The organism is Vibrio sp. 99-70-13A1, from assembly GCF_013114625.1.
Lineage (GTDB): Bacteria > Pseudomonadota > Gammaproteobacteria > Enterobacterales > Vibrionaceae > Vibrio.
The window spans coordinates 1-57,671 of sequence record NZ_VTXD01000016.1; the positions used below are offsets into that span (position 1 = coordinate 1).

Annotated in this window: 60 protein-coding genes (1 of these 60 running past the window's edge); 23 read left to right on the forward strand and 37 right to left on the reverse strand. The window is 43.0% G+C overall.

The genetic code is table 11. The annotated features are described in order from the left end of the window. The first annotated feature begins 410 nt into the window (after positions 1-410). Positions 411-956, forward strand: a complete 546-nt coding sequence (locus F0226_RS11650; protein WP_171735803.1) for a gamma carbonic anhydrase family protein — start codon at positions 411-413, stop codon at positions 954-956. On the opposite strand, the gene F0226_RS11655 is transcribed toward F0226_RS11650, so the two are convergent. The 4 genes from F0226_RS11655 to F0226_RS11670 all read right to left on the reverse strand — a co-directional run bounded on the left by F0226_RS11655 (position 953) and on the right by F0226_RS11670 (position 3,625). Next, positions 953-1,222, reverse strand: coding sequence for a DUF1488 family protein (locus tag F0226_RS11655; protein ID WP_171735804.1), 270 nt, complete (start codon positions 1,220-1,222; stop codon positions 953-955). The two genes, F0226_RS11650 and F0226_RS11655, sit on opposite strands and share 4 nt — an antisense overlap. Before the next feature lie 3 nt (positions 1,223-1,225). Further along, positions 1,226-2,056: a shikimate dehydrogenase gene (gene aroE, locus F0226_RS11660; protein ID WP_171735805.1), complete on the reverse strand. Its 831-nt coding sequence runs from the start codon at positions 2,054-2,056 to the stop codon at positions 1,226-1,228. A gap of 74 nt (positions 2,057-2,130) precedes the next feature. After that, positions 2,131-3,048, reverse strand: coding sequence for an oxygen-dependent coproporphyrinogen oxidase (hemF, locus tag F0226_RS11665; RefSeq protein ID WP_171735806.1), 918 nt, complete (start codon positions 3,046-3,048; stop codon positions 2,131-2,133). A gap of 19 nt (positions 3,049-3,067) precedes the next feature. Then, on the reverse strand, positions 3,068-3,625 hold the full coding sequence (locus F0226_RS11670; RefSeq protein WP_171735807.1) for an L-threonylcarbamoyladenylate synthase: 558 nt from the start codon (positions 3,623-3,625) through the stop codon (positions 3,068-3,070). A 195-nt stretch (positions 3,626-3,820) separates the two neighbouring features. Between F0226_RS11670 and purE the strand changes: the two genes are divergently transcribed. Both purE and F0226_RS11680 read left to right on the forward strand, forming a co-directional pair. After that, positions 3,821-4,306 carry a 5-(carboxyamino)imidazole ribonucleotide mutase gene (gene purE, locus F0226_RS11675; protein ID WP_171735808.1) on the forward strand — a complete coding sequence of 162 codons (486 nt, stop codon included), beginning with the start codon at positions 3,821-3,823 and terminating at the stop codon, positions 4,304-4,306. A 5-nt stretch (positions 4,307-4,311) separates the two neighbouring features. Beyond that, a complete protein-coding gene (locus tag F0226_RS11680) occupies positions 4,312-5,442 on the forward strand; it encodes a 5-(carboxyamino)imidazole ribonucleotide synthase (protein WP_171735809.1) in 1,131 nt (376 codons plus the stop codon). Between the two features lie 87 nt (positions 5,443-5,529). Here the strand turns inward: F0226_RS11680 and F0226_RS11685 are convergent, their stop codons facing one another. Genes F0226_RS11685 through F0226_RS11700 form a run of 4 tightly spaced genes read right to left on the reverse strand, consistent with a single transcriptional unit; the run spans position 5,530 to position 8,830 of the window. Next, a complete protein-coding gene (locus F0226_RS11685) occupies positions 5,530-6,099 on the reverse strand; it encodes a topoisomerase DNA-binding C4 zinc finger domain-containing protein (RefSeq protein ID WP_171735810.1) in 570 nt (189 codons plus the stop codon). A gap of 12 nt (positions 6,100-6,111) precedes the next feature. Continuing rightward, positions 6,112-6,588: a DUF494 family protein gene (locus tag F0226_RS11690; RefSeq protein ID WP_171735811.1), complete on the reverse strand. Its 477-nt coding sequence runs from the start codon at positions 6,586-6,588 to the stop codon at positions 6,112-6,114. 2 nt (positions 6,589-6,590) lie between these two features. Then, positions 6,591-7,712: a DNA-processing protein DprA gene (gene dprA / locus F0226_RS11695; protein ID WP_171735812.1), complete on the reverse strand. Its 1,122-nt coding sequence runs from the start codon at positions 7,710-7,712 to the stop codon at positions 6,591-6,593. Continuing rightward, the gene (locus F0226_RS11700; RefSeq protein ID WP_171735813.1) at positions 7,709-8,830 is read right to left on the reverse strand and encodes a LysM peptidoglycan-binding domain-containing protein; all 1,122 of its coding nucleotides are present in this window, start codon (positions 8,828-8,830) and stop codon (positions 7,709-7,711) included. Before F0226_RS11700 ends, dprA begins: the two co-directional genes overlap by 4 nt. 140 nt (positions 8,831-8,970) lie before the next feature. On the opposite strand from F0226_RS11700, the gene def reads away from it, so the two are divergent. The 6 genes from def to F0226_RS11730 all read left to right on the forward strand — a co-directional run bounded on the left by def (position 8,971) and on the right by F0226_RS11730 (position 15,394). Then, on the forward strand, positions 8,971-9,486 hold the full coding sequence (def, locus tag F0226_RS11705) for a peptide deformylase (protein WP_216606613.1): 516 nt from the start codon (positions 8,971-8,973) through the stop codon (positions 9,484-9,486). A 34-nt stretch (positions 9,487-9,520) separates the two neighbouring features. Beyond that, a complete protein-coding gene (fmt, locus tag F0226_RS11710; protein WP_171735814.1) occupies positions 9,521-10,468 on the forward strand; it encodes a methionyl-tRNA formyltransferase in 948 nt (315 codons plus the stop codon). Positions 10,469-10,585: 117 nt separating this feature from the next. Next, positions 10,586-11,866 (forward strand): 16S rRNA (cytosine(967)-C(5))-methyltransferase RsmB, encoded by a 1,281-nt coding sequence (rsmB, locus tag F0226_RS11715; protein WP_171735815.1) that lies wholly within the window; start codon positions 10,586-10,588, stop codon positions 11,864-11,866. A gap of 108 nt (positions 11,867-11,974) precedes the next feature. After that, complete coding sequence (gene trkA / locus F0226_RS11720; RefSeq protein ID WP_137375398.1) at positions 11,975-13,351, forward strand: Trk system potassium transporter TrkA; 1,377 nt, start codon at positions 11,975-11,977, stop codon at positions 13,349-13,351. 24 nt (positions 13,352-13,375) lie between these two features. Continuing rightward, positions 13,376-14,821 carry a TrkH family potassium uptake protein gene (locus tag F0226_RS11725; protein ID WP_171735816.1) on the forward strand — a complete coding sequence of 482 codons (1,446 nt, stop codon included), beginning with the start codon at positions 13,376-13,378 and terminating at the stop codon, positions 14,819-14,821. Between the two features lie 9 nt (positions 14,822-14,830). Beyond that, positions 14,831-15,394 (forward strand): DUF3157 family protein, encoded by a 564-nt coding sequence (locus tag F0226_RS11730; RefSeq protein WP_171735817.1) that lies wholly within the window; start codon positions 14,831-14,833, stop codon positions 15,392-15,394. 92 nt (positions 15,395-15,486) lie between these two features. Here the strand turns inward: F0226_RS11730 and F0226_RS11735 are convergent, their stop codons facing one another. Both F0226_RS11735 and F0226_RS11740 read right to left on the reverse strand, forming a co-directional pair. Continuing rightward, positions 15,487-16,140: a hemolysin III family protein gene (locus tag F0226_RS11735; protein WP_171735818.1), complete on the reverse strand. Its 654-nt coding sequence runs from the start codon at positions 16,138-16,140 to the stop codon at positions 15,487-15,489. 132 nt (positions 16,141-16,272) lie between these two features. Further along, positions 16,273-17,064, reverse strand: coding sequence for a sporulation protein (locus F0226_RS11740; RefSeq protein ID WP_171735819.1), 792 nt, complete (start codon positions 17,062-17,064; stop codon positions 16,273-16,275). 281 nt (positions 17,065-17,345) lie between these two features. On the opposite strand from F0226_RS11740, the gene F0226_RS11745 reads away from it, so the two are divergent. Then, positions 17,346-17,513 (forward strand): hypothetical protein, encoded by a 168-nt coding sequence (locus F0226_RS11745; protein WP_171735820.1) that lies wholly within the window; start codon positions 17,346-17,348, stop codon positions 17,511-17,513. Between the two features lie 139 nt (positions 17,514-17,652). Beyond that, positions 17,653-17,916 carry a YihD family protein gene (locus F0226_RS11750; protein ID WP_137375403.1) on the forward strand — a complete coding sequence of 88 codons (264 nt, stop codon included), beginning with the start codon at positions 17,653-17,655 and terminating at the stop codon, positions 17,914-17,916. A 4-nt stretch (positions 17,917-17,920) separates the two neighbouring features. Here F0226_RS11750 and F0226_RS11755 read toward each other — a convergent pair whose 3' ends face one another. Beyond that, positions 17,921-18,085 carry a hypothetical protein gene (locus tag F0226_RS11755; RefSeq protein WP_171735821.1) on the reverse strand — a complete coding sequence of 55 codons (165 nt, stop codon included), beginning with the start codon at positions 18,083-18,085 and terminating at the stop codon, positions 17,921-17,923. A 164-nt stretch (positions 18,086-18,249) separates the two neighbouring features. On the opposite strand from F0226_RS11755, the gene ccoG reads away from it, so the two are divergent. The 4 genes from ccoG to F0226_RS11775 all read left to right on the forward strand — a co-directional run bounded on the left by ccoG (position 18,250) and on the right by F0226_RS11775 (position 22,570). After that, positions 18,250-19,668 (forward strand): cytochrome c oxidase accessory protein CcoG, encoded by a 1,419-nt coding sequence (gene ccoG, locus F0226_RS11760; RefSeq protein ID WP_171735822.1) that lies wholly within the window; start codon positions 18,250-18,252, stop codon positions 19,666-19,668. A 47-nt stretch (positions 19,669-19,715) separates the two neighbouring features. Continuing rightward, the gene (locus F0226_RS11765; protein ID WP_171735867.1) at positions 19,716-20,702 is read left to right on the forward strand and encodes a serine/threonine protein kinase; all 987 of its coding nucleotides are present in this window, start codon (positions 19,716-19,718) and stop codon (positions 20,700-20,702) included. Between the two features lie 71 nt (positions 20,703-20,773). Continuing rightward, positions 20,774-21,373, forward strand: a complete 600-nt coding sequence (locus F0226_RS11770; protein ID WP_171735823.1) for a thiol:disulfide interchange protein DsbA/DsbL — start codon at positions 20,774-20,776, stop codon at positions 21,371-21,373. A 243-nt stretch (positions 21,374-21,616) separates the two neighbouring features. Next, the gene (locus F0226_RS11775) at positions 21,617-22,570 is read left to right on the forward strand and encodes a DUF2860 family protein (protein ID WP_171735824.1); all 954 of its coding nucleotides are present in this window, start codon (positions 21,617-21,619) and stop codon (positions 22,568-22,570) included. Between the two features lie 70 nt (positions 22,571-22,640). Here F0226_RS11775 and F0226_RS11780 read toward each other — a convergent pair whose 3' ends face one another. Then, positions 22,641-24,164, reverse strand: coding sequence for a YifB family Mg chelatase-like AAA ATPase (locus F0226_RS11780; RefSeq protein ID WP_171735825.1), 1,524 nt, complete (start codon positions 24,162-24,164; stop codon positions 22,641-22,643). A gap of 470 nt (positions 24,165-24,634) precedes the next feature. On the opposite strand from F0226_RS11780, the gene ilvG reads away from it, so the two are divergent. From ilvG to ilvA, 5 genes are read left to right on the forward strand one after another with little or no spacing between them, the layout of a single operon-like run. Then, entirely contained in the window at positions 24,635-26,281 is a 1,647-nt protein-coding gene (ilvG, locus tag F0226_RS11785) for an acetolactate synthase 2 catalytic subunit (RefSeq protein WP_171735826.1), read from the forward strand. A gap of 1 nt (position 26,282) precedes the next feature. Next, the gene (gene ilvM, locus F0226_RS11790) at positions 26,283-26,567 is read left to right on the forward strand and encodes an acetolactate synthase 2 small subunit (RefSeq protein ID WP_137375409.1); all 285 of its coding nucleotides are present in this window, start codon (positions 26,283-26,285) and stop codon (positions 26,565-26,567) included. 11 nt (positions 26,568-26,578) lie between these two features. Further along, on the forward strand, positions 26,579-27,547 hold the full coding sequence (locus F0226_RS11795; protein WP_171735827.1) for a branched-chain amino acid transaminase: 969 nt from the start codon (positions 26,579-26,581) through the stop codon (positions 27,545-27,547). 19 nt (positions 27,548-27,566) lie between these two features. Continuing rightward, positions 27,567-29,408, forward strand: coding sequence for a dihydroxy-acid dehydratase (gene ilvD, locus F0226_RS11800; protein WP_171735828.1), 1,842 nt, complete (start codon positions 27,567-27,569; stop codon positions 29,406-29,408). A 3-nt stretch (positions 29,409-29,411) separates the two neighbouring features. Next, positions 29,412-30,959: a threonine ammonia-lyase, biosynthetic gene (gene ilvA, locus F0226_RS11805; protein ID WP_171735829.1), complete on the forward strand. Its 1,548-nt coding sequence runs from the start codon at positions 29,412-29,414 to the stop codon at positions 30,957-30,959. Positions 30,960-31,068: 109 nt separating this feature from the next. Here the strand turns inward: ilvA and punR are convergent, their stop codons facing one another. Further along, positions 31,069-31,983, reverse strand: coding sequence for a DNA-binding transcriptional activator PunR (punR, locus tag F0226_RS11810; RefSeq protein ID WP_171735830.1), 915 nt, complete (start codon positions 31,981-31,983; stop codon positions 31,069-31,071). 159 nt (positions 31,984-32,142) lie between these two features. Between punR and punC the strand changes: the two genes are divergently transcribed. Continuing rightward, a complete protein-coding gene (gene punC / locus F0226_RS11815) occupies positions 32,143-33,354 on the forward strand; it encodes a purine nucleoside transporter PunC (RefSeq protein ID WP_171735831.1) in 1,212 nt (403 codons plus the stop codon). Positions 33,355-33,420: 66 nt separating this feature from the next. On the opposite strand, the gene F0226_RS11820 is transcribed toward punC, so the two are convergent. The 24 genes from F0226_RS11820 to F0226_RS11935 all read right to left on the reverse strand — a co-directional run bounded on the left by F0226_RS11820 (position 33,421) and on the right by F0226_RS11935 (position 55,426). Then, entirely contained in the window at positions 33,421-35,034 is a 1,614-nt protein-coding gene (locus F0226_RS11820; RefSeq protein WP_171735868.1) for a diguanylate cyclase, read from the reverse strand. A gap of 240 nt (positions 35,035-35,274) precedes the next feature. Beyond that, complete coding sequence (glmU, locus tag F0226_RS11825; protein WP_171735832.1) at positions 35,275-36,633, reverse strand: bifunctional UDP-N-acetylglucosamine diphosphorylase/glucosamine-1-phosphate N-acetyltransferase GlmU; 1,359 nt, start codon at positions 36,631-36,633, stop codon at positions 35,275-35,277. A gap of 183 nt (positions 36,634-36,816) precedes the next feature. Continuing rightward, positions 36,817-37,239 carry a F0F1 ATP synthase subunit epsilon gene (locus tag F0226_RS11830; protein WP_017107532.1) on the reverse strand — a complete coding sequence of 141 codons (423 nt, stop codon included), beginning with the start codon at positions 37,237-37,239 and terminating at the stop codon, positions 36,817-36,819. A gap of 18 nt (positions 37,240-37,257) precedes the next feature. Further along, positions 37,258-38,661 carry a F0F1 ATP synthase subunit beta gene (gene atpD, locus F0226_RS11835; RefSeq protein WP_017077305.1) on the reverse strand — a complete coding sequence of 468 codons (1,404 nt, stop codon included), beginning with the start codon at positions 38,659-38,661 and terminating at the stop codon, positions 37,258-37,260. Between the two features lie 34 nt (positions 38,662-38,695). Further along, positions 38,696-39,562: a F0F1 ATP synthase subunit gamma gene (gene atpG, locus F0226_RS11840; RefSeq protein WP_171735833.1), complete on the reverse strand. Its 867-nt coding sequence runs from the start codon at positions 39,560-39,562 to the stop codon at positions 38,696-38,698. Positions 39,563-39,610: 48 nt separating this feature from the next. Continuing rightward, a complete protein-coding gene (gene atpA / locus F0226_RS11845; RefSeq protein WP_004735737.1) occupies positions 39,611-41,152 on the reverse strand; it encodes a F0F1 ATP synthase subunit alpha in 1,542 nt (513 codons plus the stop codon). A 13-nt stretch (positions 41,153-41,165) separates the two neighbouring features. Further along, positions 41,166-41,699 carry a F0F1 ATP synthase subunit delta gene (atpH, locus tag F0226_RS11850; protein WP_171735834.1) on the reverse strand — a complete coding sequence of 178 codons (534 nt, stop codon included), beginning with the start codon at positions 41,697-41,699 and terminating at the stop codon, positions 41,166-41,168. A 15-nt stretch (positions 41,700-41,714) separates the two neighbouring features. Continuing rightward, positions 41,715-42,185 (reverse strand): F0F1 ATP synthase subunit B, encoded by a 471-nt coding sequence (gene atpF / locus F0226_RS11855; RefSeq protein ID WP_171735835.1) that lies wholly within the window; start codon positions 42,183-42,185, stop codon positions 41,715-41,717. A 58-nt stretch (positions 42,186-42,243) separates the two neighbouring features. Next, positions 42,244-42,501, reverse strand: a complete 258-nt coding sequence (gene atpE, locus F0226_RS11860; protein ID WP_004735734.1) for a F0F1 ATP synthase subunit C — start codon at positions 42,499-42,501, stop codon at positions 42,244-42,246. A gap of 49 nt (positions 42,502-42,550) precedes the next feature. Beyond that, on the reverse strand, positions 42,551-43,348 hold the full coding sequence (gene atpB / locus F0226_RS11865; RefSeq protein ID WP_137375419.1) for a F0F1 ATP synthase subunit A: 798 nt from the start codon (positions 43,346-43,348) through the stop codon (positions 42,551-42,553). A gap of 8 nt (positions 43,349-43,356) precedes the next feature. After that, the gene (locus F0226_RS11870; protein ID WP_171735869.1) at positions 43,357-43,746 is read right to left on the reverse strand and encodes a F0F1 ATP synthase subunit I; all 390 of its coding nucleotides are present in this window, start codon (positions 43,744-43,746) and stop codon (positions 43,357-43,359) included. 189 nt (positions 43,747-43,935) lie between these two features. Further along, a complete protein-coding gene (locus F0226_RS11875; RefSeq protein WP_171735836.1) occupies positions 43,936-44,817 on the reverse strand; it encodes a ParB/RepB/Spo0J family partition protein in 882 nt (293 codons plus the stop codon). A gap of 23 nt (positions 44,818-44,840) precedes the next feature. After that, positions 44,841-45,614 (reverse strand): ParA family protein, encoded by a 774-nt coding sequence (locus F0226_RS11880; RefSeq protein ID WP_137375421.1) that lies wholly within the window; start codon positions 45,612-45,614, stop codon positions 44,841-44,843. A 14-nt stretch (positions 45,615-45,628) separates the two neighbouring features. Continuing rightward, the gene (gene rsmG / locus F0226_RS11885; RefSeq protein WP_171735837.1) at positions 45,629-46,261 is read right to left on the reverse strand and encodes a 16S rRNA (guanine(527)-N(7))-methyltransferase RsmG; all 633 of its coding nucleotides are present in this window, start codon (positions 46,259-46,261) and stop codon (positions 45,629-45,631) included. Continuing rightward, positions 46,261-48,156, reverse strand: a complete 1,896-nt coding sequence (gene mnmG / locus F0226_RS11890; RefSeq protein ID WP_171735838.1) for a tRNA uridine-5-carboxymethylaminomethyl(34) synthesis enzyme MnmG — start codon at positions 48,154-48,156, stop codon at positions 46,261-46,263. The genes rsmG and mnmG overlap by 1 nt, the downstream gene beginning before the upstream one ends. Before the next feature lie 481 nt (positions 48,157-48,637). Further along, entirely contained in the window at positions 48,638-49,072 is a 435-nt protein-coding gene (gene mioC, locus F0226_RS11895; RefSeq protein WP_171735839.1) for an FMN-binding protein MioC, read from the reverse strand. Between the two features lie 51 nt (positions 49,073-49,123). Continuing rightward, positions 49,124-50,485 (reverse strand): tRNA uridine-5-carboxymethylaminomethyl(34) synthesis GTPase MnmE, encoded by a 1,362-nt coding sequence (gene mnmE / locus F0226_RS11900; protein ID WP_171735840.1) that lies wholly within the window; start codon positions 50,483-50,485, stop codon positions 49,124-49,126. A gap of 129 nt (positions 50,486-50,614) precedes the next feature. After that, a complete protein-coding gene (yidC, locus tag F0226_RS11905) occupies positions 50,615-52,234 on the reverse strand; it encodes a membrane protein insertase YidC (RefSeq protein WP_171735841.1) in 1,620 nt (539 codons plus the stop codon). Positions 52,235-52,239: 5 nt separating this feature from the next. Further along, positions 52,240-52,494, reverse strand: coding sequence for a membrane protein insertion efficiency factor YidD (gene yidD / locus F0226_RS11910; protein ID WP_137375427.1), 255 nt, complete (start codon positions 52,492-52,494; stop codon positions 52,240-52,242). Continuing rightward, positions 52,461-52,784 (reverse strand): ribonuclease P protein component, encoded by a 324-nt coding sequence (rnpA, locus tag F0226_RS11915; RefSeq protein ID WP_240701792.1) that lies wholly within the window; start codon positions 52,782-52,784, stop codon positions 52,461-52,463. The genes yidD and rnpA overlap by 34 nt, the downstream gene beginning before the upstream one ends. Positions 52,785-52,829: 45 nt before the next feature. After that, on the reverse strand, positions 52,830-52,964 hold the full coding sequence (gene rpmH, locus F0226_RS11920; RefSeq protein ID WP_004735800.1) for a 50S ribosomal protein L34: 135 nt from the start codon (positions 52,962-52,964) through the stop codon (positions 52,830-52,832). 205 nt (positions 52,965-53,169) lie between these two features. Then, on the reverse strand, positions 53,170-53,907 hold the full coding sequence (locus tag F0226_RS11925; RefSeq protein WP_171735842.1) for an amino acid ABC transporter ATP-binding protein: 738 nt from the start codon (positions 53,905-53,907) through the stop codon (positions 53,170-53,172). Next, positions 53,904-54,575 carry an amino acid ABC transporter permease gene (locus F0226_RS11930; protein ID WP_171735843.1) on the reverse strand — a complete coding sequence of 224 codons (672 nt, stop codon included), beginning with the start codon at positions 54,573-54,575 and terminating at the stop codon, positions 53,904-53,906. The genes F0226_RS11925 and F0226_RS11930 overlap by 4 nt, the downstream gene beginning before the upstream one ends. Positions 54,576-54,676: 101 nt before the next feature. Then, positions 54,677-55,426, reverse strand: coding sequence for an amino acid ABC transporter substrate-binding protein (locus tag F0226_RS11935; protein WP_171735844.1), 750 nt, complete (start codon positions 55,424-55,426; stop codon positions 54,677-54,679). 310 nt (positions 55,427-55,736) lie between these two features. On the opposite strand from F0226_RS11935, the gene dnaA reads away from it, so the two are divergent. Together dnaA and dnaN are read left to right on the forward strand one after the other, a co-directional pair. Further along, positions 55,737-57,158 (forward strand): chromosomal replication initiator protein DnaA, encoded by a 1,422-nt coding sequence (gene dnaA / locus F0226_RS11940; protein WP_137375432.1) that lies wholly within the window; start codon positions 55,737-55,739, stop codon positions 57,156-57,158. A gap of 56 nt (positions 57,159-57,214) precedes the next feature. After that, a protein-coding gene (dnaN, locus tag F0226_RS11945) for a DNA polymerase III subunit beta (RefSeq protein WP_171735845.1) crosses the window boundary here: on the forward strand, positions 57,215-57,671 show its 5' portion. Its footprint extends 644 nt past the window's final position; 457 of the gene's 1,101 nt are visible here — the first part of the coding sequence; its start codon is at positions 57,215-57,217; its stop codon lies off the right edge, out of view.

Below are 57,671 nucleotides of genomic sequence, written 5' to 3' on the forward strand. Positions count from 1 at the left end.
AATTGATTTCCGAGGAAATCTTGCTTTGCTAATGCAAAACAAATTTTGATATTCATCAACGAGTGCCCACACAGATTGATAGGTTTAAATTGTTAAAGAGCTTTTCCTGCTTGAGCTTGGCTCAAATCGGACGGTCATTTTAGCTATTTAAGTTTTAGTGTCAACCACTTTTTCAAAACTCTTTCAAGCGCTTGGCTTGGCTAATTTGACTGGTTTATTCGTTCTGGTTTCCTAAGAAGCCTTCCCGTTTCAACGAGGTCGCATTATAGAGATTGCGATCACATTGGCAAGCTCTTTTTGAAGTTTTTCTTACTTTTTTGATTGTTCGAGCGTTTTTTGTTCAAAACATCTCATTTTCACTAGTATTCCTCTTAATTAAAGGCTTATGGTGCCTATATAAAGGAGGATTTATGAGTTCAATACGCAGTTATAAAGGGATATCACCTCAAATAGGGCACGCTGTCTATATAGATACAAGTTCTGTACTGGTTGGTGATATCAAAATCGGTAACGATTCGAGTGTGTGGCCTTTAGTTGCAGCCCGAGGGGATGTGAACCATATCCATATTGGTGATAGAACTAACATTCAAGATGGCAGTGTATTACATGTTACCCATAAGAATGCTGAAAACCCTGAGGGTTATCCTCTATTAATAGGTAATGACGTCACTATTGGACATAAAGTAATGCTGCATGGCTGCACTATCGAGGATCGCGTTTTAGTTGGCATGGGTGCCATTGTACTTGATGGTGTCGTTATTAAAGAAGAAGTGATGATTGGTGCTGGTAGTTTGGTTCCGCCTAATAAGGTACTTGAAAGCGGTTATCTATATGTTGGAAGCCCAGTAAAACAAGCACGCCCATTAAATGATAAAGAACGTGCCTTTTTACAAAAGTCAGCTGACAACTATGTTCAGAATAAAAACGACTATCTAGACTCTGTACTTCCAGTCTAAAGCGCTTTGATCTGAATCCGATTAGAGGAGTCATACTCCTCTTCTTCTATTAACTCTTCCGCTAGCTCTTCAATATCAAAACGTAGCTCTGAAAAGACAACTAAAGCTTGGTCGCCATCTTCTATCCCTTTACCAGACAATTGTGAGAGTTCTTTAATAGACATTACACATTCAATCAGTGCGCCAGACTGTTGCGCTGGGAAGATGATAGATTGACTCGCTTCATCCCAATCTTGAATATCTGGAAATAGGATTGATTGATTCACCTTTTATACCTCTAAATTTTTACGTAGTTCTCTTAATACCTGTTTAGAACCAGGGCGTAACCCTCGCCATAGCATAAAGCTTTCCGCAGCTTGGCCCACTAACATGCCTAATCCGTCATAAGCAGCATGAACTCCCTTATCTAGAGCCCATTGATTGAATACCGTATTCCCAGATCCGTAGACCATGTCATAGACGACACTATTAGTATTGAAAATCTCATCCGAAACTTCAGGAAGCTGACCACTTAGACCAGACGAAGTAGAGTTAATAATGACATCAAACCCTTCATTAACATCACTTAATCCCAGCCCTTTGATGTTTCCATACGAAGAAAACATCTCAGCTAATAGTTCTGCCTTCGAACTGGTTCGGTTAGCGACCACCAATTGTTGCGGTTTTTGGTCGAGAAGAGGTTGAATCACACCTCGCGCTGCGCCACCAGCGCCAAGCAGAAGAACGCGAGCTCCTTCTAACACTACTTTATGTTGAAGAAGATCTTGAACTAAACCCTCACCATCGGTGTTATCACCGATGATCTCTCCATCATCTAACTTCTTAAGTGTGTTTACGGCACCTGCTAGTTCAGCCCTCTCTGTTAGGCGATTGGCGAACTGATACGCATCTTCTTTAAAAGGCGCTGTGATGTTACATCCTCTACCACCTTCATTAAAAAAAGCTTTAGCAGCAACGATGAATTGACCACTATCTGGCTGTAATGCCGTGTAGGTAAGTTGCTGATTGGTTTGACGGGCAAACAAGGTATGAATAAAAGGCGATTTGCTTTGTACAATGGGATTACCGAAAACGGCATAACGATCTACTTGCTGTGTCATATCCTTACCTAACAGAAATAAAAAAGGTCATCTATATAGATGACCCTATCACTATCCCAATAAGGAAGGAAGAACTACCAAACTCGAGGCTTTAGGTAGTCGCTATAAAGCAAAGCTTCTGGTGAACCCGCTTGTGGTTCGTAGCGATATTCCCAACGGGCTAATGGTGGCATCGACATTAATATAGACTCTGTACGACCACCACTTTGTAAACCAAATAAGGTGCCACGGTCATAGACTAGGTTAAATTCGACATAGCGACCACGACGATAAAGTTGGAAGTCACGTTCGCGCTCACCATAAGACCTTTCTTTGCGGCGCTCTACAATTGGTAAATAGGCGGCTGTAAAACCTTCACCAACTGCCTGCATATAAGCAAAACTCTTTTCAAAACCCCACTCATTTAAATCATCAAAGAACAGACCACCAACACCACGCGTTTCATCACGGTGAGGTAGATAGAAGTATTTATCACACCATTCTTTATGTTCTTGATAAACATCATCACCAAACGGCGCACAAAGATTTTTGGCTGTTTGATGCCAAGATTGGCAGTCTTCATCGACAGGATAAAATGGCGTTAAGTCAAAACCACCACCAAACCACCAGATCGGGTCTTCCCCTTCTTTTTCCGCAATAAAGAATCGTACATTCGCGTGTGAAGTTGGGATATATGGGTTTTTAGGATGGATAACTAATGAGACCCCCATAGCTTCAAACTTACGTCCTGCTAATTCAGGGCGATGAGCGGTGGCTGAGGCAGGCATTGCTTTACCCGCCACATGAGAGAAGTTAACCCCACCTTGCTCAAAAACCGCACCGTTGGTCATCACGCGAGTGCGACCACCGCCACCAAGACGTTCGCCAGGTTCACGTTCCCATGCATCTTCTTCAAACAGTGCTGCGCCATCAGCTTGCTCAAGCTGTTGGCAAATCGAATCTTGTAGGCTCAGTAAAAACTGTTTTACTGCTTCTTTATCAATTGCTGACATCTTATTTCCTTTGCAGGGTTTAACCCTGTCTTAATATTTTCGACGTTTTTGCATCTCTGATTTCACTTGGCTTATCGCGACCACCCGTTTGACCTTCAAGAATCGCAACCAAGTGCTGACCTAATTGCTGTTGGACTTCTTCTGTCGTCATGCAAGGCGGTTCGCCCGTCAGATTAGCACTGGTAGAGGTTAACGGCTTACCAAACTCATTACACATTCTTTGAACCAAAGGGTGATCAGTCACTCGTACCGCAATCGAATCAAATTGACCACTTACCCAGTCAGTGACTTTACTGCTGGTTGGCATAATCCAAGTCACTGGTCCTGGCCATGTTGCTTTAACCGTCGCTAATTGGTCATCGGTTAGTTGGCTCTCATCAATATAAGGAAGCAACTGCTCGTAACTTGCCGCAATTAAGATCAATCCCTTTTCAACCGGACGCTGTTTTAACTCGAGTAATTTCTTGATGGCTTGTGGATTATCAGGATCACAACCAACCCCAAAAACGCCTTCGGTCGGGTAAGCAATGACTTCACCTTGTTGTAATGCCTGCAAAGTATGTTGAAAGTTATCCACGGGTTGCCTCATTAATTCTGTTATCTAACTCGTTAAGTGTACAAATTATCATTCGCTGTGACTAAAGCTATTTGTTTATAAAATGTATCAATTAACAACTTAGACTTACGCAAACGTTTTCCTTGAGCAATTTTACCCGTATAATGCGCGCAAAATATCTAATCACTAATTAAATCGTACCTGAAGGAGTTTGAGATGACTGTCGGTATTATCATGGGTTCTAAATCTGATTGGCCAACAATGAAGCTAGCTGCAGAAATGTTGGATCAGTTTGGCGTGGCGTACGAAACAAAAGTGGTTTCAGCTCACCGCACACCTCAATTGCTTGCTGACTACGCAACCAGTGCGAAAGAGCGCGGTATTAAAGTGATTATTGCAGGAGCGGGCGGCGCTGCACACCTTCCGGGCATGGCGGCTGCTTTCACAAGCGTCCCAGTTCTTGGTGTTCCTGTTCAGTCTAAAGCACTGAAAGGCATGGATTCTCTGCTTTCTATTGTGCAAATGCCAAAAGGTATCGCGGTAGGTACTTTAGCTATCGGTGAAGCTGGCGCTGCCAATGCTGGCATCCTAGCAGCTCAAATCATTGGTACACACAATGAAGAAGTAATGGCAACAGTAGAAGCGTTCCGTTCTGAGCAAACAGAAACGGTTCTTGCTAATCCAAACCCTGCTGAGGACTAATTTCCATGCATGTTCTTGTGTTAGGCGCGGGCCAACTTGCTCGCATGATGTCCCTAGCTGGGGCACCGCTGAATATTGAAATTTCTGCTTTTGATGTTGGCAGCAAAAATATTGTTCACCCATTAACGCAAGCGATTCTAGGCAACGGTTTAGAAAATGCGATTGAGCGTGCGGACGTCATTACTGCTGAATTCGAACATATCCCTCACGATGTACTTGAGGTATGTGAGCGTAGCGGTAAGTTTTTACCAACAACAGAAGCAATCAAAGCCGGCGGTGACCGTCGCCTTGAAAAAGCACTGTTAGACGAAGCGAACGTAAAGAATGCCAAATACTATGTGATCAATTCTCGCGAAGATTTTGATGCAGCAATCGCTCACGTTGGCTTACCAATGGTATTGAAGAGCACACTTGGAGGCTACGATGGCAAAGGTCAATGGCGCTTAAAGACATTAGACAATGTTGACGCAACTTGGACAGAAATGGCTGAGTGCATTACCGCAACGGACAACCAAGCAATTGTAGCTGAAGAGTTCGTTCCGTTTGACCGTGAAGTATCACTGGTTGGTGCTCGTGGCGCTAATGGCGAGATCCAAGTGTACCCATTGGCTGAAAATGTTCACACCGACGGCGTGTTGAGCTTATCAACAGCGATTGATGACCTTAAACTGCAAGAGCAAGCGAAAACCATGTTCACCGCAGTTGCTGAGCGCTTGGATTACGTTGGTGTGCTGGCACTTGAGTTCTTTGATGTTCAAGGTTCATTGCTGGTTAACGAAATTGCACCGCGCGTTCATAACTCTGGTCACTGGACGCAACAAGGCGCAGAGACTTGTCAGTTTGAGAATCATCTACGTGCCGTATGTAGCATGCCACTAGGCAGCACTAAATTGATTCGTCCAACAGCAATGATCAACATTCTTGGCGAAGACACCCTGCCAGAAGCAATTCTTGCTCAAGGTGGTTGTCATGTTCATTGGTATGGCAAAGAGAAGCGCGCAGGTCGTAAGATGGGCCACATCAATGTGAGTGCTGACTACAACGCAGAACTGCAAAGAACATTATGTTCACTAGCTGATATTCTCGATAAAAAAGCCTATCCAGCTGTGCATGAATTTGCTGAGCAGATGAAGTAAGCCTACATTGGTTTATTGATATAGAAACGGCGCTCATTGAGCGCCGTTTTTTTATTTCTGGTCATTCACTTACTGTGATTAGTGTCACTACTGAGATTGAATGTGATGACACTTGCGATCAGCGCATTGCTTCTTGGTACCACTGGCTGTTTTCTTCTCAAGTAACAGCGGGAACTGACACTCTTCACAACGACCTATAATGGGTGGCTGATTAACAGCAAACTTACACTTAGGGTAGTTATCACAAGCATAGAATGTTTTGCCGTAACGAGACTTACGGTCAACCAAATGACCTCGACCACATTCAGGACAACCAACCAAAGGCTTTTCTTCAACTTGCTCTTTAGGTTGATCTAACGACTCAATATGATGGCAATCAGGGTAATTACTGCACCCGATAAACATCCCAAATCGACCTTGCCTTAATACCAACTCATTCTGGCACTCTGGACATGGGACTCCAAGTTCCTTAACCACATGACCATCATTTTGATGCAATGGTTTGATGTAATCACAGCTCGGATACTGCTTACAGCCTAAAAATGGACCGTGCTTACCATGGCGAAGCTGAAGCTCTCCACCACATTTAGGACATGGTTCATGCTCTAACGCATGTTCATGTGCTGAAAAAAGTTGGTTATCAATCTTACTACTCATGCTACGCCTGTATTAATGCAAGATGCCTTGCTCTTTGGTGTACAGCAGCTCTTCCATTTGCGTATATGCACTTTCATTACCTGGCACATTAAACAGTACCATTAAGATAATCCACTTTAGATCATCGAGCTCAAATTCGTTCGTTTCCAAGCCCATAACACGATCAACGACCATCTCGCGAATTTCGGTCGTTAATACATTGATCTGTTCTAGGAATAATAAAAAACCACGACATTCCAAGTTAATACGAGACACTTCTTTCTCGGTGTACACTCGCATCGATGTTGTCGAACATGTCGCAATTGCTGCTTGGTTATCTGTTTCTTGCAATGCAGCAAGCTCTTCTAACCAATGGAGAGCTTTGTATATATCACTTTGATTAAAACCAGCTCGAAGCAATTCATCTTCCAGCTCATCTTGATCCACCTGCAATTCAGAATCGCTATGGATGTAGGTTTCAAACAAGTACATCAGTATGTCCATCATCATAGCTAGTCTCTCCCCTTTCGAATATAGCCACCAGAAACTGCAACAACATGCCCAAGGAGCTCAAGCTCCAAAAGCTGCATCATGACTTCATGCACAGGTATATGGGTTCTCTGTGCCAAAATATCAACGGGTGTCGCTTCTATTCCTACGTTAGCTAACAGCTGTGGAAATGGCAATTGTTCATTTTGGCTGACTGTTAAGGAAGGTTCTTGACTTGGAAACAAGCTGGGCTGCTGTTCGATTGACCAGTGTAATAGGCTTTCTAATTCGCATAAAACATCTTGAGCACTTTGAACTAAGCAAGCACCTGCTTTTATTAAACTATTTCCTCCTCGACTAGTAGGAGTATGGATAGAGCCTGGAAGCGCGAAGACTTCTCGACCTTGCTCTAATGCATACCGAGCTGTGATAAGCGAGCCGCTCTTTTCAGCCGCTTCAACCACTAACGTACCTAAAGACAACCCACTTATAATACGGTTACGCCGAGGAAAATGTTCAGGTCGAGGTTTAGCGTGAGGACGAAATTCAGAGATTAATGCACCGCTTTCTATAATTCTCTCAGCCAAATCCCGATGCCTTGCAGGGTAAATAGACTCTAAACCAGAACCTAAAACCGCGAAAGTTTCTCCTCCCGCTTTTAAAGCTCCATCATGTGCGTAACCATCAATGCCTAACGCTAACCCACTAGTCACTATCAACCCTTTTTTCACAAATTCCTGAGCAAATGACTTCGCCGTATTAAGACCTTCTAAAGTGGCATTTCTACTACCGACCATAGCTATTTGAGGTTCAACTAATTTATCAGCCTGCCCTTTAACAAATAACACACTCGGGGCTGAGGCTATATTCGCTAGCTGCTTAGGATAAGAAGCACAAGAGGACGTCAGAATATGATGATGAGGTTGCTGACCAAGCCAAGCTAAACAAACATCCACTTCTTTCGGTGCTTTTTCAAAAAGGTAAGAAATTTGCTTGGGTGATAAACCAAAAGCTTGGAGCTGCTGTGAGGAAGATTGGACAAGGTTTAAAGGCGAATCAAATGCCAGTAGGCGGGAAAGTCGCTTCCCGCCGAGTTGAGGAATGAAACTAAGAGTTAGCCAAGCAGAAAGCTCCTGCTCATTCACTCTTCCGTTTCCGCTTCAGACTCTACCGTTTTCGGAATAATAGAAGGCGTTAAAGGAGACACTGCCAAAATCTGACTATTAATTGGTTTAGCGCTATTAGTGATCAAAGCTAAACTGAAATACTCGTAAGGTCGAATGACCATCAAGCTCCCGACAGAAGTACTCGGTAGCTGTAGTTTTTGATTAATTGAAGAACTTTCATAGGTGTATTCACCTTGTTTATCATAAACCACGGCTCCTAGCTCATTAAGCGTAAACATACTACCTTGTCGAAGTTGGTCATGTTCACCTCGGTTAATCACAACCACTTGATTCTTAGCGCTGTACTGGCTTCCCTCTAATGAACCAACGATATTAGCAAATTGCCCCGCAGCTGCAGGGGCTGGATAGAAAGTCGTAGATAAGCTAACGTTTTCTATATTGAACTCAGGTAAAACCACATCATTTAATTGAATCTCCTGAAGCTGCTTATCCACTTTCAAACTACTAAATTCATCATTAGCATCTTTCAGTGTCGCAGTGGCAACTAACCGCAATGACATAATAGAAGAAGCTGGTTCTTCTCGCTTATACGTCTCGACAGAGCGATAAATACCCCATTTAGGGTGTTGCTGATCACCTGAAATAAATAATCTATCGTCACCCGTTAGGAACTTACGCCCATCACTGGTTCCAAGCACTCTTTGAGCGGAAGCTAAGTCAGATTCACTAACTAAACGGTCAGACTGTAAATAAGGTAAAACTAAGCCTTCATTCACTGTTGGTAAGGCTTTCTTCTCTGATACTCGAATTTTCGGACTCAGCTTAATGACTGGCTTCAAACTCAAGACTGGCTGACCATTAATCCAAACCAAAGAAAGTTTATCACCTGGGTAAATAAGGTGTGGGTTATCTATTTCAGGGTTAACTTGCCACAGGCGGGGCCACAACCACGGGCTATCTAGATACATTTCAGATATATCCCAAAGCGTATCGCCTTTAACAACAATATACGTCTCTGGTGCCCCTTCTTTAATGTTGAGAGGTTTATCGGCGGCATTATCTTCAGTAGCTTGAGCCGAAAATGACAATGAGAGAGGCAAACAAAGAAGAGAAAGTGTACGAGAAAATTGACGCATGACCAGAGTCCCTTGGGCTGAATATATGATATCTAATCCGAGAATTACTTTCAGGATGCTGTCATTTGGCTTCTAAAATGTCTAGAATTGAGCCAACAAGGTTTATGCTGTTTCGGCACAGTTCAACATTTCGAGTGTATATGTCTGTATTAGAAGTCTTAACATTACCGGATGATCGTCTACGCACCGTGGCGAAACCGGTAAATGAAGTAACCCCAGAAATTCAAAAATTCGTTGATGACATGATTGAAACCATGTACGACGAAGAAGGTATTGGTCTAGCTGCAACGCAGGTTGATTTCCACCAGCGCATCGTCGTGATCGATGTTTCAGAAACGCGCGATGAGCCCATAGTACTTATCAACCCTGAAATTACCGAAAAACGTGGTGAAGATGGCATCGAAGAAGGCTGTCTATCTGTTCCTGGTGCACGAGCTCTAGTGCCTCGCGCAGCTGAAGTAACAGTAAAAGCATTAGATCGTGATGGTAATGAGTTCACATTCGATGCAGACGACCTACTGGCGATCTGTGTTCAACACGAACTTGACCACCTAGAAGGCAAGTTGTTTGTTGATTACCTATCACCAATGAAACGTAAACGTATCCAAGATAAACTAGCGAAAATTAAACGTTTCAATGAGAAACAAGCTAAATAATCGTTAGTGTTACTAAATTAGAAGGAAGCCTACCTTGAGCCAATCTTTAAGAATTGTCTTCGCAGGTACTCCGGATTTCGCCGCCCGTCACTTGGCGGCGTTGTTGTCTTCGGAGCATGAAGTTATTGCAGTTTACACACAGCCAGATCGCCCTGCCGGTCGCGGTAAGAAGCTGACTGCAAGCCCAGTAAAAAACATCGCACTTGAAAACAACATTCCGGTTTACCAACCTGAAAACTTCAAGTCAGATGAAGCTAAGCAAGAACTAGCAGCTTTGAATGCTGACATTATGGTGGTAGTCGCATACGGCTTACTTCTTCCGCAGATTGTATTAGATACCCCTCGTTTAGGTTGTATCAACGTACATGGTTCCATCTTACCGCGCTGGCGTGGTGCCGCTCCGATTCAACGCTCTATCTGGGCGGGTGATAAAGAGACTGGCGTGACTATCATGCAGATGGACATTGGTCTTGATACTGGTGATATGCTAAGCATCGCTACACTACCAATCGAAGCAACGGATACCAGCGCTTCAATGTACGATAAGTTGGCTGGTCTTGGACCTGACGCTCTTGTTGAGTGTTTAGCTAACATCGCTTCTGGTAACGCCGTTGCTGAAAAACAAGACGATGAGCTTGCTAACTACGCGAAGAAACTAAGTAAAGAAGAAGCGCGTATTAACTGGAGTGATGACGCTGCTCATATTGAGCGTTGTGTTCGAGCTTTCAACCCATGGCCAATGAGCCACTTTGAAGCCGCTGAAAACAGCATCAAAGTATGGCAAAGCCATGTGGCAGAGCAAGCCTCTGATAAGCCTGCAGGTACAATTCTGCAAGCCGATAAAACTGGTATCTATGTCGCGACTGGGCAAGGCGTACTTGTGCTTGAACAGCTGCAAGTACCTGGTAAAAAGGCGATGTCAGTACAAGATATCCTTAACTCAAGAGCAAGCTGGTTCGAAGTCGGTTCACAACTTTCGTAATCATTTCGTTACCCTTGCTTTGGCTAACTCGTTAGCCCGCTGTTGAAAAGCAGCACAAGAAAACCTTTACGAGGGCAGAGATGCCCTCATGTATTCAATAAATATTCGGTACCCCTCATGAATGTTCGCGCTGCTGCTGCAAATGTCCTATTCCAAGTTGTCGATAAAGGCCACTCTCTTTCACACGCTCTCCCTGCGGCTCAAAAAACGATCCGCCCGCGAGACCATGCTCTACTGCAAGAGATTTGCTACGGCGCACTTCGTTACCTGCCTCGCTTAGAGTCTATCGCTAACGAACTGATGGAAAACTCGCTTAAAGGTAAAAAACGCGTATTCCATCATCTGATCTTAGTCGGCATTTACCAGCTGGGCTTTATGCGCATTCCTTCGCATGCTGCTGTTGCTGAAACAGTTGAAGCAACCAAAACACTGCGAGGCCCAAGCCTCAGTGGTTTGATCAATGCAGTACTACGTAGCTACCTACGCGATCAAGAAGAGCTAGACGAGAAAGCCGTTAGCCACAATGCAGGTAAATACAGCCATCCAAGCTGGATCCTAAAAATGCTTCAAGAAAGCTACCCGGATCAGTGGGAGCAATTGGTAGAAGCAAATAACAACAAAGCGCCTATGTGGTTACGTGTAAACCGTCAGCACCACACACGTGACGAGTACGTTGAGCTACTGAATAACGAAAACATTGAATACACAGTGCATCCAGAAGCCGCTGATGCCATAAAATTAGCGTCACCTTGCGATGTAACCTTATTGCCAGGTTTCGATAAAGGCTGGGTTTCAGTACAAGACGCTGCAGCTCAGCTTGCTGTCGATTACCTAACACCGAAAGATGGTGAGCTAATCCTTGATTGCTGCGCCGCTCCAGGTGGTAAAACGGCACACATCCTTGAACACACTCAAGACACGGAAGTGGTGGCTATCGACTGTGATATCAAACGTCTGGATCGTGTTTACGATAACCTTGAACGCCTACAGCTACGTGCTGATGTGATCTGTGGTGATGCTCGCTACCCTGAAGAGTGGTGGATGGGTGACAAGTTCGACCGTATCCTACTTGATGCGCCTTGTTCAGCGACTGGTGTGATTCGTCGTCACCCAGATATTAAATGGCTTCGCCGTGCATCTGATATTGATGCACTTGCTGAATTACAAAGTGAAATTATGGATGCGATGTGGCGCCAGCTAAAAGAAGGCGGCACAATGGTTTACGCAACTTGTTCTATTACTCCGCAAGAGAACGTACTACAAGTAAAAGCATTCCTAGATCGTACAGCGAATGCCACTTTAGTTGGCTCTGATATCGAAAACCCAGGTCGCCAAATTCTACCTGGTGAAGAAGATATGGATGGCTTCTACTACGCGGTTTTAGTAAAACAAGCATAGAAATAAACGCAGCGGTTAAGAATCATTTCTTAGCCGCTGTTTCGTTATGATGCACAAATCGTTTCAACTGAAACGAGCAATTAAATTACAACGATAAAGAGACAGGCTATGAAAATCATTATCCTTGGGGCTGGGCAAGTTGGCGGTACACTTGCAGAGAACCTAGTAGGCGAAAATAACGACATCACTATTGTTGACCGCGATAGCGATCGCCTACGTGAACTTCAGGATAAATATGACTTACGAGTCATCAATGGTTACGCAAGCCACCCTCAAACTCTGAGGGAAGCCGGGGCACAAGATGCCGACATGTTAGTTGCCGTGACCAACATGGATGAAACTAACATGGCAGCTTGCCAAGTTGCTTTCTCTTTATTTAATACACCAAACCGAATTGCCCGTATTCGCTCTCCGCAGTATTTGGAAGAAAAAGAAGCCCTCTTTAAATCAGGCGCAATTCCAGTCGATCACCTGATCGCACCAGAAGAACTGGTGACAAGCTATATTGAACGTTTGATTCAGTACCCTGGCGCACTGCAAGTGGTTAGCTTTGCAGAGCAAAAAGTCAGCCTCGTGGCAGTAAAAGCTTATTATGGTGGTCCACTTGTTGGTAATGCACTGTCTGCTTTACGTGAGCATATGCCGCACATTGATACTCGAGTCGCTGCTATTTTCCGCCAAGGTCGACCTATCAGACCACAAGGCACAACCGTCATTGAAGCCGATGATGAAGTCTTCTTTGTGGCTGCAAGTAACCATATCCGCTCAGTAATGAGTGAGCTGCAACGTCTTGAAAAACCTTACCGCCGCATCATGATTGTGGGCGGGGGTAATATCGGAGCCAGCCTGGCAAAACGCTTGGAACAGAGCTACAGCATCAAACTCATTGAGCGTAGCTATAACCGCGCCGAAAAATTGTCTGAAGAATTAGAAAACACCATCGTATTTTGTGGTGATGCAGCAGACCAAGAATTACTTGCTGAAGAAAATATCGACCAAGTTGATGTGTTCATTGCCCTAACCAATGAAGATGAAACCAACATCATGTCAGCCATGCTTGCTAAACGCATGGGTGCAAAAAAGGTAATGGTGCTGATCCAACGTGGTGCTTATGTTGATTTGGTACAAGGCGGCGTAATTGATGTAGCAATATCGCCTCAACAAGCCACAATCTCCGCCCTACTGACTCACGTTCGTCGTGCCGATATTGTGAATGTTTCTTCCCTACGCCGAGGCGCAGCAGAAGCGATCGAAGCCATCGCTCATGGTGATGAAACAACGTCGAAAGTTGTAGGAAAAGCCATTGGTGATATCAAACTTCCCCCGGGTACAACCATTGGTGCCATCGTTCGAGGGGAAGAAGTATTGATCGCGCACGATAGAACGGTCATCGAACAAGATGATCACGTTGTGATGTTCTTAGTCGACAAAAAATACGTGCCTGACGTTGAGTCACTCTTCCAACCAAGCCCATTCTTTTTGTAAGACTCAGTTTTACGGCGAGCTCATATGGTCAACTTTCGTCCCATACTATTAGTGATCGGGCTAGTGCTTTCAAAACTAGCCCTGTTTATGTATATCCCCACTCTTGTCGCTTTCTTTACCGGCACAGGAGGCTTTCTTGAGTTTGGGAAATCTGTTGCCATTACACATATTGTGGCGTTTATCTGCCTCAGTTTAGGTCGTACTGCAACATTCCGGCTTGGGGTGCGTGATATGTTCCTGATTACCTCCTTTGTATGGACGATAGCCAGCGCATTCGCAGCATTACCTTTTGTTTTCATTAATCATATTAGCTTTACCGATGCCTACTTCGAAACTATGTCTGGCATTACGACAACCGGTTCAACCGTGCTCAGCGGGCTAGATGCCATGGCACCGAGCATTTTATTGTGGCGATCCATTCTTCAATGGCTAGGAGGAATCGGTTTCATCGTAATGGCAGTAGCGGTACTTCCGATGCTCAATGTTGGAGGAATGAGACTATTCCAAACCGAATCTTCCGATTGGTCCGATAAAAGCAGCCCAAGAGCCAAGACCGTCGCTAAGAACATTGTGGGGGTTTACCTTGTGCTAACTGGGCTTTGTTTAGTCAGCTATCTGCTCGCTGGGATGAACCTATTTGATGCAATAAACCATGCCTTTACCACTCTTTCTACTGGTGGTTACTCAACATCTGACGGCTCAATGAACCACTTCTCCAATAGTGCACATTGGGTAGGTACAATCTTCATGTTCTTAGGTGGTTTACCGTTTTTACTCTTTGTCAGTGTGCTTAGAAATAAAAAAATGGCACCTCTTTATAAAGACGCGCAAGTTCGTGGTTTCACGATTTTATTCCTGACCTCAAGCGTCATTATAGCTTCATGGCTAGTAATTAGAGATGGCTACAGCGTACTCGACGCCCTGAGAGTTTCGATGTTTAACATCGTATCGGTAGTTACAACAACAGGCTTTGGTTTAGAAGATTTCACAGCATGGGGCGCATTACCCACTACTCTCTTTGCATTTTTAATGATGGCAGGCGCTTGTTCTGGTTCGACTTCTGGCGGCATCAAAATTTTCCGTTTCCAGATAGCCATGACATTACTGCACAAACAAATGATGAAACTCATCCACCCTTCCGGTGTCTTTGTACAGCGCTACAATCAGCGACCAGTGAACGATGATATTGTGCGATCACTCGTTGCATTCGGCTTAATGTTCTTCATCACCATAATATTAGTCGCCGGCGGGCTCAGCGCTATGGGGCTAGATCCTGTAACCAGCATTTCAGGTGCTATTACCGCAGTGGCAAATGTTGGCCCAGGAATGGGCAGCGTTATTGGTCCAACGGGCAACTTTGCCCCATTACCAGACGCGGCAAAGTGGCTATTGAGTGTAGGAATGTTGATGGGCCGCTTAGAAATTTTAACTATTTTGGTACTCTTTTTCCCCGCCTTTTGGCGACGCTAAGGAATTGATATGACACGTTGGAACACATTACTGGCTTTCACTTTGCTTTCATCTTCCGTGATGGCTGAACAAACAGTAACGTTACAAGATGGAAAGCAAGTTCGCTTAAAAGATGATTTTACTTGGGAATACATTTACACCAGTGTAGAACAAACTTCCATCAGCGCAGAACAAGCAACAACATTTGAAGCTATTCCTGTCGTTCAGCAAGCCATGAAAGGCACCACTGTTACTGTCGGTGATAATAAGCCAAGTTTACAGCTATCAAAATCAGGAGTGGATGTACTTGTTGGGACAAGCTTGTATGAAGATGGGCAACTCATTTTTCCTGTGTCATTAACGAATCAAAGCACTCAAGCGGTTGTATTAGTCACCTTAACATTTGCTATCTATTCACCAACTGGTGAGCTTTTACAAGAAGGCAATATTGACACATGGAAATCGATAAAACGCTTGGCTGACACTTATTTAAGACCTCAAACCGCAGCTGAAGGTAAAGATCTCATTGTCGATGTTGAGCAGTACACCGAATATCGAATTGAAGTGGATATCGAGAGCGTTGTGACACGTTAATTTATATTTCATAATTCCATTCATTACTTCGTTGATATGAACCCTCATAGCAATGAAGTAATGAACTTCTAAACAAATGAACTAAACCTTACTTAAACAGGTTCAACGTACAAGTAAATTGCGAGGAAGTGACAGAAACATCCTGCCAGTACAAACAAGTGCCAGATAGCATGGTTATAAGGGATACGATCTTTCACGTAAAAAATAACGCCCAACGAATAAATAACACCCCCGACCGCCAGTAATATCACCCCACCAATATCAATAGTCTTCACCAGTTGGTAGATCACAATCACAGATAACCAACCCATCGTTAAGTAAGTCACCAAAGATAAGCGCTCAAACCGATAGACGAATGCAATTTTCATAATGATGCCAAAAAGTGCGATACACCAGATGACCGCCATTAGCCCCATAGCCAAAGGGGTGCGTAATCCAACTAATAAGAAAGGGGTGTAACTGCCTGCAATTAACAAGTAGATAGCGCAGTGATCGAGTGTTTTGAGTAAACGTTTGGTTTTTTCTGTAGTGATGGAATGGTAAAGCGTTGAAGCAAGGAACAATAAAATGATGCTACTGCCATAAACCACCATGCTGACCATAGTTAAAGCATCAGCTTCGAAGGAATACGCCCGAATAAGTAAAAGAATTAAGCCAACAACACCAAGTACTACCCCTAACCCATGAGTGATAGCATTCGCGCGTTCTTCTTTTTCACAGTACTCACTTGCTGATGAGACCGACATAAAAACCTACTAGATTAATCGAATATTTAATCTAGTATTACACATTAAGCTTACACGTGTAAGCTTAAATAAATGACAGATTCAAAGTTAACTAAAGCATTCAAGTGAGCCATACCAAAAACTATAAATCAGCTAGGAAACCGACTCTAGATATTCAATCACTCGCTTGCCGGCTTCTTCAGGAGGAGTATCAAGCGGTAAACTTAACTGTCGTTTTAACTGACCAATACCAAGTAAGCTGGCTAGCATACCTTTGGCGCCGTGACGATTTCGGTCAATCTCAAACCATAATTGCAGTTCAGTTTCACTTCGATGAGCCACAACTTCAAGCTCTCTCCAACGCCCATGGTAAGGTCCTGTCGTTGGAACAAATTCAAACTCTTGGACAAAAGGAAGCTCGAAACCATCCACGGCTTCACACTCCACTTGGCGGATGCGAAGTCCTTGTTCTTCTAACTCACTAAGGATGCCATCAAGCAATTTATCAGGTCTAACCGTTAAGATATCTTTATCTGATGGATCAACTGCCATCGCGATATCTAACCCCGTTTCCAACCAAACTTTGGCATCACCAATAGTGACAGGAGTATTGAGTGGGACATCCAACTCGCATTCAAAATCACGAGTCTCGCCAGGTTGAATGGTAAACGCGTAAGGTAGGCTCCATTTCACCAAAGAGTAGGTTTGGTGCATTCTGCGAGTTTGAGAACTTTCACGTCCATTTGAATCAACTGGCATTTCTTTTATATAACGACAACACAAATTGAGATCGATGTTATCTATCTCTTGCGCTTGAGAGCCACCATAAACATGTACAGTAATGTTGGCTTTTTCGCCGGGGTAAAGTACTTCCTGTTGCAAAACTGAATCTACTTTTGCAGATCCAATGCCAAAGCTGGCTAACGTTTTCTTGAAGAACGACATATGCACCTCCTTTAAAACATCATCTTAAGCCTGAAATAGGATCAAACTCAAATCTATTTCTCTTACTATTTTAGCTCGAATTGTGATGCTTTATTATCCAACGGTCGATCGGAGGGTCAGATAGTGATAATCTATTCTTGATATGCATGCATATCATTATCCTGATTAATCATTTGGATTGGCGAAAGCCAGAAGAGCCAAACTTCAAGCAATTGAAGCTCAACTCATGGTTATTCAGGCCATTAGATTGGCAATGGATATGCCTGACCGTTAGGTAAAAAATGCGCCCAACAGCTGTCAGGTCTTCGCACACCAACCGTAGTGCGATGCGTCGTCGTAGTGGCTTTGTCACTGCTCCAACGGCAAAGAAAATGGCTCCTGCAATGACTTTAGTGGAAAAGACTGCTTTATTAGCACCTGCTTCAGTAAAAGTTACTCAAGCCGCTTAACAAAAAGCGCAGTGTTTACTGCGCTTTTTTCTTTTCTGCACTTTCCCACTTTTCTTTTATTCACTCTCCTACATTGGTATTCCCGACCTGATTTGTTACCTTTAGCAAAAATCATTATAAATATTGTGGAGAAATCAGCATGAAGTGCCATCGAATTGAAGAGTTATTGGAACTGATGGAGCCTGAATGGCAGAAAGACCAAGAACTGAACTTGCTCGAATTTATCATCAAGCTATCACAAGAAGCCGGTTACGAAGGTAAACTTGAAGATCTAACCGATGACGTACTGATCTATCATCTAAAAATGCGTAACAGCCAAAAAGACGACATGATTCCAGGTCTTAAAAAAGATCAAGAAGATGACTTTAAAACAGCGATTTTAAAAGCTCGAGGCATTATTTAATTCTTCAAAGCTCATCATCTAGCTTTGCATCAAACCCGAAAGCGACCTTAGTGGTCGCTTTTTTGTTTCTGTTCGCTACTTTTTCATCACAACTGTTATGAGTTTTGTTGTTAAAGGTTGATAGCGTTAAAGAAATTAGAACAATATTGCCGTTATAATCGCCATCCATAAGAATCTTCTAAAATAGTAGTAATGAACTGCGCTAAATATCGACCCTTCGTTATTTATCGTAGGTTTTGATTACCCTATTTACTTAAAAATCATTATTTCAAAGCAATGTCGTAGAGTGCTATCAATAAGAAATGGCACCAAATGCCACAAAAAGGATATCCCATGAGTCAGGATAAAATCGATATCAAAGATGTGACTCCTAAAACCTTTAACCCTAAGACACATAAAGGTAACGGAGATCGATTTAACCCAAGTAACCGTATTTACGTACGTGAAAGTAAAGGTAAATTCCAACAGCTTCGTCGCTATGGCGGTTGGTTTCTACTGCTACTTTTTGCCCTTATTCCATGGATCCCGTTTGGTGAACGACAAGCGATCTTATTGGATATCGGTAGCCAACAATTTAATTTCTTTGGTACTACTTTATACCCACAAGATCTGACTTTACTCGCCATACTATTTGTTATCGCGGCTTTTGCTCTCTTTTTCATTACGACATTTTTAGGCAGAGTGTGGTGTGGTTATCTTTGCCCTCAAACCGTCTGGACATTTATGTACATTTGGTTTGAAGAGAAACTAGAAGGTGCCGCTAACAAACGGAGAAAACAAGATTCAGGGAAGCTCACCCCCAACTTGTTAATGCGTAAAACACTTAAACACTTAGCTTGGATAGCCATAGCTCTTGCCACCGGCTTCACGTTTGTTGGCTACTTCATCCCAGTAAAAGAACTAGTCGTCGACTTCTTTACCTTTAATGCCTCATTCTGGCCGGCTTTTTGGATTCTATTCTTCGCGGGCTGTACTTATGCCAATGCTGGTTGGATGCGTTCGATTGTATGTTTACACATGTGTCCATACGCTCGATTCCAATCCGCTATGTTTGATAAAGACACTTTCATTGTTGGTTATGACCCTAAACGCGGTGAAAGCCGAGGGCCGCGCTCTCGTAAAGCGGATCCAAAAGCATTAGGTCTTGGTGACTGTATTGACTGTAATTTATGTGTTCAGGTCTGCCCAACAGGGATAGATATCCGTGATGGTTTGCAATATGAATGCATCAACTGCGGCGCATGTATTGATGCTTGTGATAAAACAATGGATCGCATGGGCTATGAGAAAGGCCTAATCAATTACACAACTGAGCATCGACTTGATGGTCACGACACGAAAGTCATGCGTCCTAAACTGCTAGGGTACGGTGCTATATTATTAATTATGATTGGCTTGTTCTTCGTTCAAATAGCCAGTGTTGATCCTGCGGGTCTGAGTGTACTAAGAGATAGAAACCAATTGTTTAGAATGAACAATGAAGGTTTTGTTGAGAACACTTACACACTTAAAATCATTAATAAAACACAGCAACTTCAAGAATACACATTCGATGTAGAAGGTATACCTAATGTCACTTGGTACGGAAAACAATCAGTAAAAGTGCAACCAGGTGAAGTATTGAACCTACCAATAAGCTTAGGAGTTGACCCTGAAAAACTCAGCTCACCGGTTTCTACAATTCAGTTTATACTCTCTGATAGTGAAGAATTTACCATTGAAGTAGAAAGCCGCTTTATTAAGAAGCTGTAACTGCACAATTAACGGAAAAAGGCTCAGTAATGAGCCTTTTTTATTTTATGACTATGCAAGCCTTTAACTTTGATAACTTAACGCCCGACTTCATGTGGTACGCCCTTGAAAGCATTGGCGTCCGCGCCGAATCTGGTCTTCTTGCCCTTAATAGCTATGAGAACCGTGTTTATCAATTTTCAGATGAAGACAAAAAGCGCTATGTAGTGAAATTCTACCGCCCTCAGCGTTGGAGCAAGGAACAAATTCAAGAAGAACATGACTTCGCTCTTGAGTTGATTGAACAAGAATTACCAGTTGCCCCACCAATGATCATAAATGGTGCGACATTACATGAATACCAAGGCTACATGTTTGCTTTATTTGAAAGTGTGGGTGGTCGTCAATATGAGGTAGACAACCTCGACCAATTGGAAGGCGTTGGACGTTTCCTCGGGCGCATTCATAAAGCAAGTGCTGGTAAAGTTTTTCAACATCGCCCGACTTTAAGCCTCGATGAATACCTTTATCAACCACGTAAAATTCTAGAGAATTCTAATTTCATTCCTATGCATCTAGAAAACGTATTTTTCAACGACCTTGATTTACTGATCAAAGCACTAGAATCTCAGTGGGATGATAATCATAACAATATTCGCCTTCATGGTGATTGCCACCCAGGGAATATACTATGGCGTGATGGTCCAATGTTTGTGGATCTCGACGATGCGAGAAATGGCCCCGCTGTACAGGATTTATGGATGCTGTTAAATGGTGAACGCCAAGATAAGCTCATGCAGCTCGATATTATTCTGGAAAACTACCAAGAGTTTTGTGATTTTAATACTGCCGAATTGAAACTAATTGAACCACTGCGCGGTCTACGAATGGTGCATTACATGGCCTGGTTAGCAAAACGATGGCACGATCCTGCTTTCCCGCTCGCTTTTCCTTGGTTTAATGATCCAAAATACTGGGAAAGCCAGGTTCTTGCTTGTAAAGAGCAATTAGCCACGCTACAAGAACCACCGCTCTCATTAATGCCACAATGGTAATAGAGCGTTTATCACAAAAATAAACAGCTAATAAGCACCAACAAAATTCAAATAATAATGGAGATTGAATAATGAAAAAGCTGCTCGCATTTTTCTCACTTGTATTGCTTAGCCTTTCTGCACATGCGGCTAAGTTTAATGAAGGCGAACATTACAAAACGTTAGACCTTGAACCTTCAAAAAAGCCAGTAGTGACTGAATTTTTCTCATTCTATTGCCCACACTGTCATAGCTTTGAGCCAATTATTCAACAGCTAAAACAACAACTTCCAGAAGGCGTAAAACTGCACAAAAACCATGTATCTTTCATGGGTGGTAACATGGGTAAGTCACTCAGCAAGGCTTACGCGACTTCTATCGCACTGAAAGTTGAAGACAAAATGACACCTGTGCTATTTAACCGTATTCACACTATGCGTAAAGCACCTAAAGACGATGCAGAGCTTCGCCAAATTTTCTTAGATGAAGGTGTAGATGCGAAGAAATACGACGCGGCTTTCAACGGTTTTGCGATAGATTCTATGGTTCGTCGTTTCGATAAAGGTTTTAAAGACAGTGGACTTTCAGGTGTTCCTGCCGTTCTCGTGAATAATCGCTACCTAGTTCAAGCTCAAGGCATCAACACAACAGATGAGTACATTGAGTTGGTTAACTTCCTACTGAAGAAGTAAGCCTCGCGATAAAAAAAGAACACAACATAAAATCAAAAAGGGAGCCAAACGGCTCCCTTTTTAGATCCTAATCCTAAAACTGAGGCATGACCATATTTAACCATTTAGTGCTGGTCACCACCAAGATCTCAATATAGAGTTTCAAAGGTATTCTAAATGTAAAAAACAGTGAACCATTTTGTTACTGTGACCTCTATAGACACTACGTGTTATCACTAATCATTCGGTCAAGGAGACTCACGAGTGAAACTAAAATACACACTTCTAGCAACGAGTATAATGGCAATGCCAGCACTCGCTCAGCTTTCAGATGAAGCTGGGTTCAGCGGAGAGATATCTCTTAACGCAGGCATGGCTTCTTCAACATCAAACTTCAACACTGACGGTGACAAAAACTTAACATCAGTCAATCAAAGTGCCTCTGAAGAAAGTACTTTCCTTGTCGCTCCTCTCGGTAATATCGCTTATACCTTCGGTGAACAACTCAATCATCAAGTTTATACCGGTACCACTCGTGATGATGTTGCTACAGGTACTGTTGTGCTCGAACTGGGTTATAAATACCAATTAGAGTCAGGTATGGTGATCGACGCTTCTTTCTTACCAACTATCATGTCAGGCGAAACTTGGGCTGACCCTTATTTAACAACCGGTCCAAGAACAGAAACAGATGAAACTGGTAATGCATTCCGATTAAAACTAGAGAGTATCGCTGGTTCCAATTTCAGCCTTGATATGGCGTATGCGACCAAAGACGTTGAAAATGATCTCGTTATCGATGAACTTAAACGAGATGCCGATACTGTTTACCTCAAAGGGCAGTATCGACAACCTTTAAATAGAACGACCCTTCTGCTTCCTTCTATCACTTACCAATCCACATCTGCGGATGGTAAGGCAAGCTCGTTTGAAGAAATAGGCGCTGAAGTCAGCTTATTTAAAGCGATTAACCGCCATAAATTAGCATTAACTGCGGGCTATAGCCGTAGAAGCTATGATGCTACGAATCCTATTTACGACAAGACGCGCAGTGATAATAAATACAATTTATTTGCGGCTTATGAGTACGATAACTTTATGGATTGGGAAAATTGGGCTTTCATTTCATTAGCTGGTTATGGCACAAGCCAATCAAATATTACCTTCTATGATGAATCAGAATACCTAGTCTCAGTTGGTATTAACTACAAATTTTAACCTCTAGTTCAGTTTCCACATAAATGATTGCGATTAAAGCCTAGATCTACCAGGCTTTAATCGTTCTTTATCAAACAGACTGCGCCGTTAACTGTTTCAATAATCTATCCATAGCGCGGTATCCTAAAGCTTCGGCTAAGTGTTTCTTTTCAATATCACCACACCCTTCCAAATCAGCAATGGTTCTCGCCACTTTAATGATTCGATGATATGCCCGAATGGATAAACCTAAACGGTGTAAAGCACTTTCCAAAAACTCAGCATCACAACGCTGTAAGGGACAATATTTATCAATTTCACGACTACCCAGTAACGCATTGGATTTATTACTGCGCCTCATCATTAATTCTCTTGCTGACGCCACTCTCTTTCGAACAACTTCGGTGGTTTCACCTCTATCCCCACCTTCCGCGAGCATACCCTTAGGCAATAGCGGAATTTCCAATGACATATCAAAACGATCCAGAAGAGGTCCTGATAGTTTATTCAAATAACGCAAAATGATTTGTGGATTGGCTCTGGCTTGGTTCCCCTCATAGTAGCCAGTAGGACTAGGGTTTAATGCCCCCACCAATTGAAACCTAGCGGGAAATCGAGTCTTACCTGCCGCTCTCGAAATAATAATTTCACCGGACTCTAATGGCTCCCGTAAAGAGTCGAGAACTTTTCTGTCAAATTCAGGCATCTCATCCAAAAACAACAATCCATTATGAGCCAGAGATATTTCACCAGGTCTTGGGATAGACCCACCACCGACTAAAGCAGCCATCGAACTTGAGTGATGCGGAGAACGAAATGGGCGCATCTTCCAATTATGCTGGTTAATTTCTTGCTGAGTTAATGAGGCAACAGACGCAGTTTCCAGAGCTTCTCGATCATTCATCTCAGGTAATAAGTCACGTAACCGGGAGGCAAGCATGGTTTTACCGGTACCGGGAGGACCAAGAAAAAGTAAATTATGATTACCTGCCGCCGCAATTTCTAAGGCGCGTTTTCCTTGCTGCTGACCGATAATATCTTGTAAGTCTCGTGACGATATCTCATCCGACACCGTTTGAGCGGTTTGGTGTAAACCTAAAGCTTGCTGACCACATATATCAGCACAAACTTCCAATAAACTTTGTGCAGACTTGTGCTGCCCTTTACCAACTAAGGCGGCTTGATCGCCATTGGCATGAGGAACGACTAAGACACGTTGAACTCTATCCGCCGCCAAAGTAGCAGGAAGGACGCCTTTAACGGGTCTTAATTCCCCTGATAATGCAAGTTCTCCAATAAACTCTGAATCCGCTAATGTCGAATGTGGCAATTGATCCGAAGCAACCAAGATCCCTAACGCTATGGGTAAATCAAACCGTCCACCTTCCTTCGGTAAATCGGCAGGAGCGAGGTTAACGGTGATCCGCTTAGCCGGAAATTCAAAGCGCGAGTTTATGATTGCACTTCTTACTCTGTCTTTAGCCTCTCGAACGGTAGTTTCAGGAAGACCGACCAAAGTAAAACCTGGCATACCATTGCTAATGTGCACTTCAACCGTCACTTCGGGCGCTTCCACCCCAACACTTGCTCGGCTATGAATTATCGCGAGACCCATACAATTCCTTTGTTATTGATTTAAAAGTATTCACTCTGATATTCATTGATGATCAAAGCTATAGAGATGTTATATAGCGTGGTGGAATGCTGTGTTCATGTGAAAAAAGAATGACATTTTGCTTGTCATACAGCAGATTTGTGTGATAACACTAGAGATGTAGACCTTCACATAAGACAATAAAAGATAGAACGAACAATTTATGACATTTAACGCTCGTATTTACGCACTGATTAACCTGGTCATCGTAGTCATTATTAAGACTACGCGGGGGCGAGTGGCTAGAAGGTAACCACAAATTTTAAAAAACCCCCGCACTGAAAAGTCCGGGGGTTTTTTGTAATTTATATATTTGATTTTTTATTTTGAAGCATTTTCGGCTATGCCGTTAGACAGGAAGAATGGGAGCACAAGATGTGCAATGAAAAAGCAAAAAGTTACCAAAGCACAGGTAATTCGGAGGATTTACGATGAAAGGCGCAGAACTGGTCGTATCCGCATTAAAACAACAAGGAATTAAAACCGTTTTTGGCTATCCAGGTGGCGCGATTATGCCCATCTACGATGCTCTATACGACGGTGGAGTTGAGCATATTCTTTGCCGCCATGAACAAGGTGCCGCTATGGCTGCCATTGGTATGGCCCGAGCAACGCAAGATGTAGCAGTATGCATGGCAACCTCTGGACCTGGTGCAACCAACCTAGTAACAGGCTTGGCTGATGCTTTCATGGACTCAATCCCTCTTGTTGCTATCACAGGTCAAGTCGCAAGTACTCACATTGGTACTGATGCATTCCAAGAAATGGATGTGATTGGTATGTCTTTGTCTTGTACCAAGCATAGCTACCTAGTCACTGACATTGAGGATTTAGCACCAACACTAGCAGAGGCTTTTGAAGTAGCCAAAGCGGGTCGTCCTGGTCCGGTCATTGTTGATATCGCCAAAGATGTTCAGCTTGCTCAAACTCCTGTAGAAGTTCTTCCTGAATTTACACCACCAGCGCTTCCAGTTGCCCCACAAGAAGCGATTGATGCCGCTCAACACCTTCTTTCTCAAGCTACTCGCCCTGTACTCTATGTCGGCGGTGGCGTTCAATTAGCGAAAGCCACTGAATCTGTTCGTGAGTTTTTACGATTAAACCCTATGCCGGCAGTGAGCACCTTGAAGGGCTTAGGAACGATTGAACGTGATGACCCTCATTACCTTGGAATGCTAGGCATGCACGGCACGAAAGCCGCAAACCTTGTTGTTCAAGAAAGTGACCTTTTGATTGTAGTTGGCGCACGCTTTGATGACCGAGTAACTGGCAAGCTTGATACTTTTGCTCCCCTCGCTAAAGTTATCCATATTGATATTGATGCAGCTGAGTTAGGTAAGCTTCGTCATGCTAATGCCCCTGTTCGAGGCGACATCAATAGAGTGCTACCTCAGCTAGAGCTGGCACAAGATATTTCGTCTTGGGTGCATCACTCTGAAGGCTTACGTAGCTCGTTCAAATGGCGCTACGATCACCCTGGCGACTTAATTTTTGCTCCTAAGCTTCTAAAGCAACTGTCAGACATGATGCCTGAAAGCTCAATAGTTTCGACAGATGTTGGTCAACACCAAATGTGGGCAGCTCAACATATTCAGCCTCGCGATCCTCAAAACTTCATCACCTCTGCTGGTCTAGGCACGATGGGCTTTGGTTTACCAGCTGCGATGGGCGCATCGGTTGGTCGTCCAGATGACCAATCAATCCTAATCTCAGGTGATGGTTCGTTCATGATGAACGTACAAGAACTTGGCACGCTGAAACGCCGCCAAATTCCTGTAAAAATGGTACTACTAAATAACTCACGTTTAGGCATGGTTCGCCAATGGCAATCACTGTTTTTTGATGGCCGCCACAGTGAAACAATTCTGGATGATAACCCTGACTTCGTCATGCTTGCGAAAGCGTTTGATATCCCAGGAAAAACCATCACACGCAAAGAAGAAGTTGAACCAGCATTGAAAGAAATGTTGGAAAGTAAAACTGCCTACTTACTTCATGTATTGATCGATGAAGAAGAAAACGTATGGCCTCTTGTACCGCCAGGTGCATCGAACAGTGATATGTTGGAGAACACATAACATGGAAAGATATTTATTAGACATTAAGGCTGATGATAAGCCAGTACTGTTGGAACGTGTTCTTCGAGTTATTCGTCACCGTGGTTTTATTGTTAAACAGGTAGCAGGAACACAAAACCATGAAAGCAAAGTCGCGAGCGTTGAAATTATTGTCGACAGTGACCGCCCGATTTCTTTCTTAGTTAATCAAATTGAAAAGCTATGGGATGTGCGTACCGTTGATGTGATTACCATTAGCCGTAATGAGTTACCAAACAACAACCTACAACAAAAAATTAGTGCATAAGGAAAGCAAGCATGACAGCTAAAACAGCAGATTTTATTTGGTTTAATGGTAAATTGGTTCCTTGGGCTGAAGCGAACGTTCACGTTTTGACTCACGCTATGCACTACGGTACATCAGTATTTGAAGGTGTTCGTTGTTACAACACACCAAAAGGTCCGGTTATTTTCCGTCACCCTGAACACGCACGTCGCTTAAAAGATTCAGCAAAAATTTATCGCTTCCCTATTCCATACACGGAAGAAGAAATCATGGAAGCAACGCGTGAAACATTACGTCAGAACAAGTTAGATTCTGCGTATATTCGCCCTCTAGGTTTTGTTGGTAATGTTGGGTTGGGTGTATGCCCTCCTGAGAACACTGAAATGGATCTAATCATCGCCGCTTTCCCATGGGGTTCTTACCTTGGTGAAGAGGCTTTAGAGAACGGTGTTGATGCCATGATTTCAAGTTGGAACCGCGCCGCTCCAAATACTATCCCAACAGCAGCTAAAGCTGGTGGTAACTACCTTTCTTCACTACTCGTTGGCGGTGAAGCTCGTCGCCATGGTTACGATGAAGGTATTGCACTAAGCGTTGATGGCTACCTTTCTGAAGGTGCTGGCGAAAACATTTTTGTTATTCGTAACGGCATACTTTCAACGCCACCAGCAACCAGTGCCATTCTTCCTGGTATCACTCGCGATACCATCATGACGCTAGCAAAAGAAATGGGTTATGAGGTTCGTGAAGAAAATATTGCTCGTGAAGCACTATACCTTGCAGACGAAGTATTTATGACTGGCACAGCGGCTGAAATTGTACCAGTACGCAGCGTAGATAAAATTACGGTAGGCGAAGGAAAACGAGGTCCTATTACAACTAAAGTTCAAGCGGCTTACTTTGGTTTGTTTAATGGCACCACGGAAGATAAATGGGGCTGGTTAGATTACGTTTACCCAGAAAACCAAGCTAAAGACACTCAACAGCCAGCAGCCAAGTAATTTATAAGGATTTAATGCAATGCCTATCTATCGTTCAGCAACAACTACTCACGGACGCAACATGGCTGGGGCGCGCGCTTTATGGCGTGCAACTGGCGTAAAAGATGATGATTTCGGTAAGCCAATCATTGCCGTTGTAAACTCGTTCACACAGTTTGTACCTGGTCACGTTCACCTTAAAGATATGGGTCAACTGGTTGCGGGTGAAATCGAAAAAGCAGGCGGTATCGCCAAAGAATTTAATACCATCGCAGTGGATGATGGTATCGCAATGGGTCACGGCGGCATGCTGTACTCACTGCCGTCACGCGAACTTATCGCAGACTCAGTTGAATACATGGTTAATGCACACTGTGCGGATGCCATGGTTTGTATTTCAAACTGTGACAAGATTACTCCGGGAATGATGATGGCAGCAATGCGTCTTAATATCCCAGTGATCTTTGTTTCAGGCGGACCAATGGAAGCGGGTAAAACTAAGCTTTCTGATCAAATAATCAAACTCGATCTTGTTGATGCGATGATCCAAGGTGCCGATCCTACAATTTCAGACGAGCAAAGTGAGCAAGTAGAACGTTCTGCATGTCCAACTTGTGGTTCTTGTTCTGGCATGTTTACCGCGAACTCAATGAACTGCTTAACTGAAGCGCTTGGTCTATCTCAGCCAGGTAATGGTTCTATGCTAGCAACACACGCAGACCGTGAAGAACTATTCATCAATGCCGGCAAACGCATTGTTGATCTAACTAAACGTTACTACGAGCAAGATGACGAATCAGCACTGCCACGTAACATCGCGAATCGCGCGGCATTTGATAATGCAATGGCGCTTGATATTGCAATGGGTGGTTCAAGTAACACCGTACTTCACCTATTGGCGGCGGCTCAAGAAGGTGAGATTGACTTTGACATGGGCGATATCGATGAGATGTCACGCCGCGTTCCGCACCTGTGTAAAGTTGCGCCTTCAACACCTAAATACCACATGGAAGATGTTCACCGTGCTGGTGGTGTAATGGCGATTCTTGGCGAGCTTGACCGTGCAGGTCTTCTTAATAACCAAACTCGCACTGTACTTGGCTTAAGCATGCAAGAACAGTTAGCTCAATACGACATCATGCAAACAGAAGACGAAGCTGTACTTAAGTTCTTCCGTGCAGGTCCTGCTGGTATTCGTACGACCAAAGCATTCTCACAAGATTGCCGCTGGGACCGTCTTGATGACGACCGTAAAGAAGGTTGTATTCGCACTAAAGAAAATGCATTCAGCCAAGAAGGTGGTCTAGCCGTTCTTTCGGGTAACATCGCTGTTGATGGCTGCATCGTTAAAACTGCGGGTGTTGATGAAGAAAACCTTAAATTCCAAGGTCCTGCTGTTGTTTTTGAAAGCCAAGATACTGCTGTAGAAGGCATCTTAGCCGGGAAAGTGAAAGCCGGTGAAGTCGTTGTGATTCGCTATGAAGGTCCTAAAGGCGGTCCGGGCATGCAAGAAATGCTTTACCCAACGACTTACCTAAAATCGATGGGGCTGGGTAAATCTTGTGCGCTTCTAACTGACGGTCGTTTCTCTGGTGGTACATCGGGTCTATCGATTGGTCACGCTTCTCCTGAAGCAGCAAGTGGCGGTGTGATTGGTCTGGTTAACACTGGCGACATCATCACTATCGATATCCCAAACCGTTCAATCTCCCTAGATATTTCTGACGATGAACTAGCAGCACGTCGTGCAAAACAAGATGAACTAGGTTGGAAGCCAGTTAACCGTCAACGTGAAGTATCATTTGCACTAAAAGCTTATGCAAGCATGGCTACCAGTGCAGATAAAGGCGCAGTACGTGATAAGTCCAAACTAGAGGGCTAGCCAATGACCGACGCTTTCCCTAAAAAGGAGCTAAAACAAACTGGTGCAGATTATCTGCGCCAGATCCTACGCGCTCCTGTCTATGAAGCAGCTATCGTGACACCTCTTCAAGAGATGCCACGTTTAGCGGCTCGTATTGGCAACCAAGTTCAAATAAAGCGTGAAGATCGCCAGCCAGTGCATTCGTTTAAATTACGCGGCGCTTACAACATGGTTTCGAGCTTATCTGATGAGCAAAAGTCGGCTGGCGTCATTGCAGCATCAGCAGGCAACCATGCTCAAGGTATGGCGTTATCAGGTACGAAACTTGGTATTCAAACCACAATTGTAATGCCGAAAACGACGCCAGATATCAAAGTGGATGCGGTTCGCAGCTTTGGTGGTAATGTCGTTTTGCACGGTAATAACTTTGATGAAGCAAAAGCCGAAGCTGAACGTTTATCTGAATTGCATGGCTACACATTTGTTCCTCCTTTCGATCACCCTTTAGTGATCGCAGGTCAAGGCACAATCGGTATGGAAATGCTCCAACAAAATGGGCATCTAGATTACATTTTTGTGCCTGTTGGCGGTGGTGGTTTAGCGGCTGGGGTTGCTGTTCTTATCAAACAATTAATGCCAGAAATTAAAGTCATTGCGGTAGAACCCGAAGATTCTTCTTGCCTAAAAGCAGCATTAGATGCTGGTGAGCCTGTCGTTTTAGACCAAGTCAGCATGTTTGCTGACGGTGTGGCAGTTAAGCGTATTGGTGAAGAAACATTCCGCCTTTGTCAGAAATACTTAGATGGACATATTGCGGTATCCAGCGATGAAATTTGTGCGGCCGTAAAAGATATCTTCGAAGACACTCGTGCCATCGCAGAGCCTTCTGGTGCACTTGCTTTAGCTGGTTTGAAGAAATTTGCAGAGCAAAATCAACTGAAAGACAAACAGCTAAGTACTGTTTTGTCAGGCGCAAATACCAACTTTCATGGGTTGCGTTATGTTTCTGAACGTTGTGAGCTTGGCGAAAAACGTGAAGGTTTACTTGCAGTAACGATTCCAGAGCGCCAAGGGGCATTCTTAGAATTCTGCAATATCATTGGTGGGCGAGCTGTCACTGAGTTTAACTATCGTTACAACGATGACAGCCTAGCGAATATTTTTGTCGGTGTACGCTTACAAGGCGGACAAGAAGAGCTAGATGGCATCATCACTGATCTTCGCGATGGTGGATACCCAGTTGTTGATTTGTCTGATGATGAGATGGCAAAACTGCACGTTCGTTACATGATCGGTGGCAAGCCTTCAAAACCAATTAAAGAGCGTTTATACAGCTTTGAATTTCCTGAGTACCCTGGAGCATTATTAAAGTTCTTAGACACTCTAGGTACACACTGGAATATTAGCCTTTTCAACTATCGTAACCACGGTGCTGACTATGGTCGAGTGCTGTGTGGTTTTGAGCTGAGTGATGATGACTTAATCACTTTTTCTAGCCACTTACGTGAGTTGGGCTATCAATGTAAAGATGAAACCGATAATCCTTCTTATCAGTTCTTCTTGTCATAAGATCGATTAACGATAATTTCTATAAATATCAAAAAGAGCGAATTTATGTCGCTCTTTTTCTTTTCGAATACTATTTCGTGTAACCACTTTTTTAATCATTTACCTGAGTTTAAACAACCTTTCGGTGCTCTAACCAATCTTGATGAAGTTGTTCACTCGAACCTAAATAATTAACCATCCACTCAATAAGCTTATGATTATCATCTTTTTTCCACACTAAACAACATTGGCTTTGAGGGCTTTCTTCAGGAAGGATTTTTTCCACCAGCAAGCCTTGCTGAATGATAGGTGCCGCAATATGCCTTGGCATGTAACCCACCCCTACACCATTCTTCAGACACTCAATCGCACTATACCAATTAGGTAATAGAAGCCTTCTCTGGGAAGCATAATGACCAGCGTGACGTTTGGGTAGCACGCTAGAAGTATCATCTAAGCAGATTGCTGGAAATTGACTCACAAACTCCTCAGTCAATTGCTGCTCTCGTACACAAGGGTGACTTGGCGACATAACAAACGCCCAATCTAAACGCCCCATATCCTTGACTTCAAAATCCCCCCCCACAGGCACAGCAGATGTCGCTCCAATAACAATATCAGCCCGCCCCTGCGCGATAGCCTCCCAAGATCCATTGAAGACTTCCATATTGATTTGCAGCTCAGCAAAATCAAACGTCTGATAAAACTCCTCTATCATTGGTTTCATTTTATCTAGCTTAACCACGTTATCTAAAGTCAGCCTTAGTGTTTTTTTCCACCCCTTAGCCGCACGCTTAGTTTGTGCTCTCACCTCTTCCATTTGCCTCAATAAAGCTCGAGCTTCTTCAATAAACAATTCACCAGCAGGCGTCAATTCAACTTTCCTTGGTAAACGGCGGAATAGAATCACATCAAGATCTTGTTCAACTTGCCTGACCCCATAACTGATCGCAGAGGGAACTTTGTGCAATTGTTCAGCCGCCGCAGTAAAACTACCAAGCCGAGCCACAGTATCGAGCATTTCTAGAGAGGATTTAGAAAACATAAGCCTTCAAATTTTTTGATTGATAACCACATATTTTAACGTTTTATTTTATTTAAAGCTAAAAATAGAATACGAGACACAGAATACAAAGGGTTAATACTACTTTGTTTAAACAATAAATTTGATAACAAACTAAGTTATCTAAGCTCATGGCACCTTATGAATATCTCCAAGTTTCAACTCGTTTATCTTGCTGCATTATCTATGCTCGGTTTTATCGCCACTGATATGTACCTTCCTGCCTTCAAAATCATGGAAATTGATTTTGCTACCGGCCCTGAACAAATTGCACTTTCTTTAACTGTCTTTTTAGTCGGTATGGCTTTAGGTCAACTGCTTTGGGGACTTGCTAGCGATAAGTATGGTCACAGAAATACACTTGCAGCCGGTTTAGCGCTATTCACTCTTGCATCATTTGGATTAGCGTTCAGTACTGAGGTCTGGCAACTCCTTGCATTACGCTTTGTACAAGCCATTGGAGTCTGTGCTCCAGCGGTGATCTGGCAAGCGATGGTGATCAAGCGTTATTCAGCGTCTAGCAGCCAACAAATTTTTGCAACCATCATGCCTCTTGTGGCTTTATCTCCAGCACTAGCACCTCAACTGGGGGTTCTATTAGCGGATACTTTCGGGTGGCATAGTATCTTCATTGTATTGACGCTAATGGGTGCGCTACTGATTGCCACCACAATGGCTCAGCCTCACGAAAAACCAGAAGTAAGAGAAACATCAGTAAGTAATGACATTAAGTCGCTGCTGAAGTCTAAATCTTACCTAGGCAATGTAATAATGTTTGCTTCTGCATCGGCAGCGTTCTTTGCGTACCTTACAGGAATGCCTGAAATTATGGCTAAGCTAGGGTATGAAGCAAAAGATATTGGTTTGAGTTTCATTCCACAGACGATTGCATTCATGGTAGGTGGCTACTTAGGTAAAGTTGGTGTTAAGAAGTTTGGAGATTCACGCGTTCTTAAACACTTAGTAGGGCTATTTAGTGTTTCAACACTGCTGATTTTTGTCGCTTCACAATGGGAGCTGACTTCAATTTGGCCTTTACTCGCACCTTTCTGCTTAATTGCAGTGGCTAATGGTGCTCTTTACCCAATCGTTGTGAACCGAGCGCTATCTAGCGCAAAACAAAGCCCTGCGACGGCAGCTGGTCTTCAGAACAGCTTACAAATTTGTATCAGTAGTATCGCAAGTGGCTTAGTTGCAGCAATGGCTAGCAGCGCATTACAGGTTACAGGTGTGACAATTGTGATTTGTTTAATGGGATTGTGGATTGGCTACATTGTGGCAAACCGTGAATTATCACAGCACTTCACAACACCAGATAACTCTCGAGTTGTACTCGAAGAAAACCAAGACTAGAGCTTAAACCGCTAAATAAGCTGTATCGAAAATAAAAAGAGCGAGTATTACTCGCTCTTTTTATTTCTACTTAGAATCAGACTCAATGATTTCTAAAGTCGGGGCTTTTTTCCGGCTGTATTCATCATAGTTAACCACTCGACTTCTTCCCATATCCTTTGCCATGTATAAGGCGTTATCAGCCATTTTCACTAATGATTCCATATCAGAAGCTGGTTTAGGGTAAGTCGAAACACCAATCGAAACACCTAACTGACCAAGAGACAACCCTTTATGTTCTAAGTGCATGGAACGAACAGCATCACATAGATTTGTTGCAAAGTCAGTGGCTTCAGCCATCGTGTAATGTGGTAGTAGAACAGCAAGCTCCTCCCCACCTAGACGGCAAGCAATCTCATCTTCACTGACGCTGCCTTTCAGTAATGCGCTGATTTCTTTAAGTACAAAATCACCAGCATCATGACCAAAGTTATCGTTGAAACGCTTAAAGTGATCCAAGTCGAGCATCAGCAATGAAAGCGGCTGTTCACTCGTAGCTGAATTCATCACATGTTCAGTCAGTTTTTGCTCAAAGAAACGACGATTAAACAGCCCTGTAAGAGGATCACTAAGAGCTTGAGAGCGTAGTTTTTCTTGTAAGCTTAAGTTGGCTAATGCAAGACCTAGATGCTCAGCAACACTGAAAGCCAGTTGTTCGACAATGGGATCAATCTCAATATCACCCTGACCAAAGTACAAGTGCATAATACCTATCGTATTACCGTGAGCAGTCAGTGGAATACATATCGTTTGGTTGTTTTCTATTTCAGACATATGCTCACATGAGAGGGAGTGAAAGTCATCATTTGACTGATGAACTCGCCCTTTACGTAAAGACCAGCACTCTTCAGGAGCAAAGCTCTGGCTTCCAGGCCAAGATTCTCCCCAATCTAATTGAGTCACTAATTGGTTACGCGAAGAACGCATCAAAGACACACTGCCGTTCACACTCCCCAACATACGAGGCAAAATATCCGCAACAATTTTCTGAGCTTCAACCATATTGCTACATGCTGCGAGCATATTTGCTAAACGGTGCATTAATTCAATTTCGTGGGTTCTCTGTCGAATACGCTCATCTTGCTTTTTCTGTTCTTCTTCAACTTTATGAGTGATCTGTCGATTACTCACATAAGACGTACCAATCAAGAAACTCAAGCTAAGCAATACCATACCAATCAAAATTCCCATCAACTGGAAATTCATTTGTTTTAACTGATGCATAGGGGATGAAATGACGACAACGAAGTTTTGCCCGTTGATAGACTCTTGACGAGAATAATAAATTCGGTCTACAGACGTCACAGTGCTAAAACGTACATCACTACCAATGCCAATTTCTAAAGCTTGTTGAAATTCAGGACGGTCACTGTGATTTTCCACGCTGGCTAATGCGTGATCGGACAGATCGGTATCACCAATGACAACACCATCAGGATTGATAACTTGAATTCTCAAGCTAGTGTTTGCTTGGGTCAAATCACCAATATAATCATCAACATCAAGAGTTTCAGTAAATGACTGACTGTCTTCACGCATCTCATATACAACGTCAGACATCAACGAAATTAGGTGATTACGCTCGTTTTCTACAACCAATTTTTCTAATGTGATGTAAAAGCCATATAAGCCCACCAGCATTGAAAAAGATAAAATAACGATTGGCAAAGTTTGCCATTTTTTGTCGACTAATCTCACGGCGCATCCAATTCAACTTACAGAATACCAACCTGAATAGTAACAATCTTCCAACAAAATACAATTACGAAATAGATTATTTTCCTATCAGAAATTGCTTACAAAAAAAACCAGCAACAAAGTTACTGGCTTTTAATACAATAAATGACTAAATTTTTAGCTCTAGTCAGATTTATGTTTAATCTATTTTTTAGTTGGACGCGCCCAATTTGCGATCTTGCGCTCTTTAGCACGGCTAATAACGAGTTCATTTTCAGAAACATCACGAGTTACTGTCGAACCAGCACCAACGGTAGCACCATTACCAATCGTAACAGGCGCGATTAATTGGCTATCTGAACCAACAAACACATCATCACCAATGATGGTCTTAAATTTATTTACGCCATCGTAGTTACAAGTGATAGCACCCGCACCAACATTCACACGTTGACCGATTTCCGCATCGCCAAGGTAAGTTAAGTGGTTAGCTTTAGAACCTTCACCTAAGCGAGTGTTTTTCACCTCAACAAAGTTACCTACGTGCGAATTATTACGCATGTCTGCACCAGGGCGAAGACGAGTAAATGGACCAACCGTACAATCCTCACCGACTGTCGCACCATCAATGATGCTATAAGGGCGAACGATGGTGTTGTCGTCAATTTCACAGTCTTTTAGCACGCAGCCAGTACCAATAACTACGTTATCACCAATGCTAACAGTGCCTTCAATGATAACGTTCGTATCAATCTCAACATCCATACCACATTGTAATTCACCACGTAAATCAAAACGGCTAGGATCACGTAGCATGACACCTTGCTTCAATAACTTGTCTGCTTGCTCAGCTTGGTAAGCACGCTCTAAACGAGCTAGTTGAGAACGGTCATTAACGCCTTCAACTTCAATAGGGCTTACCGGGTGAACGGCTTCAACAGCACGACCTTCATCGTGAGCCGCGGCGATAACGTCAGTCAGGTAGTATTCACCTTGTGCATTGTCGTTGCTTAAGCCAGACAACCAGCGCTTGAGGTCACCACCAGTCGCAACCATAACGCCAGTGTTGATCTCTTTGATAAGCTTCTGCTCATCCGTTGCATCTTTTTGCTCAACGATCGCAACAACAGGACCATTACGACGAATAATACGACCGTAACCCATAGGGTTGTCTAGCACGACGGTAAGCAGTGCAATACCACCATTTGGCTGAGCATCTAAGAGGTTTTCAATGGTTTCAGGTGAGATAAGTGGAACATCACCATATAACACAAGTACTTTCTCATCATCAGCGAAATGCTCAGATGCCTGATCAACAGCGTGCCCAGTACCCAACTGTTCAGCTTGTAGAGCCCAGTTAACAGTCTCGCTCGCTAACGTAGACTTCATCTGTTCACCACCATGGCCGTAGACCAAGTGAATATTTTGTGCACCCAAACCGTTACAGGTATCGATAACATGCTTCACCATCGGCTTACCCGCAAGCGTGTGCAGAACCTTTGGTGTGTTTGAATACATGCGAGTGCCTTTGCCCGCTGCGAGAATTACCGCGCTAAACTTCATTGTAAACCTATCCAACATTATTTTTTATTAAGCCGATATTGTAACCGTTTTTGGCTAACAAATTAAATCGCAATGATAATTTAACCATTTAATTATATGTATAAGAGCATTTTGAGACCCCAAAAATGCAAAAAGGCGACCCTCAGGTCGCCTTTATCTCAGAGTCTATAATCTTATAAAAGATTAACGACGCTGTTTTGTCAGTTCGATAACTCGTAACTGAGCAATGGCTTTAGCCAGTTCACCGGCCGCTTGTGCGAAGTCTATATCGCCATGCTGATTTTGGATATTCTCCACAGCCTTGCGTTTAGCTTCTTCCGCCTTTGCTGCGTCTAGTTCTTCACCACGGATAGCTGTATCAGCCAGTACAGTCGCTGTACCAGGCTGAACTTCTACCATACCACCAGAAACATAAATGATTTCTTCGTGGCCGTGCTGCTTAACAATACGCACCATACCAGGCTTGATAGCGGTCAGCAGTGGAGTGTGACCATGGAAAATACCAAGCTCACCCTCACTACCGGTCACCTGAAACGTTTCAACAAGACCAGAGAAAAGTTGTTTCTCTGCGCTTACAACGTCTAGGTGAAAGGTTATTGCTGCCATATCGCCTCCTAGTTAGCCTTATAGCTTCTTAGCATTCTCAATAGCTTCGTCAATTGCACCACAGTACATGAACGCTTGCTCTGGAATGTCATCGTATTCACCAGATAGAAGACCTTGGAAGCCACGTAGAGTCTCTTTAAGAGGTACGTAAACACCTGGGTCACCTGTAAATACTTCCGCTACGTGGTAAGGCTGAGTTAGGAACTTCTCAATCTTACGAGCACGAGATACGACTTGCTTATCTTCTTCAGATAGCTCATCCATACCTAGGATAGCAATGATATCTTTCAGCTCTTTATAGCGCTGAAGTGTAGACTGAACGCCACGAGCGATGTCGTAGTGTTCTTGTCCAACTACCAATGGATCCAGTTGACGTGAAGTAGAATCTAGCGGGTCGATCGCTGGGTATAGACCCATAGATGCGATATTACGGTTAAGTACTACCGTTGCATCTAAGTGAGCGAACGTTGTTGCTGGAGACGGGTCAGTCAAGTCATCCGCAGGTACATATACCGCCTGTACAGACGTGATAGAACCAGCTTTAGTTGACGTGATACGCTCTTGTAGAACACCCATTTCTTCAGCTAGTGTAGGTTGGTAACCTACCGCAGAAGGCATACGACCTAGAAGTGCTGATACTTCAGTACCTGCTAGTGTGTAACGGTAGATGTTATCAACGAACAGTAGAACGTCACGACCTTCGTCACGGAAACGTTCAGCCATTGTTAGACCAGTCAGTGCAACACGTAGACGGTTACCTGGTGGCTCGTTCATCTGACCGTAAACCATTGCTACTTTTGATTCTTCAGGGTTTTCGATGTTTACAACACCTGCTTCCTGCATCTCAAAGTAGAAGTCGTTACCTTCACGAGTACGCTCACCTACACCTGCAAATACAGATAGACCTGAGTGTTGAAGTGCGATGTTGTTGATAAGTTCCATCATGTTAACGGTCTTACCTACACCAGCACCACCGAATAGACCGATTTTACCACCCTTAGCGAATGGACAAATCAAGTCGATTACTTTAACACCAGTTTCTAGAAGAGAAGTCTCGTTAGACTGCTCTTCGTAGCTTGGAGCTTCGCGGTGAATTGCATAATGCTCTTCAGCACCGATTTCACCACACTCATCAATTGCGTCACCTAGGACGTTCATGATACGACCAAGTGTCTTAGTACCTACTGGTACCGAGATTGGAGCGCCAGTATTTTCAACTGTCAAACCACGACGTAAACCATCAGAGCTACCCATTACGATTGCGCGTACTACGCCACCGCCAAGTTGTTGCTGAACTTCAAGAACTAGACGTTCTGTCACTTCATTAACATTCAGAGCATCGTATACACGAGGTACTTCGCCCTGTGGGAACTCTACGTCGACTACCGCACCAATGATCTGTACGATCTTACCTGTAGCCATCGTTAATCCTCTAACTATTTAGTTTTACCTAAGCTTAAACCGCAGCTGCGCCTGAAACGATCTCAGAAAGTTCTTGTGTAATCGCCGATTGACGGGCTTTGTTATACACAAGTTCTAAGTCATCAATAATGTCACCAGCATTATCTGTTGCTGATTTCATTGCAATCATTCGAGCCGCTTGCTCACAAGCAAGATTCTCTACCACACCTTGATAGACTTGAGATTCGACGTATCGAACTAATAGTGCATCTAGTAGTGGCTTTGGCTCAGGCTCATAAATGTAGTCCCAAGCATGACTGCGTTTCATTTCTTCGCTATCTGATTTAGGCAAAGGAAGTAATTGATCGATCGTTGGTTCTTGAACCATAGTGTTTTCAAACTTGTTAAACACTACGAACAGGCGATCTAATTCGCCTTCATCATATTTCTTCAGCATAACGCTAACAGAGCCAATCAAGTCTTCAAGGCTTGGACGATCGCCCAGACCAGAAACTTGAGCTGCTACTTTCGCGCCGCTGTTATTGAAAAATGCTGTTGCTTTAGAACCTACAATTGCAAGCTCTACATCAGCACCTTTCTCAGACCAATCTTTCATGTCATTCATAGCTTTCTTGAACAAGTTAATGTTCAAACCACCACAAAGACCACGGTCTGTAGAAACGATGATGTAACCAACACGTTTGGCTTCACGTTCCTCAAGATAAGGATGCTTATACTCGAGGCTACCATTAGCCAAATGACCGATCACTTTACGCATTGTTTCTGCATATGGACGAGTAGCTTCCATTGCGTCTTGAGAACGACGCATTTTTGAAGCTGCTACCATTTCCATTGCTTTCGTAATCTTCTGTGTGCTTTTAACACTACCGATTTTATTACGTATCTCTTTTGCGCCGGCCATCGTTACTCTCCGTTAATGGTATGAGGTGGCCCTAAGACCACCTACCAATTACCAGGTCTGGGTTGCCTTGAAATCGTCAACAAGCTTCTTCAGCTCAGCTTCGATTTCTTTGTTGAAAGCACCCGTTGCGTCGATCTGTGTTGCTAGATCAGCGTATTGACCACGAGCAAACGACAGTAAAGCTGCTTCAAAATCTAGAACTTTAGAAAGTTCAACGTCTTGAAGGTATCCACGCTCTGCAGCGAAGATTACTAGAGCTTGGTCAAATACAGACATAGGAGCATATTGTTTCTGCTTCATTAGTTCTGTAACTTTTTGACCGTGGTCTAGTTGCTTTTTGGTCGCTTCATCAAGATCCGATGAGAACTGTGCAAATGCTGCAAGTTCACGGTATTGAGCTAGAGCAGTACGAATACCGCCAGATAGCTTCTTGATGATTTTAGTCTGCGCCGAACCACCTACACGAGAAACTGAGATACCTGGGTCAACGGCTGGACGTACGCCCGCGTTGAATAGTTCAGTTTGTAGGAAGATCTGACCATCAGTAATCGAGATTACGTTCGTTGGTACGAATGCAGATACGTCACCAGCTTGCGTTTCGATGATAGGTAGAGCAGTTAAAGAACCAGTCTTGCCTGTCACTTCACCGTTAGTGAATTTTTCTACGTATGCTTCGCTTACACGAGCAGCACGCTCTAGTAGACGAGAGTGAAGGTAGAAAACATCACCAGGGAACGCTTCACGGCCAGGTGGACGCTTAAGTAGTAGTGAAATTTGACGGTAAGCTACCGCTTGCTTAGATAGGTCATCATAAACAATCAGTGCATCTTCACCGCGATCACGGAAGTATTCACCCATCGCACAACCAGCATACGGTGCAAGGTATTGCAGCGCTGCAGATTCAGAAGCAGATGCAACAACAACAACAGTGTTAGCCAGTGCGCCGTGCTCTTCTAATTTGCGAACTACGTTAGCAATAGTCGACGCTTTTTGGCCGATAGCTACGTAGATAGAGAAAATACCAGAGTCTTTCTGGTTAATAATCGCATCGATCGCCATTGCTGTTTTACCAGTCTGACGGTCTCCGATTACTAGTTCACGTTGACCACGACCGATAGGGATCATTGAGTCAACAGACTTGTAACCAGTTTGAACAGGTTGATCAACCGATTTACGATCGATTACACCTGGTGCGATAATTTCTACAGGCGAAGTCAGTTTTGCTTCGATTGGACCTTTACCATCAATTGGCTCACCTAGCGTGTTTACAACACGACCAAGCATTTCAGGACCTACTGGTACTTCAAGAATACGACCAGTACCTGTAACTTTCATGCCTTCCTGTAGGTCAGCATACGGGCCCATTACAACAGCACCAACCGAATCACGGTTCAAGTTTAGTGCTAGAGCGTAACGGCCACCCGGTAGTTCGATCATTTCACCTTGCATCACGTCCGCTAGGCCGTGGATGCTAAGGATGCCATCGCTTACAGAAACGATAGTACCTTCATTGCGAGCTTCACTAACAACGTCGAAAGATTCAATACGTTGTTTAATTAGATCGCTAATTTCAGTGGAATTAAGTTGCATGCTCCAATCCCCATTAAGACTGCAATGCATCGCTCAGGCGGTCTAAACGACTGCGCGCTGAGTTATCGATGACTAGGTCTCCGGCTCGAATAATAACTCCACTAAGTAGAGTCTCATCTATACTGCAATTCAGCTGAACTTTGCGCGCTAAGCGCTGTTCCAATTTGCTGCTGATTTCTGCGTGTTGCTCTTTTGAAAGCTCAACGGCTGAAGTAACTTCAACGTCGATTTCTTTCTCATGCTCTTGTTTAAGCAATAAGAACTGTTTGCATACATCAGGAAAAGCCATTAAACGGCCATTCTCTGCCATCACTTTAATCAAGTTCTGACCGAATTCATCAAATTGTTCGCCACAAATTACAATGAATACTTCAGCTAATTTTTCAGCAGTCATAGAACCGCTTAATAAATTGTGAACATCATCGTTTTGTGCCACTTCGGCAGCAAAAGTAAGCATTTGACCCCATTGGTCTAGCTCACCTTTATCTACCGCAAAGTCAAACGCTGCTTTAGCATAGGGGCGTGCGATTGTAGTCAAATCAGACATATACAGCCCCTTGCTTTAAAGTTTTGCAGTAATGTTGTTAAGAAGATCATCGTGTACATCTTTATCGATAGTACGTTCAAGGATTTTCTCAGCACCAGCTATAGCCAGAGTTGCGACTTGTTTGCGCAGGTCATCACGGGCACGTGTACGCTCAGCTTCAAGTTCTGCTGCCGCTTGCGCTAAGATTTTCTGGCGTTCTGCCTGAGCTTCTTCGCGAGCTTCATCAATAATTTGAGCTTTACGTTTATTTGCCTGTTCAATAACCTCAGTTGCAGTGCGCTTCGCTTCCTTCATTTGCTCGGAAGCGTTGGCTTGTGCCAGGTTCAAGTCTTTCGCAGCGCGCTCAGCGGCTACAAGACCATCAGCAATTTTCTTCTGACGTTCTTCAATTGCTTCCATGATTGGTGGCCATACATATTTCATGCAGAACCAAACAAACAGCGAAAAAGCAATTGCTTGACCTAACAGAGTTGCGTTCATATTCACAACAGCTACTCCTCGTTAAGAATCAACTACAAAAATTTAATTAACTATTAAGAGTTAATTAGCCTGCTAGCTGACTTACAAATGGGTTAGCAAACGTGAATAGTAGTGCGATTACGATACCGATCATTGGAACAGCATCCAGTAGACCAGCGATGATGAACATCTTAACTTGTAGCATTGGAGCCATTTCAGGTTGACGCGCAGCGCCTTCTAGGAATTTACCACCAAGAATAGCAAAACCAATTGCAGTACCTACGGCACAAAGACCAACAATGATAGCAACAGCGATTGCTGAAAAACTTAGTACAGTTTCCATTTACGTTCTCCGATTAACATTAATAGTTAGAATAAAGCTTTAAAAAATTTTAGTGATCACTATCTTCATGGGCCATTGATAAGTAAACAATTGTCAACATCATGAAAACAAATGCTTGAATCAAAATAACCAAGATATGGAAGATAGCCCAAGGTAGTGCACCTACCCATTGTAAGTACCACGGTAGCATTGCCGCGATAAGAATAAACACCACCTCACCCGCAAACATATTACCAAATAAACGCATACCTAGAGATAGTGGCTTCGCTAATAACGAAATTACCTCAAGTACCAAGTTAAATGGAATCATGATTGGGTGATTAAATGGATGCAGTGCCAATTCTTTAGCAAATCCGCCTAAGCCTTTTACTTTGATGCTGTAGTAGATCATCAGAGCAAAAACACCTAAAGCCATTGCCATGGTTATATTCACATCAGCAGTAGGAACCACTTTAAGGTAAGGGATACCTAGCCAATGCTCTGCAGGATATGGTAAGAAATCGATTGGCACTAAGTCCATCAAGTTCATTATGATAATCCAGCAGAATATAGTCAGTGCTAGTGGAGCGATCAGAGGATTGCGACCATGGAAAGTTTCTTTAACGTTGTCACCAACGAATTCAACTACCATTTCAACAAAACACTGGAGCTTACCAGGAACACCTACTGTTGCTTTCTTTGCAACTGAACGAAAAACCCAAAGGAAAATCGCACCAGTTAGTACAGAAAAGAACAGGCTGTCTATATGTACGTTCCAGAAACTTGTTTCCTCTACAAGACCAAACTTAGCTAAAGAAAGGTTTTGTAAATGGTGTTCAATGTATCCGGATGCTGTTGGCGCAGCCATAACTCATCCTATTTTTTATTGTTAATGAAAAGCACTGGCGCAAAGATATTAATCCCGAGAGCCAGTAAATAGGTCAGTTTGAGGGGAACGAGTTCCACCTGCATATACATGTAGACAATAGAGAATAGTAAAACTGTGATTAGGATTTTTAATACTTCACCTGCATAAAAGGACGCAGCAACTAACTTAGTTGCACGAGCTCCGCAAAATAGAAAAGCACAAACACAAAACACCACATTGGCAATGACAAAAATGCCGCCACCGATCAATGAGGCAAAACCCCAATCAGGATTAACCGTTATACCTAACCCTACTGCCACTAATATAACCGCGCTAAGCTCGATCAATAACATTTGCTTTGCAAGCACTCGTCCTGGTCTTGCTAACGCCGCTACCATGTATTCTTCCTCTTTTAAGCCCACTAACACTTGCTTAAAAGTGTGTAGAGAAATTGGCGAAAATTATACGGTCAGTCAGATTGAATGCAATTAAAATGCATCATTTTTTTACATTTTTGTATACAAACCGACAACTTTTAAACAAAAGGCCTTGTTTGTAACACAATTGACCTAAATCAATTATCTCATTTAGTGCTCTAGCTTGGCAATCAATTGCTCTAATTTGTGAGGCTCATCAAGAGTAATCGTAACCTTTGATTTCCCTAAGTTATTTCGAACAATTGAAACGTTTGCTTGCAATTTTTCAGCTAATCTTTGCGAAATAGCTAGAGCTTCTTGGTCTTCAGGCTTAGTTTTTTCTTCAACTTCTGGTTTTAAACAGTTTTTAACAAGAGACTCTGTTTGGCGAACCGTCAGTTTCTTATCAGCTACAGTATTGGCAATTTCAACTTGCTTATTACCTTCCAAAGCTAACAATGCACGAGCATGCCCCATTTCAAGCTGTTTATTCGAAACTAAACCTTTTACTTCGTTTTCAAGCTGATTTAGACGTAATAAGTTACTCACTGTCGTTCTAGACTTACCAATAACTTCTGCAACTTGTTGATGCGTGAGCTCAAATTCATTTTGTAGACGCTCTAATGCTTGAGCTTCTTCAATAACATTTAAATCTTCACGCTGAATATTCTCAATCAAAGCCATCGCGATTGCGGCTTTGTCTTGAACCTTTTTAATTAAACAAGGCACTTGTTTTAAACCCGCTTGGCGAGCAGCACGCCAGCGACGTTCACCAGCAATAATCTCAAAATGGTCTTGTGAGATAGGACGAACGATAATCGGTTGAATAATACCTTGTGACTGAATCGATGCCGCCAGCTCTTCTAGAGCTTCTGGAGCGATATCTTTGCGAGGTTGATAAACACCAGGTTTTAAACTATTCACGGAAAGCTCAATCAGTTCACCATCGGCAGATAATGCTTGGCTATGTGATGCTACCAGCTGTTTTTCACGAGCTAATGAGCTAGTTGCAAGTAATGCATCTAACCCTTTTCCTAAACCACGCTTAGACATTGAGCGAATTCCTTTGGTTGGATTTATACAGGAACTTCTTCACGACGAAGCATCTCTCCAGCTAAAGCAAGATAGGCTTTAGCTCCAGCAGAATACTTATCGTAATACATTGCTGGTTTGCCATGACTTGGGGCTTCAGCTAAACGTACATTCCTTGGGATAACAGTTCGATATACTTTACTACCGAAATGTTTCTTTAATTGATCGGATACTTCATTTGATAAGCGGTTACGAGGATCATACATAGTTCGAAGTAAGCCTTCGATCTTAAGGTTCTCGTTTACAACCGCTGCCAGCTTACTAATTGTATCCATCAAAGCTGTTAAACCCTCCAATGCAAAGTACTCACATTGCATTGGAACCAACACAGAGTCAGCTGCAGCCATTGCATTGATTGTAAGGAGGTTTAAAGAAGGAGGGCAATCAATAAAGATGAAATCATAGTTATCGCGAACTGATGCTAGCGCATTTTTTAAACGTACTTCACGGGCAAACACTTCCATCAGCTTTATTTCTGCTGCGGTGACATCTCCATTTGCCGCAATTAAATCATAGTTTCCTGACGGGCTACGACATACCACTTCATCAAATGGAGTATCTTCGACTAACAAATCATAAGCTGTTGCTTCGACTTGATATTTATCGACTCCACTTGCCATAGTGGCATTACCTTGAGGATCGAGATCAACAACCAGTACTTTGCGTTTTGTTGCAGCCATTGATGCTGCTAAATTAACACAAGTCGTTGTTTTCCCTACACCGCCCTTTTGATTGGCAACTGCTACAATTTTACCCACTATGGCCTCGCTGATTATCCCTGACGCGATAAAGTTACTAAGTGACGGTCGCCTTCCAGCTCCGGGACATCCAAAACTTTAATATCAACCACAGAGCACCATTCAGGTAACAGGTCGATTTCATCTCTTGGATGTTGTCCTTTAAGAGCTAAAAATACACCAGACTGCTCTTTAGGTAAATGATGACACCATTCCACCATATCTGTCATTGAAGCAAATGCACGACTTAGAACACCATCAAACTTTTCTTCTGGTTGAAACTCTTCAACTCGGCTTTGAACAGGTGTCACATTTTGGATGCCTAGTTCATGCGTAACTTGCTTAATAAAGCGAATACGCTTGCCTAAGCTATCGAGTAAGAAAAATTCACAGTCGGGATTCATAATCGAAAGAGGGATACCTGGTAATCCAGGTCCAGTACCCACATCGATAAAGCGCTTACCTTGCAAGTGAGTACTAACAATAACACTATCAAGGATATGCTTAGTTAACATATCCATAGGATCACGAACTGACGTTAAGTTATACGCTTTATTCCACTTGTTCAGCAACTCAACGTACCCAACAAGCTGGTCACGTTGTTTATCTGAGACTTCTAAGTCTGTTTGGCTAAGTAGGTGATCAAGTTTTTCTCGTAATAACGACATTATGCGTCCTCACCTTTTTTTAATAAGCCTTGTTTTTTTAGGTAAACCAATAAAATGGATACCGCTGCAGGTGTGATACCTGAAATTCGAGAAGCGATACCAATAGACTCAGGTTTTGAAGTTGATAGCTTCAAAACAACTTCGTTAGATAAACCTTTAATTTGGCTATAGTCTAAATCAGCCGGTAACTTCGTGTTTTCGTGACGAAGAGATTTTTCAATTTCATCTTGCTGACGCTGAATATAACCTTCGTATTTAACTTGTGTTTCAACCTGCTCTGCCGCTTGTTGATCATCCAAGGCTGGACCAAAAAGATCCAAAGACGTTAACAAGGCATAGTTTAATTCCGGACGACGTAAAAGATCTTCACCACTTGCTTCACGAACCATTGGTGTTTTTAGCAATTCATTAAGTGACTCAATACCTTCAGATTTTGGGTTCACCCAAGTTTCTTTAAGGCGTTGGCGCTCTTTTTCTATGTTCTCAACTTTATCGTTAAAACGAGCCCAGCGAGCATCATCAACCAGCCCTAGTTCACGTGATTTTTCAGTCAAACGTATATCGGCGTTGTCTTCTCGAAGTAATAAACGGTATTCAGCACGAGATGTAAACATGCGGTAAGGTTCTTTAGTGCCCATTGTTGATAGGTCATCAATGAGTACGCCCATGTACGCTTGATCACGACGTGGGCTCCAGCCTTCTTTGCCTTGTGTGAATAAACTCGCGTTTAAGCCTGCCATCAAGCCTTGCGCAGCTGCTTCTTCGTAGCCTGTCGTGCCATTAATTTGTCCCGCGAAGAACAAACCTTGAATAAATTTAGTTTCGTACGTCTGTTTTAAATCTCGAGGATCAAAGAAATCATATTCAATCGCATAACCCGGACGCACGATATGAGCATTTTCAAAACCTTTCATTGAACGGACAATTTGAACTTGAACATCAAAAGGTAAGCTGGTCGAAATCCCATTTGGATATAACTCGTGAGTCGTTAAACCTTCAGGTTCAATAAAGATTTGATGGCTATTTTTATCAGAAAAGCGCATCACTTTGTCTTCAATTGAAGGGCAATAGCGAGGACCAATACCTTCAATAACACCCGCATACATTGGGCTTCTATCTAGATTTGCACGAATAACATCATGCGTATTTTCATTGGTATGCGTAATAAAACACGGAATCTGCTTTGGCTGTTGAGCTCGATTACCCATGAATGAAAAAACAGGTGTTGGATTATCACCATGCTGAACTTCTAGTTCAGAGAAGTCGACACTGCGCGCATCAATTCTTGGCGGTGTGCCTGTTTTCAAGCGATCAACTCTAAATGGAAGATCACGTAAACGGTTTGCTAGTGCGATCGATGGTGGATCACCAGCTCGCCCTCCAGAAGAACTTTCCATTCCAATGTGGATCTTACCACCAAGGAATGTACCCACGGTTAGCACAACGGCTTTCGCATGGAACTTAAGCCCCATCTGAGTAACCACACCAACAACTTGATCCTGTTCTACGATCAAGTCATCCACTGACTGCTGAAATAAAGTTAAGTTTGGTGTGTTTTCTAGAACATTTCGAACAAACGCTTTGTACAAAGCACGATCAGCTTGAGCACGTGTCGCACGCACTGCTGGACCTTTTGATGCATTTAACGTTCTGAATTGAATACCAGAATGATCGATGGCTTGTGCCATTAAACCACCCATCGCATCCACTTCTTTGACTAAGTGACCTTTGCCAATACCACCAATCGCTGGGTTACAAGACATTTGACCCAAGGTATCGATGTTATGAGTGAGTAATAACGTACTTTGACCAGTACGTGCAGATGCGAGTGCGGCTTCCGTTCCTGCATGGCCACCGCCGACAACGATGACGTCAAATTTTTCATGATAAAGCATGGACCGACCTCAGGTATTCAAATGATTCTGGAGAGTGAAAAGGAGCAGTATTCTACCTGTTTTCATGGCTTGAGAAAACGTTTTTGAATTTTTTAAACAGGCTCTTTTTTAATTAATATATATAAGATCTTTATAGAGATCTTTTATTAGATCTATTATTAGGATCGACCACTTCTGTGGATAACTAGAAAATGATCAACAAGATCATGGATCTTTTTTAGATCAAATGATGTGATCTAACTTTGATCAGGATGAGGATTTCCTGGGATCAAAATGGCTACTTATACACAAGGGCTAAATAACAAGAAAGTTATTATTTGGATAACTATAGGTTAATCACCGATTAAGTATGTATTTATCCACAGGAGAAATGAAGAAATAAAGGAAATTGGTAGAATTTTTTAAGAAAAAGTTATGCACAAAGTGATTTTTAGATATAAAAAAAGTGGCGTTCAGCCACTCTTTTGTTCGTGATTCACACTTAGAACTGATTAATACAGCTATTTAACCACTCTTCTGCAGCATCTTCAGGTACTGGTACTTCAAGTACATCAATAGTGAAACATGGTGTGAGTGGTTGAGCTTTCATCTTTTCCATTAGCGTAAATGCTTCTTTGCCTGCAGAGCAAAAGGTATCGTAACTCGAATCACCAAGCGCAATAACAGCAAACTTTATTGCGGATAAATCATAATTTGTATCTTTTATAGCTTGAATAAAAGGTTTGATATTATCTGGAAATTCACCTGCACCATGAGTTGAAGTTACTATTATCCAAGAGCCTTCAGCTGCTATTTGATTAAAGTCCGGCTGGTTGTGAATTGTAACTTGGTGTCCTTGGTCTTCAAGAAGTTCACAGAGGTGATCACCTACATACTCTGCTCCGCCAAGAGTGCTACCAGTTATTATTTGAATCATATAAGTTCCCTTTTAGAGGAGATGGCTGTGATGTTAGCCATCTCCCAAATGCTATTTACCGATACAGAAAGAAGAAAAGATACGACCAAGTAGATCGTCTGAACTGAACTCTCCGGTTATCTCATTTAGGTGCTGCTGAGTGATTCTCAGCTCTTCAGCCAAGATTTCTCCAGCCATGTAACCTTCTAATTGCTGCTGCCCAATATCAAGATGATGAGAAGCGCGGTCTAAGGCATCTAGGTGTCGTCTACGTGCCATGAAGCCTCCTTCATTACCACCAGCAAAGCCCATGCAATCTTTTAAGTGGTTACGCAGAGCATCAACACCTTCTCCGGTTTTTGCGGATAAACGAATTAGGGTTGGATCATTTACGTGGCAGATCCCCAGGTCTTCACCGGTTTGATCCGCTTTATTGCGGATCACCGTCATACCTATGTTATTTGGTAAACGATCAACAAAATCAGGCCAAATATCTTTAGGGTCGGTAGCATCGGTTGTGGTGCCATCAACCATAAATAAAACGCGATCAGCTTGTTCTATTTCTTCCCAAGCTCGCTCTATGCCAATTTTTTCTACTTCATCGGAAGCTTCACGCAGACCCGCAGTATCAATAATATGCAGTGGCATGCCTTCAATATGGATATGTTCACGCAGTACATCGCGGGTTGTGCCGGCTATATCGGTCACAATCGCAGAGTCTTTGCCCGATAAGCTATTCAATAAACTTGATTTACCCGCATTCGGACGACCGGCAATAACGACTTTCATGCCTTCACGCATGATAGAGCCTTGGTTTGCTTCGCGCTTAACGGCATCCAAATTATCAATGATGGTTTGTAAGTCGGCACTTACTTTGCCATCGGCTAAGAAATCAATTTCTTCTTCAGGGAAATCTATAGCGGCTTCAACGTAGATACGAAGGTAGATAAGAGATTCAACTAAGGTATTGATACGTTTTGAAAACTCACCTTGCAGTGATTGTAATGCTGACTTTGCGGCTTCTTCTGAACTGGCATCGATTAGATCTGCAATAGCTTCTGCTTGAGTTAAATCCATCTTGTCGTTTAAAAATGCACGTTCAGAGAACTCTCCTGGGCGTGCAGCACGAACGTCGGCAATGGTCAGAATGCGCTTGATAAGCATGTCCATAACGACAGGACCACCGTGTCCTTGAAGCTCTAAGACATCTTCACCAGTAAAAGAATGTGGGTTAGGGAAGTACAAGGCAATGCCTTGGTCTAACTCAATACCATCATGGGATTTAAACGGAAGATATTCAGCGTAACGAGGCTTCAAAGTTTTGCCTGTTACTTCTAAAGCAACTTGTGCGGCTTTAGGTCCTGATACTCGGATAATACCGACACCACCACGTCCTGGCGCGGTAGCTTGAGCAACAATCGTATCTGTAGTCATAGTTGTGCCTGCTAAGAAGTTGGAGCGTTTTGCTATTCAACATTTAATTCAATTAGCTGAATTGTAATCAGCCCAAAACAAAAAGGCGACCTTTTGGTCGCCTTTCTTTATGTCTTTATCAAGTCAGTCTTACTTAGAGTGTAAGCCTTTCTTTTCCAGCGCTCGGTAGATTAGAGTTTGCTGAATCAGAGTTACAATGTTCGATACTAACCAGTATAGAACCAGACCTGAAGGGAAGAACAAGAAGAAGAAAGTAAACATAACCGGCATAAAGGTCATGATCTTCTGCTGCATTGGATCCGTTACTGTTGTCGGGCTCATCTTCTGAATTAGGAACATTGAAGCACCCATTAGAAGTGGCAAGATGTAGTACGGGTCTTGTGCTGAAAGGTCAGTTATCCAACCGAAGAACGGTGAGTGACGCAGTTCAACTGACTCCATTAGTGCCCAGTAAAGCGAAATGAAGATAGGCATTTGCAGAAGAATAGGTAAACAGCCACCTAGTGGGTTTACTTTTTCTTTCTTATAAAGCTCCATCATTTCTTGACTCATGCGTTGGCGATCATCGCCAATACGCTCACGCATTGCAGTCAGCTTAGGCTGAAGCATACGCATTTTCGCCATAGACGTGTACTGAGCTTTTGTTAGCGGGTACATAGCACCACGAACGATGAACGTTAGACAGATGATTGCCAGACCCCAGTTCACAACGATGCCTTGAATGAACGAAAGCAGGGTGTGAAGTGGTTTAGCAATGAACCATAACCAACCGTAGTCAACTACTAGGTCTAGGTTCGGTGCAACTGCAGCCATTTGGTCTTGAAGTTTAGGACCAACCCAAAGCGTTGCTTTGAAGCTTGCTTGGTCGCCCGTTGCGATGGTTTTGTTCGGCATGCGAACACCGATGTCGCCAAGGTTACCAATTACACGAGTGTAAACGTTGCTGCCAGCTTCGTCGCGCGGGATCCATGCACTTGCAAAGTAGTGCTGAATCATCGCTGCCCAACCTTGACCATTTGCTAGGTTAAGAGACAGGTTGCGATCTTGCATGTCGTCGAAGCTGTATTTTTTGTAACGCGTATCTTCCGTAGAGTAAGCACCACCACGGTAAGTTGGCATTGTTAGGCTACCGCCGTCATCCATTACGTTTTGACGTAGGTGCGCGTACATACCAAATGTTGCGTTATTGCCTGAATTATTCACGACATCATATTCAACATCCATTGCGTAGCTGCCACGCTTTAGGATAAATGTTTTCGTGTAATCAAGACCATTTGCCTGATAAGTCATTGGGATGCGTAGTTCATCTTGACCATCAGCAAGTGTAAATTCTTCAGCTGAAACCGTGTAGCTTGGACGGTTTGTGCTGCTTAAGTCTATACCTTGAGGACCAACTAAACCACTTTGAGCGATAAACTGGTGACCAGGTTCATTCTTAAGAAGAACAAAAGTATCTTCAGAATCAAATTCTGCAGAGTAGTCATTCAAGTTTGCTGTAACGACATCACCACCAACCGTATCAATTGACAGAGTCAGAACATCAGTTATTACTGTGATTGTTTTTGCAGAAGCCATTTGACCCGGAGCTGGGTCTAAATCATCAGCAAAAGATGGTGCAGGTAAAGTACTGCTAGATTGTGCCTGCTCAACCGCTTGAGGTGCTGGGTTCTGAGCTACGTTCCATTGTTGGAAAAGTAGGAAAGAAACCAATGCCAGCGCGATTAACAGGATATTACGTTGAGAATCCATCGTTATTAATCTCTGTCTTGTTTTTGGACTGGTGGAACGGGGTCAAAGCCCCCTTCGTTCAAAGGATGGCATTTTAATAGACGTTTGCCTGATAACCAACACCCTTTTACAAAACCGTGAGCTTTCAACGCTTCTATCGCATATAAAGAGCAGGTTGGAGTAAATCGGCAGCGTGGGCCGATGAGTGGACTAATAAACCATCTATAAAAATAGATGGGTATTAGCGCTATCCACGCGAAGGGCGAGACAGGCGAAGCCATAATTTATCTAAGAGCTTAAACATTTCTTCATTGCTTAAATCTTGCGCACTTTTCTTGGCTATTACAACAAAATCTTTGTTAGGAAGCTGATGTTGATTGTTACGAAAGCTTTCACGCGTAAGACGTTTAAATTTATTACGACCTACAGCAGTTTTAATCTGCTTTTTCGGAACAGCTAATCCAAGACGAGGATGAGAAAGAGAGTTATTACGAGCAATGATGGTGAAATGAGGGGAGCCGGCTCTATGAGCTTGCTTGAAAACGGTTTGATAATGCTCGGGAGTTAACAAGCGTAACTCCCGACCGAAGGCTAGCTTATTCAAAATAATCAAAGATTACTTAGAAAGACGCTTACGGCCTTTTGCACGACGTGCATTGATTGTTGCGCGACCGTTCTTAGTAGCCATGCGAGCACGGAAACCGTGTGTACGCTTACGCTTTAGAACTGTAGGTTGAAAAGTGCGTTTCATTGTAATTACCTTACTGATCAGTAGTTTTAGGTTTTTGTTAAACCCGGCGTGGGCATTTTTTCTCTTCTTATATAAGAAAGGAAAACCGACGCCTCTCAACAAAGAGGCGGAATTGTAATCACTGTCACAAAAAGTGTCAATGATTGGCTTAACTAAAATTCCGGTCGGGGGATTATACGTACTATGAGTTAAATCACAAGGATCCTTACTCGATCCCGACCTTATTTAAGAATTTTTTTAATTTTGGATCCTGTGGATTACCAAATATATCCTGTGGAGATCCCTGCTCAACAATATGTCCGTCTGCCATGAAGATCACTTTATCAGCGACTTCTTTAGCAAACTGCATCTCATGAGTGACCACCAGCATCGTCTGGTGCTGATTGGCGAGCTTTTTCATTAAGTTAAGTACTTCACCAACCCATTCAGGATCAAGGGCTGATGTGGGCTCATCAAACAGTAAAAGCTCGGGTTGAAGAGCCATTGCTCGACCGATTCCAACTCGCTGTTGTTGACCACCAGATAACGCAGCGGGGTAGCTGTCTGCTTTATCTCCTAGACCAATATCATCTAGGATTTGTTGTGCTTTTTCATGAGCTTGTGCTTTTTTCCATCCGCGAACGGTAATCAAACCTTCAGCTATGTTTTGCTTGGCTGTTTGGTGTGCAAATAGTGCGTAGTTCTGAAAAACGAAACCTGTTTTACGGCGTAAAGCTAGCACTTCTGATTTTGTGTGCTTTTGAGTATCAACAGTAATGTCGTCGATAGAGATCGAACCTTGGTTTGCTTGCTCTAAAAAGTTCACACAACGTAGCAATGTCGATTTACCAGTACCACTTGAACCTATGACGACAACTATCTCACCTTGGCGTATTTCTAGGTCGATCCCTTTAAGAACTTCGGTGTCACCAAACTGCTTGTGGATATTTTTTAATTTTATCATCGTACATATGCCTTATTGAGCTTGGCTTCTGCCCATATTTGAACACGAGTAAGTATGACAACTACTCCCCAATAAATTAGTGCTACAGCTAAAAAAGCCTCGAAAAAACGGAAACTTGATGATGCTTCCATTTGAGCTTTTGCCATAATTTCAGCAACACCTAAAGTAAAGGCGAGGGAAGTCGACTTAATCATATCGATGAAATAATTCATCAATGAAGGTAGGGCAACACGAGCCGCCTGTGGAAGAATAATACGTATCATTGCTTGTGGGGTTGTCATCCCAACAGATAGGCTTGCCTCCATTTGGCTGCGATCAACACCAATAATCGCGGCACGAATACTTTCAGCCATATAAGCAGCAAAATGCAAGGTTAGGCCGATCACTGCGGCACTAAAAGCATCTAACCCTACGAGAATTGGAAATACTTGCGGCAACCCATAATAAAGCAAAAACAATTGTACTAAGAGTGGTGTGCCACGAAAGAAGCTGATGTAGAGCTGGCTTAGCTGATCCAATACCGGAATTTTAAAGACACGAATATTGGCTAGGATCAGTGAAAGAATTAGGGAGAAGAATAGCCCCCACACTGCCATCTCCATGGTGGTACCTAAATACTTAAGAAGTATTGGCAATAGCTCCAACATGTAATTGAAATCAAAACCCATAACGGCTCTCTTATTGTTATTTTGTATAAATAGCTAGAAGTAAAAACGCAAAAACCCACCGCAAACTATAAGCAGTGGGCTTTAACTAGATAAGTGAGTAATTACTTCTTAGTAATATCCGCACCAAACCATTTTGTAGAAATAGTCGCTAGTGTGCCGTCTTCACGCATTGCTGCTAGTGCTTGGTTTACTTCAGCTTGTAGTTTCTTACCATTGTCGTTGTTGACGAATGGCCAAGCATTTTCGATGGTTTCAAAAGGTTGACCCGCTAGTTGTAAAGGTAGACCCGTTTTCTTAATTAGCTCGAGAGCTGAAAGGCGATCCATAACAAACGCGTCAGAACGACCTAAAGCCACATCATGCTCGATACCTGTATCATAAGTTTTTACGTTGATCTTGCCTTCTTTATCATAGCTACGAACCAGTTGTTCAAAGTTAGAACCTAGGTTAACCGCAACTGTTTTACCATAAAGGTCTTCAATACCTTGAATACTGTCATTACCTTTACGTACTGTAATTTGTGCACCATCGACCACATATGGGTCAGCAAACAGGTATTTTGCCGTGCGCGCTTCAGTAATGGTGATTTGGTTTGAAATCGTATCGATACGACCTGTTTCAAGTAAACCAAATAAACCAGAGAAGTTTGCTGTTACGTATTCCACGTTATAGTCATTACGTTTACCAATCTCATCCCACAAATCAACTTCAAAGCCTTGTAGTTGGTCTTGCTTTACGAAAGTGAATGGAAAATAACGACCTGACATACCAACTTTAACCTCGGTAGCAGCTTGAACTGTTGCAGCAGAAAGTGCGATTACTGCAATTGCAGCTTTAATCCAGTTTTTCATTTGGTAACTCCTTATATTTATAGAGCAGGATGTTACTGGGAAAATGCTCAATAGAATAAATAACCAGATGTTATTAACCATAACTAGATGCTATTCGATATTTGGGGATAACTAGCAAAGATCTGAGCATAAGTGGATCCTTATGTGAGTAAAGTAAGGGCAAGATGTGTGGATCCACGGGAATTCCCCTTAAATATTGTGAATAACTTCGATCTTATTCACTGGAACTGTGATCAATTGCTGGTGATCTGTTTTATCAACAGGTAAAATTGCCAGTCATTTCAGATAACTTAAATAGAGTGAGTGCATCGTGTCGTCTTCGCTTTGGTTGCAATGCCTGCAACAGCTTCAAGAAGAGTTACCAGCTACAGAATTCAGTATGTGGGTACGTCCGTTACAAGCGGAACTCAATGACAATACTCTAACTCTATTTGCTCCAAACCGTTTTGTACTGGATTGGGTACGCGATAAGTACCTAAATAGCATTAACCGTTTACTACAAGAATATTGTGGTAATGACATTCCACATCTCCATTTTGAGATTGGCAGTAAACGTGTTATTGCACCGACGCCTGCACCAGCAACCCCAACTCGCGCTCGAACGGCTGCAGATGTGGCTGCTGAGTCATCTGCACCTGCCCAGTTACAGGCTCGTAAGCCTGTTCACAATATATGGCGTGATGAAGAGCCTGTGGCGGTTGATTTAAACCACCGTTCAAACGTGAACCCAAAACACAAGTTCAACAACTTTGTTGAAGGTAAATCAAACCAATTGGGTTTGGCGGCGGCTCGTCAGGTTTCAGATAACCCCGGAACGGCTTATAACCCGTTGTTTTTATATGGTGGAACCGGTCTAGGTAAAACGCACTTGTTGCATGCGGTGGGTAACGCCATTGTCGATAATAAACCGAACGCTAAAGTGGTTTACATGCACTCTGAACGTTTTGTTCAAGATATGGTGAAAGCACTTCAAAATAACGCGATTGAAGAATTTAAACGTTACTACCGCAGTGTTGATGCATTACTTATTGATGACATTCAATTTTTTGCGAATAAAGAACGATCTCAAGAAGAATTCTTCCATACGTTTAACGCGTTATTAGAAGGCAACCAACAGATCATCCTGACTTCTGACCGTTACCCGAAAGAGATCAATGGTGTTGAAGATCGTTTGAAATCTCGTTTTGGTTGGGGTCTAACAGTTGCGATTGAACCGCCTGAACTAGAAACGCGTGTTGCGATCTTGATGAAAAAAGCAGAAGACCACCAAATTCATCTTGCGGATGAAGTGGCATTCTTTATTGCTAAACGTCTGCGATCGAATGTTCGTGAGCTTGAAGGCGCATTGAACCGTGTTATTGCGAATGCGAATTTTACTGGTCGTCCTATTACTATTGATTTTGTTCGTGAAGCTCTGCGTGACTTACTTGCTCTGCAAGAAAAGCTGGTCACCATTGATAATATTCAAAAGACTGTCGCGGAATACTACAAAATCAAAGTCGCGGACTTATTGTCTAAGCGTCGTTCACGTTCTGTTGCTCGTCCTCGTCAATTAGCGATGGCACTCGCCAAAGAGCTGACTAACCATAGTTTGCCTGAGATTGGCGATGCATTTGGTGGCCGCGACCATACAACGGTATTGCACGCTTGTCGTAAGATTGCTCAGTTACGCGAAGAGAGCCACGACATTAAAGAAGACTATTCGAATTTGATTCGTACCCTTTCTTCTTAATTCGAAGTATTCTTACCACCCTAAGACCGAATTATTTATACCGTTAAGAGTTAGATATGAAATTTACCATTGAACGTAGTCACTTAATTAAGCCACTTCAGCAAGTATCAGGCGCATTAGGCGGCAGACCAACGCTCCCTATCTTAGGGAATCTACTGATTAAAGTAGAAGACAATGTATTGTCGATGACAGCGACGGATCTTGAAGTTGAACTGGTAAGCCGTGTCACTCTTGAAGGGGATTTTGAAGCGGGTAATATTACTGTTCCATCTCGTAAGTTTTTAGATATTTGCCGCGGGCTTCCGGATAACTCAATTATTACTGTTGTGTTAGAAGGCGATCGCATTCAAGTTCGCTCTGGCCGTAGCCGCTTCTCTTTAGCGACGCTACCAGCTGCTGATTTCCCAAATATTGAAGATTGGCAAAGCGAAGTTGAAGTGTCGGTTACTCAAGCTGAACTTAAAGGTTTGATAGAGAAGACTCAATTCTCAATGGCAAACCAAGACGTGCGTT

Excerpts from the sequence above, each read along its gene's own strand:
- F0226_RS11935 (WP_171735844.1), bottom strand. The coding sequence starts at position 55,426 with ATGAAAAACTGGATTAAAGCTGCAATTGCAGTAATCGCACTTTCTGCT.
- F0226_RS11925 (WP_171735842.1), bottom strand. The coding sequence starts at position 53,907 with ATGATAAAATTAAAAAATATCCACAAGCAGTTTGGTGACACCGAAGTT.
- ilvM (WP_137375409.1), top strand. The coding sequence starts at position 26,283 with ATGGAAAGATATTTATTAGACATTAAGGCTGATGATAAGCCAGTACTG.
- F0226_RS11795 (WP_171735827.1), top strand. The coding sequence starts at position 26,579 with ATGACAGCTAAAACAGCAGATTTTATTTGGTTTAATGGTAAATTGGTT.
- F0226_RS11700 (WP_171735813.1), bottom strand. The coding sequence starts at position 8,830 with ATGCGTCAATTTTCTCGTACACTTTCTCTTCTTTGTTTGCCTCTCTCA.
- atpA (WP_004735737.1), bottom strand. The coding sequence starts at position 41,152 with ATGCAACTTAATTCCACTGAAATTAGCGATCTAATTAAACAACGTATT.
- F0226_RS11745 (WP_171735820.1), top strand. The coding sequence starts at position 17,346 with ATGCGCCCAACAGCTGTCAGGTCTTCGCACACCAACCGTAGTGCGATG.
- F0226_RS11820 (WP_171735868.1), bottom strand. The coding sequence starts at position 35,034 with ATGCTGGTGGGCTTATATGGCTTTTACATCACATTAGAAAAATTGGTT.
- F0226_RS11765 (WP_171735867.1), top strand. The coding sequence starts at position 19,716 with ATGACTATGCAAGCCTTTAACTTTGATAACTTAACGCCCGACTTCATG.
- F0226_RS11685 (WP_171735810.1), bottom strand. The coding sequence starts at position 6,099 with ATGAGTAGTAAGATTGATAACCAACTTTTTTCAGCACATGAACATGCG.
- F0226_RS11870 (WP_171735869.1), bottom strand. The coding sequence starts at position 43,746 with ATGGTAGCGGCGTTAGCAAGACCAGGACGAGTGCTTGCAAAGCAAATG.
- rpmH (WP_004735800.1), bottom strand. The coding sequence starts at position 52,964 with ATGAAACGCACTTTTCAACCTACAGTTCTAAAGCGTAAGCGTACACAC.
- ilvA (WP_171735829.1), top strand. The coding sequence starts at position 29,412 with ATGACCGACGCTTTCCCTAAAAAGGAGCTAAAACAAACTGGTGCAGAT.
- F0226_RS11780 (WP_171735825.1), bottom strand. The coding sequence starts at position 24,164 with ATGGGTCTCGCGATAATTCATAGCCGAGCAAGTGTTGGGGTGGAAGCG.
- F0226_RS11830 (WP_017107532.1), bottom strand. The coding sequence starts at position 37,239 with ATGGCAGCAATAACCTTTCACCTAGACGTTGTAAGCGCAGAGAAACAA.
- punC (WP_171735831.1), top strand. The coding sequence starts at position 32,143 with ATGAATATCTCCAAGTTTCAACTCGTTTATCTTGCTGCATTATCTATG.
- atpD (WP_017077305.1), bottom strand. The coding sequence starts at position 38,661 with ATGGCTACAGGTAAGATCGTACAGATCATTGGTGCGGTAGTCGACGTA.
- punR (WP_171735830.1), bottom strand. The coding sequence starts at position 31,983 with ATGTTTTCTAAATCCTCTCTAGAAATGCTCGATACTGTGGCTCGGCTT.
- atpG (WP_171735833.1), bottom strand. The coding sequence starts at position 39,562 with ATGGCCGGCGCAAAAGAGATACGTAATAAAATCGGTAGTGTTAAAAGC.
- yidD (WP_137375427.1), bottom strand. The coding sequence starts at position 52,494 with ATGGCTTCGCCTGTCTCGCCCTTCGCGTGGATAGCGCTAATACCCATC.
- aroE (WP_171735805.1), bottom strand. The coding sequence starts at position 2,056 with ATGACACAGCAAGTAGATCGTTATGCCGTTTTCGGTAATCCCATTGTA.
- glmU (WP_171735832.1), bottom strand. The coding sequence starts at position 36,633 with ATGAAGTTTAGCGCGGTAATTCTCGCAGCGGGCAAAGGCACTCGCATG.
- F0226_RS11650 (WP_171735803.1), top strand. The coding sequence starts at position 411 with ATGAGTTCAATACGCAGTTATAAAGGGATATCACCTCAAATAGGGCAC.
- F0226_RS11730 (WP_171735817.1), top strand. The coding sequence starts at position 14,831 with ATGACACGTTGGAACACATTACTGGCTTTCACTTTGCTTTCATCTTCC.
- rsmG (WP_171735837.1), bottom strand. The coding sequence starts at position 46,261 with ATGTCGTTATTACGAGAAAAACTTGATCACCTACTTAGCCAAACAGAC.
- F0226_RS11770 (WP_171735823.1), top strand. The coding sequence starts at position 20,774 with ATGAAAAAGCTGCTCGCATTTTTCTCACTTGTATTGCTTAGCCTTTCT.
- yidC (WP_171735841.1), bottom strand. The coding sequence starts at position 52,234 with ATGGATTCTCAACGTAATATCCTGTTAATCGCGCTGGCATTGGTTTCT.
- ccoG (WP_171735822.1), top strand. The coding sequence starts at position 18,250 with ATGAGTCAGGATAAAATCGATATCAAAGATGTGACTCCTAAAACCTTT.
- atpH (WP_171735834.1), bottom strand. The coding sequence starts at position 41,699 with ATGTCTGATTTGACTACAATCGCACGCCCCTATGCTAAAGCAGCGTTT.
- mnmE (WP_171735840.1), bottom strand. The coding sequence starts at position 50,485 with ATGACTACAGATACGATTGTTGCTCAAGCTACCGCGCCAGGACGTGGT.
- rsmB (WP_171735815.1), top strand. The coding sequence starts at position 10,586 with ATGAATGTTCGCGCTGCTGCTGCAAATGTCCTATTCCAAGTTGTCGAT.
- F0226_RS11930 (WP_171735843.1), bottom strand. The coding sequence starts at position 54,575 with ATGGGTTTTGATTTCAATTACATGTTGGAGCTATTGCCAATACTTCTT.
- atpE (WP_004735734.1), bottom strand. The coding sequence starts at position 42,501 with ATGGAAACTGTACTAAGTTTTTCAGCAATCGCTGTTGCTATCATTGTT.
- F0226_RS11735 (WP_171735818.1), bottom strand. The coding sequence starts at position 16,140 with ATGTCGGTCTCATCAGCAAGTGAGTACTGTGAAAAAGAAGAACGCGCG.
- atpB (WP_137375419.1), bottom strand. The coding sequence starts at position 43,348 with ATGGCTGCGCCAACAGCATCCGGATACATTGAACACCATTTACAAAAC.
- F0226_RS11740 (WP_171735819.1), bottom strand. The coding sequence starts at position 17,064 with ATGTCGTTCTTCAAGAAAACGTTAGCCAGCTTTGGCATTGGATCTGCA.
- mioC (WP_171735839.1), bottom strand. The coding sequence starts at position 49,072 with ATGATTCAAATAATAACTGGTAGCACTCTTGGCGGAGCAGAGTATGTA.
- purE (WP_171735808.1), top strand. The coding sequence starts at position 3,821 with ATGACTGTCGGTATTATCATGGGTTCTAAATCTGATTGGCCAACAATG.
- F0226_RS11875 (WP_171735836.1), bottom strand. The coding sequence starts at position 44,817 with ATGTCTAAGCGTGGTTTAGGAAAAGGGTTAGATGCATTACTTGCAACT.
- def (WP_216606613.1), top strand. The coding sequence starts at position 8,971 with ATGTCTGTATTAGAAGTCTTAACATTACCGGATGATCGTCTACGCACC.
- F0226_RS11755 (WP_171735821.1), bottom strand. The coding sequence starts at position 18,085 with ATGGATGGCGATTATAACGGCAATATTGTTCTAATTTCTTTAACGCTA.
- mnmG (WP_171735838.1), bottom strand. The coding sequence starts at position 48,156 with ATGCTTTATCATGAAAAATTTGACGTCATCGTTGTCGGCGGTGGCCAT.
- hemF (WP_171735806.1), bottom strand. The coding sequence starts at position 3,048 with ATGTCAGCAATTGATAAAGAAGCAGTAAAACAGTTTTTACTGAGCCTA.
- F0226_RS11750 (WP_137375403.1), top strand. The coding sequence starts at position 17,653 with ATGAAGTGCCATCGAATTGAAGAGTTATTGGAACTGATGGAGCCTGAA.
- ilvG (WP_171735826.1), top strand. The coding sequence starts at position 24,635 with ATGAAAGGCGCAGAACTGGTCGTATCCGCATTAAAACAACAAGGAATT.
- F0226_RS11680 (WP_171735809.1), top strand. The coding sequence starts at position 4,312 with ATGCATGTTCTTGTGTTAGGCGCGGGCCAACTTGCTCGCATGATGTCC.
- trkA (WP_137375398.1), top strand. The coding sequence starts at position 11,975 with ATGAAAATCATTATCCTTGGGGCTGGGCAAGTTGGCGGTACACTTGCA.
- F0226_RS11725 (WP_171735816.1), top strand. The coding sequence starts at position 13,376 with ATGGTCAACTTTCGTCCCATACTATTAGTGATCGGGCTAGTGCTTTCA.
- F0226_RS11690 (WP_171735811.1), bottom strand. The coding sequence starts at position 6,588 with ATGATGATGGACATACTGATGTACTTGTTTGAAACCTACATCCATAGC.
- ilvD (WP_171735828.1), top strand. The coding sequence starts at position 27,567 with ATGCCTATCTATCGTTCAGCAACAACTACTCACGGACGCAACATGGCT.